45 protein-coding genes (2 of these 45 running past the window's edge) are annotated in these 57671 nt (G+C 41.7%); 16 read left to right on the forward strand and 29 right to left on the reverse strand.

All coding sequences use genetic code 11. From position 1 onward, the window contains the following. The 7 genes from AC07UV_RS14800 to AC07UV_RS14830 form a co-directional block, all read right to left on the reverse strand. Positions 1-236, reverse strand: partial view of a RagB/SusD family nutrient uptake outer membrane protein gene (locus AC07UV_RS14800; RefSeq protein ID WP_495184305.1) — the beginning only. It extends 1249 nt beyond the left edge of the window; 236 of the gene's 1485 nt are visible here — the first part of the coding sequence; it begins with the start codon at positions 234-236; the stop codon falls past the left edge of the window. A 41-nt stretch (positions 237-277) separates the two neighbouring features. Then, entirely contained in the window at positions 278-3388 is a 3111-nt protein-coding gene (locus AC07UV_RS14805) for a SusC/RagA family TonB-linked outer membrane protein (RefSeq protein ID WP_495184306.1), read from the reverse strand. A gap of 263 nt (positions 3389-3651) precedes the next feature. Further along, positions 3652-4377, reverse strand: coding sequence for a LytR/AlgR family response regulator transcription factor (locus tag AC07UV_RS14810; protein WP_495184307.1), 726 nt, complete (start codon positions 4375-4377; stop codon positions 3652-3654). A 76-nt stretch (positions 4378-4453) separates the two neighbouring features. Then, positions 4454-5773, reverse strand: coding sequence for a RagB/SusD family nutrient uptake outer membrane protein (locus tag AC07UV_RS14815; protein ID WP_495184308.1), 1320 nt, complete (start codon positions 5771-5773; stop codon positions 4454-4456). A gap of 20 nt (positions 5774-5793) precedes the next feature. Then, positions 5794-9132 (reverse strand): SusC/RagA family TonB-linked outer membrane protein, encoded by a 3339-nt coding sequence (locus AC07UV_RS14820; protein ID WP_495184309.1) that lies wholly within the window; start codon positions 9130-9132, stop codon positions 5794-5796. Between the two features lie 34 nt (positions 9133-9166). Continuing rightward, positions 9167-11770: a zinc-dependent metalloprotease gene (locus tag AC07UV_RS14825; RefSeq protein ID WP_495184310.1), complete on the reverse strand. Its 2604-nt coding sequence runs from the start codon at positions 11768-11770 to the stop codon at positions 9167-9169. 310 nt (positions 11771-12080) lie between these two features. Continuing rightward, positions 12081-13430, reverse strand: a complete 1350-nt coding sequence (locus tag AC07UV_RS14830; protein WP_495184311.1) for a sensor histidine kinase — start codon at positions 13428-13430, stop codon at positions 12081-12083. A gap of 178 nt (positions 13431-13608) precedes the next feature. On the opposite strand from AC07UV_RS14830, the gene AC07UV_RS14835 reads away from it, so the two are divergent. From AC07UV_RS14835 to AC07UV_RS14845, 3 genes are all read left to right on the forward strand, one after another. Next, the gene (locus AC07UV_RS14835) at positions 13609-16779 is read left to right on the forward strand and encodes a hypothetical protein (protein ID WP_495184312.1); all 3171 of its coding nucleotides are present in this window, start codon (positions 13609-13611) and stop codon (positions 16777-16779) included. 255 nt (positions 16780-17034) lie between these two features. Further along, complete coding sequence (locus tag AC07UV_RS14840; protein ID WP_495184313.1) at positions 17035-18279, forward strand: hypothetical protein; 1245 nt, start codon at positions 17035-17037, stop codon at positions 18277-18279. Between the two features lie 99 nt (positions 18280-18378). Continuing rightward, positions 18379-18828 (forward strand): hypothetical protein, encoded by a 450-nt coding sequence (locus AC07UV_RS14845; RefSeq protein WP_495184314.1) that lies wholly within the window; start codon positions 18379-18381, stop codon positions 18826-18828. 104 nt (positions 18829-18932) lie between these two features. Here the strand turns inward: AC07UV_RS14845 and AC07UV_RS14850 are convergent, their stop codons facing one another. Beyond that, the gene (locus AC07UV_RS14850) at positions 18933-19349 is read right to left on the reverse strand and encodes an NUDIX hydrolase (RefSeq protein ID WP_282252780.1); all 417 of its coding nucleotides are present in this window, start codon (positions 19347-19349) and stop codon (positions 18933-18935) included. A gap of 227 nt (positions 19350-19576) precedes the next feature. Further along, positions 19577-20743: an aspartate aminotransferase family protein gene (locus AC07UV_RS14855; RefSeq protein WP_495184315.1), complete on the reverse strand. Its 1167-nt coding sequence runs from the start codon at positions 20741-20743 to the stop codon at positions 19577-19579. Between the two features lie 221 nt (positions 20744-20964). On the opposite strand from AC07UV_RS14855, the gene pdxR reads away from it, so the two are divergent. Both pdxR and AC07UV_RS14865 read left to right on the forward strand, forming a co-directional pair. Then, a complete protein-coding gene (gene pdxR, locus AC07UV_RS14860) occupies positions 20965-22404 on the forward strand; it encodes a MocR-like pyridoxine biosynthesis transcription factor PdxR (protein WP_495184316.1) in 1440 nt (479 codons plus the stop codon). Between the two features lie 305 nt (positions 22405-22709). After that, complete coding sequence (locus tag AC07UV_RS14865; RefSeq protein ID WP_282252776.1) at positions 22710-23708, forward strand: beta-ketoacyl-ACP synthase III; 999 nt, start codon at positions 22710-22712, stop codon at positions 23706-23708. Positions 23709-24076: 368 nt separating this feature from the next. On the opposite strand, the gene AC07UV_RS14870 is transcribed toward AC07UV_RS14865, so the two are convergent. The 7 genes from AC07UV_RS14870 to AC07UV_RS14900 form a co-directional block, all read right to left on the reverse strand. Continuing rightward, a complete protein-coding gene (locus tag AC07UV_RS14870) occupies positions 24077-26353 on the reverse strand; it encodes a multicopper oxidase family protein (RefSeq protein WP_495184317.1) in 2277 nt (758 codons plus the stop codon). A 10-nt stretch (positions 26354-26363) separates the two neighbouring features. After that, positions 26364-26828, reverse strand: coding sequence for a DUF2231 domain-containing protein (locus AC07UV_RS14875; RefSeq protein ID WP_282252772.1), 465 nt, complete (start codon positions 26826-26828; stop codon positions 26364-26366). 4 nt (positions 26829-26832) lie between these two features. Then, a complete protein-coding gene (locus AC07UV_RS14880; RefSeq protein ID WP_495184318.1) occupies positions 26833-27489 on the reverse strand; it encodes a DUF3347 domain-containing protein in 657 nt (218 codons plus the stop codon). Between the two features lie 11 nt (positions 27490-27500). Next, entirely contained in the window at positions 27501-27932 is a 432-nt protein-coding gene (locus AC07UV_RS14885) for a hypothetical protein (RefSeq protein WP_495184319.1), read from the reverse strand. Positions 27933-27944: 12 nt separating this feature from the next. Next, on the reverse strand, positions 27945-28838 hold the full coding sequence (locus AC07UV_RS14890) for a DUF3347 domain-containing protein (protein WP_495184320.1): 894 nt from the start codon (positions 28836-28838) through the stop codon (positions 27945-27947). A 317-nt stretch (positions 28839-29155) separates the two neighbouring features. After that, positions 29156-29608: a hypothetical protein gene (locus AC07UV_RS14895; RefSeq protein WP_495184321.1), complete on the reverse strand. Its 453-nt coding sequence runs from the start codon at positions 29606-29608 to the stop codon at positions 29156-29158. Positions 29609-29811: 203 nt separating this feature from the next. Next, positions 29812-30618: an alpha/beta hydrolase gene (locus AC07UV_RS14900; RefSeq protein ID WP_495184322.1), complete on the reverse strand. Its 807-nt coding sequence runs from the start codon at positions 30616-30618 to the stop codon at positions 29812-29814. A 231-nt stretch (positions 30619-30849) separates the two neighbouring features. Between AC07UV_RS14900 and AC07UV_RS14905 the strand changes: the two genes are divergently transcribed. From AC07UV_RS14905 to AC07UV_RS14915, 3 genes are all read left to right on the forward strand, one after another. Next, positions 30850-31275, forward strand: a complete 426-nt coding sequence (locus AC07UV_RS14905; RefSeq protein WP_282252762.1) for an SRPBCC family protein — start codon at positions 30850-30852, stop codon at positions 31273-31275. A 185-nt stretch (positions 31276-31460) separates the two neighbouring features. Then, the gene (locus AC07UV_RS14910) at positions 31461-31919 is read left to right on the forward strand and encodes a MaoC family dehydratase (protein WP_282252761.1); all 459 of its coding nucleotides are present in this window, start codon (positions 31461-31463) and stop codon (positions 31917-31919) included. Between the two features lie 48 nt (positions 31920-31967). After that, positions 31968-32429: a GNAT family N-acetyltransferase gene (locus AC07UV_RS14915; RefSeq protein ID WP_495184323.1), complete on the forward strand. Its 462-nt coding sequence runs from the start codon at positions 31968-31970 to the stop codon at positions 32427-32429. 50 nt (positions 32430-32479) lie between these two features. Here AC07UV_RS14915 and AC07UV_RS14920 read toward each other — a convergent pair whose 3' ends face one another. Next, on the reverse strand, positions 32480-33454 hold the full coding sequence (locus AC07UV_RS14920; RefSeq protein ID WP_495184324.1) for a YeiH family protein: 975 nt from the start codon (positions 33452-33454) through the stop codon (positions 32480-32482). 320 nt (positions 33455-33774) lie between these two features. Between AC07UV_RS14920 and AC07UV_RS14925 the strand changes: the two genes are divergently transcribed. After that, entirely contained in the window at positions 33775-34134 is a 360-nt protein-coding gene (locus AC07UV_RS14925) for a bleomycin resistance protein (protein ID WP_495184325.1), read from the forward strand. Between the two features lie 199 nt (positions 34135-34333). Here the strand turns inward: AC07UV_RS14925 and cysM are convergent, their stop codons facing one another. The 4 genes from cysM to AC07UV_RS14945 form a co-directional block, all read right to left on the reverse strand. Then, positions 34334-35206, reverse strand: coding sequence for a cysteine synthase CysM (cysM, locus tag AC07UV_RS14930; RefSeq protein ID WP_495184326.1), 873 nt, complete (start codon positions 35204-35206; stop codon positions 34334-34336). Positions 35207-35214: 8 nt separating this feature from the next. After that, a complete protein-coding gene (locus AC07UV_RS14935; RefSeq protein WP_495184327.1) occupies positions 35215-36024 on the reverse strand; it encodes a serine O-acetyltransferase in 810 nt (269 codons plus the stop codon). A gap of 201 nt (positions 36025-36225) precedes the next feature. Then, a complete protein-coding gene (locus tag AC07UV_RS14940; RefSeq protein WP_120259515.1) occupies positions 36226-36609 on the reverse strand; it encodes a DUF3037 domain-containing protein in 384 nt (127 codons plus the stop codon). Further along, positions 36587-37384: a HipA family kinase gene (locus AC07UV_RS14945; protein WP_282252750.1), complete on the reverse strand. Its 798-nt coding sequence runs from the start codon at positions 37382-37384 to the stop codon at positions 36587-36589. The genes AC07UV_RS14940 and AC07UV_RS14945 overlap by 23 nt, the downstream gene beginning before the upstream one ends. A gap of 230 nt (positions 37385-37614) precedes the next feature. Here AC07UV_RS14945 and AC07UV_RS14950 point away from each other — a divergent pair, with 230 nt between their 5' ends. The 4 genes from AC07UV_RS14950 to AC07UV_RS14965 are packed head-to-tail and all read left to right on the forward strand — an operon-like array spanning position 37615 to position 40830. Beyond that, positions 37615-38157, forward strand: coding sequence for a DUF1599 domain-containing protein (locus AC07UV_RS14950; protein ID WP_259187495.1), 543 nt, complete (start codon positions 37615-37617; stop codon positions 38155-38157). Between the two features lie 7 nt (positions 38158-38164). Then, complete coding sequence (locus AC07UV_RS14955) at positions 38165-39349, forward strand: BT_3928 family protein (protein ID WP_495184328.1); 1185 nt, start codon at positions 38165-38167, stop codon at positions 39347-39349. A 6-nt stretch (positions 39350-39355) separates the two neighbouring features. Next, complete coding sequence (locus AC07UV_RS14960; RefSeq protein ID WP_495184329.1) at positions 39356-39871, forward strand: shikimate kinase; 516 nt, start codon at positions 39356-39358, stop codon at positions 39869-39871. A gap of 17 nt (positions 39872-39888) precedes the next feature. Continuing rightward, positions 39889-40830 carry a glycerophosphodiester phosphodiesterase family protein gene (locus AC07UV_RS14965; protein ID WP_495184330.1) on the forward strand — a complete coding sequence of 314 codons (942 nt, stop codon included), beginning with the start codon at positions 39889-39891 and terminating at the stop codon, positions 40828-40830. A gap of 125 nt (positions 40831-40955) precedes the next feature. On the opposite strand, the gene AC07UV_RS14970 is transcribed toward AC07UV_RS14965, so the two are convergent. The 7 genes from AC07UV_RS14970 to AC07UV_RS15000 all read right to left on the reverse strand — a co-directional run bounded on the left by AC07UV_RS14970 (position 40956) and on the right by AC07UV_RS15000 (position 51432). Next, complete coding sequence (locus AC07UV_RS14970; RefSeq protein ID WP_495184331.1) at positions 40956-42428, reverse strand: TlpA family protein disulfide reductase; 1473 nt, start codon at positions 42426-42428, stop codon at positions 40956-40958. 63 nt (positions 42429-42491) lie between these two features. Beyond that, entirely contained in the window at positions 42492-43961 is a 1470-nt protein-coding gene (locus AC07UV_RS14975) for a PKD-like family lipoprotein (protein ID WP_495184332.1), read from the reverse strand. A gap of 11 nt (positions 43962-43972) precedes the next feature. Next, positions 43973-44743, reverse strand: coding sequence for a DUF4843 domain-containing protein (locus AC07UV_RS14980; RefSeq protein ID WP_495184333.1), 771 nt, complete (start codon positions 44741-44743; stop codon positions 43973-43975). A 5-nt stretch (positions 44744-44748) separates the two neighbouring features. Next, positions 44749-46236, reverse strand: coding sequence for a RagB/SusD family nutrient uptake outer membrane protein (locus tag AC07UV_RS14985; protein ID WP_495184334.1), 1488 nt, complete (start codon positions 46234-46236; stop codon positions 44749-44751). Positions 46237-46239: 3 nt separating this feature from the next. Next, on the reverse strand, positions 46240-49647 hold the full coding sequence (locus tag AC07UV_RS14990; protein ID WP_495184335.1) for a SusC/RagA family TonB-linked outer membrane protein: 3408 nt from the start codon (positions 49645-49647) through the stop codon (positions 46240-46242). Between the two features lie 30 nt (positions 49648-49677). Then, positions 49678-50796 carry a FecR family protein gene (locus AC07UV_RS14995; protein ID WP_495184336.1) on the reverse strand — a complete coding sequence of 373 codons (1119 nt, stop codon included), beginning with the start codon at positions 50794-50796 and terminating at the stop codon, positions 49678-49680. 69 nt (positions 50797-50865) lie between these two features. Beyond that, complete coding sequence (locus AC07UV_RS15000) at positions 50866-51432, reverse strand: sigma-70 family RNA polymerase sigma factor (RefSeq protein WP_495184337.1); 567 nt, start codon at positions 51430-51432, stop codon at positions 50866-50868. A 503-nt stretch (positions 51433-51935) separates the two neighbouring features. On the opposite strand from AC07UV_RS15000, the gene AC07UV_RS15005 reads away from it, so the two are divergent. From AC07UV_RS15005 to AC07UV_RS15015, 3 genes are all read left to right on the forward strand, one after another. Continuing rightward, the gene (locus AC07UV_RS15005; protein WP_495184338.1) at positions 51936-54782 is read left to right on the forward strand and encodes a TonB-dependent receptor domain-containing protein; all 2847 of its coding nucleotides are present in this window, start codon (positions 51936-51938) and stop codon (positions 54780-54782) included. 11 nt (positions 54783-54793) lie between these two features. Next, the gene (locus AC07UV_RS15010) at positions 54794-56035 is read left to right on the forward strand and encodes a RagB/SusD family nutrient uptake outer membrane protein (protein WP_495184339.1); all 1242 of its coding nucleotides are present in this window, start codon (positions 54794-54796) and stop codon (positions 56033-56035) included. A gap of 194 nt (positions 56036-56229) precedes the next feature. Beyond that, positions 56230-56409 (forward strand): hypothetical protein, encoded by a 180-nt coding sequence (locus AC07UV_RS15015; protein ID WP_495184345.1) that lies wholly within the window; start codon positions 56230-56232, stop codon positions 56407-56409. Positions 56410-56504: 95 nt separating this feature from the next. Here AC07UV_RS15015 and AC07UV_RS15020 read toward each other — a convergent pair whose 3' ends face one another. Beyond that, positions 56505-57671 carry the 3' portion of an alkaline phosphatase D family protein gene (locus AC07UV_RS15020; RefSeq protein WP_495184340.1) on the reverse strand. 582 nt of this gene lie beyond the right edge of the window, so the window shows 1167 of its 1749 coding nt (coding positions 583-1749); its start codon lies beyond the right edge, outside the window; its stop codon occupies positions 56505-56507.

Raw genomic sequence — 57671 nt, forward strand, 5'->3', positions numbered from 1 at the left:
TCACTTCCCATGGCATCACTCGTTCGCATCACAGCAGTATATCCCGGATTGGCATAGGTGGAATATTGCTCATTCAGGTATCCCCAGGTTCCGTTGATCACCGTAGCAATGTTGTCTGTATTTTTATAAATCTCACCTGCCGGCACCGACGTTGTCGGAGACGTCTCCAAAGTATCTTTACAAGCAGTGTTCGCCAATGAAAGCGCCAATAATATATAAGCAATTTTTAGTTTCATGATTCTCATTTGATTTTCTTAACATTAACAATCCAATTGTTTTAAAAAGCGAGTTGGAGGCCACCTGAAACGGTACGCATTGCCGGATAGCGGAAATAAGTAGCTCCATTCACAGTTTGCTCCGGATCCATACCTTGATGACCATAAAAAGTCAATAAATTTTCGCCGGTGACAAAAACGCGTAATTTTTCGATACCAATTCTTTTGGTCAATACTGCTGGCAGACTATATCCCAAACTTACATTTTTAAGACGTGCATAGGTACCACTGTATAAAAAACGTGTAGATGCCGATGTCCAGCTCAAGTTGTCTGTTGTCAACTTCGGCACATCTGTCTGTGTATTTTCAGGTGTCCAACGCTCCAATATCTCCTTAGACCAAGCTCTGCCAGGATTGCTACCATTATGCATTACCTGGACATAATCGCTATCCAATACCTTCCCGCCTAAACTGAAACTAACAAATGCAGAAAGATCAAAATTTCTGTAGTTAAAACTGTTTTGAATACCTCCAGTCAAATCCGGTAGGGAACTTGAACCAATAACATTCCCGGCCTTTCCATATTCAGATGTTTTATTTTCGGTTCTCTGGCCATTGGCATCAGCCACATACCATTCCGGTAAGCCTGTTTTTTGATTCACCCCTGCCCATTCAGGAATATAGAAATCATACAAACTTCCACCGAAACGCATTAGCTTATTGCCTGTGCTGATCGATTTGTTATTATTAGGTAAAGACGTGATCTCGTTTTTGAAATGAGAAAAATTAACATCAAGATTCCACCTAAAATTATCATTACGTACAGGTATCGTATGGATGTCGACATCTATTCCTGTATTTTGCATTGCCCCTGCATTAGCACTGAATCCACTATAACCGGTAGAAGGCGCCATTGGCATGGTGAACAAAAGATCTTTACTCTTCCGAATATAATATTCGACATTTAGGGCAACTCTATTATTAAAAGCGGAAACATCAAGTCCGATATTCATATTCAGATTGGACTCCCATTGTAGACCCGGCGTCCCCAACCTACTGGTGTATGTCCCTCCCTTACCGTTGTTATTGGCAATAGCATAGAGTTCTTGATACTCATAATAAGTAGACAAATTATCGTTCCCCTGCCCACCGTAACTTGCTCTTAAAGTCAGTTGATCCAATATAGTCTTATCTTTCAAAAAGTCTTCCTGTGCTATTTTCCATGAACCACCAACAGACCAGAAGGTCCCCCAGCGGGTATTTTTAGAAAAACGAGCGGAACCGTCTGTCCGCAATGAAGCGGATAAATAATATTTACTATTGTAGTTATATTCCGCTCTTCCTAAAAAGCTCAATAACCTATATTCATCACTATACCCGGTAAAATCGTTTAACTGTGAGGCAGCAGCAGGCTCATAAAACCCGGGTAACACAAAGCGATTACGGCTTCCACTGATATTACTGCTATTAAAGGCATAGTATTCCTGCCCACCCAACACATTGATGTAATTCAGTCCGAACTGCTTCTCATAGGTCAATAGATTGTTCCAGGTCTGTGATACAGTACGAACATTTGAACGGGATACAGAACCACCTGTATTCACTCCATCGCCAAGCAATGGGTTTGTATAATCATGTGTATTCCCATTAATGTAATCAACACTATAAGTCGATTTCAATTTAAGATTACTGGTCAATAGAGCCTCTAGATAAGCCCTGGCTGAGAGGTTATCTCTGCGGATATCATTTTTATCCAATGGTAATGAAGCTGCTAGGTTATTTCGCGGAGTAGCACCACTTGGTCGATATTCGCCAAAATCATACACTTTATTACCATTGGCATCAAGCACAAAAGAGCCATCCGGGTTCCTTTCATAATACGGATAAAAGGATGGAACAAGTCGCGTAAAATTTATGATATTGGCAGTATTGCTATCTTCGGATTGCGGATATTTTTGTAACGTACTGCTACCACCGATATTTACCCCAACATTTAACCAGGATTTCACTTTGCTATCAAGATTTGCACGTAAATTGTAGCGTTTAAATCCCGATTCAATTGCAATCCCCTGATCATTAAGATACCCTCCAGAAATATAATAGGTACTTTTTGCTCCACCGCCGCTAAAGCCCAAGTCTGCCTGTGTTCGCACACCGGTACGCTGCAATACATCAGTCCAAGGATCATCCCAGAGGGTTTTTGCTCCCGCCACAAGCTTTCCATCCAACCCGACAGGTTGTGGAAATTGACTGCCGTAAGGATTGATATTTAAATCTTCCAATACGAATGCACTCGCATTTTTAGCAGCCTGCTCTGCGGTTCTTCCATTGGACAATTCCTTGTTGCGCACAGCTTCCCAATACAATTGAAAATATTCATCTGTTGTAACTTGATCATAATCTCGAACCGCTCGCGTTGAATATCCCTGTGTGAAATTAAGATTGATCTTGGTATCACTTGAGGCTGTACCAGATTTCGTTGTAATAATGATAACACCATTTGCTCCACGTGAACCATAAAGCGCGCTGGAAGCGGCGTCCTTTAATACCGATATCGATTGAATATCATTTGGATTCAATGAATTGATATCCCCCATATATGGGCTTCCATCCACGACAAACAAAGGTGCGCTAGAAGCATTAATAGATCCTATTCCTCTAATTCGTATACTAGCCCCTGTACCCGGTTGCCCCGAAGATGCCACCGATTGTAATCCCGGGACCTGTCCTTCTAATGCTTTTGTAATATTCGATACCTGTCTATTCTCAATTGCTTTGCTACTCACCGTACTCACCGACCCCGTGATGTTGGACCGTTTAGATGTACCATAAGCCACTACGACCACCTCTTCCAAATCGGTACTTGACGGCTTCAATGCCAAAGAGATTGTACTTCCCGTCGCTCTCAGTTGTTGCGATTCGTAGCCTATAAAAGAAAACTCCAGGAACGGGTCATCTTTACCTGTGATACTGATCGTAAACTCCCCGTTAGCGTTAGTCAGCGTCGATTTATTTTGATCAGATACCCGCACACTAACGCCAGGAAGTACCTGCCCGGTATTGGCATCGGTCACTTTCCCCTGAATGGAACGTTGCTGTGCATACAGTTTATTCATACTGGCACTAGACAGCGCTAATGCGACAATAGGAATGTATTTGAATGTTGAGTGCATATGAAGGATATTTAATAAATGAGTTAAGTATAATAAATATATAGAAAATAAATAAATTAAATGTAATTGTTTCACCAAAAAAGGTGGTAAAACCTAGTGTGTTTAAAAATCTACTAAATTGATAGATTTTATCAGATCGCAAATATAATACAATCTATACTAATTTACTATACATTTTTTGCAAAAAAAATAAATATCTTAAAATCAATACATTACAAAAAAAATGGTGGCAATAAGCTGATAGTAAGCAAGCTAACAGATTGTTATTGATCCAGCCAGCGCTGAAAATTTGGTGAACGCTCTTCGCTAACAATAACTTCAATTTCCTTTGGGGTTTGGGGAATTAGCTCCAATTTAATTCTATTCCGACTTATTTTTAACATAGACTGAATGGAATCAATACGAATAAGAAATTTCCGATTAATTTGAAAAAAAACGAATGGGTCTACCTGAGTCACCAAGTGGACAAGGCTATCTTCAATAATATAGGCTACACCTGACTCTTTTTCCACCGCATACAGTTCTTTATCTTCCGCCATAAAATAAGCAATATCAGCAATCGCCAAGGACTTTAAGAAGTTGCCATATTTTACCAGAAAGCGCTGCTTTAGACGCAACTCTGTTTTGGGCAAAAGCGGCTCGATACGTTTCATGGCTTGTGCCAACTCTTCGCTATCGAAAGGTTTTAACAGATAGGCATAACCTTGATTCTGGAAAGCTTCCAAGGCATATTGTTCGTAAGCCGTCGTAAAAATAAGTGGTACATCAATAGACACCTGCTTAAATATTTCGAAACTCAGTCCATCCATCAGATGGATATCCATAAAAATCAGGTCAAAATGATGTTTATTGATGGCCTTCACCGCTTCTTGAATCTCCTTTGCATTGGTAAAAGTCAATGTGCTATGCCCGTAGAGGTCTGTCAACATCTCCTTTAAGCCTACAAAAGCCCAATCTTCGTCTTCGACAATCAATATATTCCATCCCATGGGTTGAATGTAATAAAAAATCCATTTCCTAAGAAAGAAAATGGATTAATATATAAAGGATTAAAAAAAATTGACCTTATTTTAATAGATCTGGATTATTATTGATCGCTTCCTGTGGATAACGGATCACATACCGCGGATCGTTTTGCTGCAAAGTCATTGTTCTCCCAAAACTGCTGTGTGTTATGGCTGGTCTTGTCGTACGCTTTAAATCATACCAACGTAATCCCTCCAGCGCTAGTTCACGTTTGCGCTCAAGCAACACCGCATCCAGCAATTGTTCTTTGGACAAACTCGCGTCAGCTTTGGTTTCTTTGGCGTAAGCATCGACCGTAAACCTGTTTTTCTTTAGTGCGGTCAGATATTTTAAAGCTTCCGCTGTATTGCCCAGACGAGCATAACATTCAGCCACGGTCAGATAAAGATCTGCATTTCTGAAGCTCACGTTGAAACGGTTTTCTCCACCTTTAAGGGAAACATAGTCAGCACCCCTTTTTTGGAAGTAACGACCCTTTCTCAAATCACCTTCTGAATAAGACGATAATAAAGCGGGCGAAATAAATGAACTTGAACGTACTTCTGGAATGGATACTTTCTCCAGCGCCATAATCGTCTCTTCTGATTCAAAATCATTCGGCAACTTACTTCCTGTAGCGTTTAGGTCAACTAATTTATTATTTATCGCCAACGCTTTTTGAGCAGCTTCAGCTGCCGCTTGCCATTCACCACGATACAGATGAAGACGTGATTCCATCGCGTAAGCCCCACGTTTGCTAAAGCGGTAATTAGCTCCTTTGGCCTGATCGTCTACCGTAAGCAATGCCGTCCCCTTTTCCATATCTGATAACACCTGCGCATACGATTCACCTAGGGTTGCAGGAACAAACCGTTGTTCCAGATCAATTTTCGTGGACAACGGAACACCACGGAGCCCCACATTGCTTGCGGCATAGACCTCGCTATAGAGATTTAACAGTTCAAAATGTGCATAAGCGCGCATGAGATAGGCTTCCCCTTTAATCTGATCCACCGTTGCGTTGCTTGTCAATTTCTCATCGATGGTACTGATGATCTGATTGGTATAAAAAATACTCTTGTAAAAAGCCAGATAAGGATACGCGGTAGTTGTTGGATCGGGATTCTGGTCATTCCACAGGTAGATATCTTTGGTCCTCGCCGCATCGGTCGAACTTTCGTCCAGAAGTAATTCATCCGTACGTAAGGACAGATAAGATTTATGGGCAGGGAAACCAGTATAGCTGCTTGTCATTAAGCCTCTAAAATCACTTTCCGAATTCGGGATGACAGTACCTACAGGCTGTATATCTAAATATTTATTGCAGGATGTCAATGCACTAGCAGTCATGATCATTCCAAAATAAATTATTTTTCTCATGTTATAGTCAATTAAAAGAATTAAAAACTTGCTGAAAGACCAAAGGCAAAAGATTTGCTGATTGGTTGTGCATAATAGCTGCCGTAGGTCTCCGGGTCAAAGTATCCTTCGTAATTCGCGCCGAAAACAAATAGGTTGCGTCCTTCGACGTTGAAACGCAAATTACTTGCGCCAATTTTTTTACTCACCGCTGCCGGGAGCGTATAACCTAAACGAATGCTATTGATACGGACATAACTCATTTTCTTGGCCCAGATATCATACTGATTAAATGAATTGATTGGGTCATTGCTTTCCATCCAGCCATAGGCCATCCAACGCTCATTTAATTCCGAACTGATACTTCCCAATGCCGGCAACGCAGCTTTGCCCTGTAGAGCCGCCAACAGATCCTTCGTATAATTTTGCCCACGATCTACTTTAGCTGGATTATAAGTCGGTGTACGGCTTACCCAACGCTCTAAATTGAACACAGCTGAAATTGCCAGATCAAAATTCGCATACCGGAAACGGTTGGTCATACCACCAATAAACTTCGGATCCTTGCTGCCCAAATATTTAAATTTGGAACGATAGGTGGCAGCTGTCATGTCTGTTTGAGACATATATCCTGGCAAGAAATCTGCCCAAGGATCATATAAGCCGTAAAATTCTTCAAAGCTCGAAACTGATCCATCCTGATTTCTGAACTGCATCACACCGTCTTTATCCAATCCCGCCGTTTCCAGTACATATAGCCCATTGATCGGACGGCCTTCCTGTGTATCTGGCGCATAGGCTTTGGGATTATTCATGACCTTCAATAATTTATTATTATTGTGTGCAATATTAAAATCCGTAGACCAGGAGAATTTTTCGGTCTGAATCTGACGGCTCGAGATCGTCAACTCCACTCCCTGATTTCGCGCTGAAGCCCAGTTGACCTGAACGTCCTGGAAGCCATTTTCCATAGGTAATGCGCTATTTGCAATAAGGTCTGTGCTTGTTCTATTGTAGTAATCAACTGTAATATTCAGTCGATTTTTCCATAGACCTAAGTCAATCCCCGCATTATAAGATTTTGTGCGTTCCCAGCGTAATTTATCATTTGCAGGCATATCAACCACAACTGAGCCTTCAGGATAACCTGGAAGTATAGTCGAATTTTCGTACTTTCCAACAATAAACGGATAGGTATTGCGATCCACATTCCCCTGAATACCATACGAGGCACGCACACGGAGATCAGACAAGACTGTTTTTCCCTTGATGAATTCCTCCTCCAGCACATTCCATGATCCAGACAAAGACCAGATCGGCAAGAAACGATACTTCGGATCTACCCCGAACATATTGGACCCATCATAACGTATGCTACCGTATACATTGTACTTGCGGTCAAATGTATAGGTCGCATTCCCGTAGAAGGAGGCGTAGGAGTTTTCGATCAATCCTTTTTTATATTGCACAAATCTAGCGTCATCCTGATAGTTGCTGTTCGGAAAAACAATATTCTGTGTTGTCAACGTTGCCGGATTATATCCAAAACCTTTGGTCGCGGTCATTTTATTTGTACTGCGACGCAGTTCTGTTCCGCCCATCAGTTCCAGCTCATGCTTATCATTCCAGGTTTTAGCGTACTTGAGGTAAGTTTTCCAGTTGTATTGGAAGACACTGTTGTTTGTATTTTCGATCTTACCTCCTGTTGGCAAAAAGTATTTGTACGTTTTGGTTGTCGAATCATAATACCTTGTTGCAGCGCGCAATTTACGGGTATTATAGCTTTCCTGATCGGCAAATCTTTCCGTGCTATTTTCGTCAAACTGCAAGCCAAATTCGCTGCGTAGAGACAATTGCGGAATAATGGTATACTCCAGGTAACCAATGGCCTTTAAAGCTTTGTTTGTTAATGCATATCTGGTATTTTCCCGTTCTTCTACGGCGTTAAAAGGAATATAAGTATCTTTTTCATAGCCTTCGATATCCGGATCATAATTATATTTAACCGATTGGTCACGTACGGTCAAATAAGGATTGACCAAGCGCATATAGTTACTTGGATTGGTAAAGGCGTCATCATCCTGGATCGGATTCTGTCTATTTGAAACTGACCCCAATAGATTGATTCCCGCTTTAAACCGGTCATTGATATTGAAATCATTATTTAGCGTCAATGAATAACGACGTAGATCTGCTCCTTTAGTTGCTCCTTTTTCATCATAAAAGCCGCTGGACAGATAATAACGATGTCCATCATTACCGCCAGAGATCGAGGCCGAATACTGTTGGTTTAGGGCCTGCCGATAAAGTTCTTTTCCCCAGTCCGTTTGCTGTAAACGCAATTGATTGATGGATTGCTGTATCTCTAGCGATAAAGCAGCTAATCCACCGGAGCGATAAGCATCCAGTGCGTTTGCTTTGTCCAAGATACGCATCACCGCTCCTTTGTCCGTCCGGTAATTTAAATCGGTCCGGTCGGCCATCAGCAGCTCAAAATCCACCTTCTCGTTGGCATTCATCAAGTTGAGCTTAGCAAAGTCAGGGCGTTCGGTCACAAAGGTATTTGCGGAGATCTGCAATTTTGCCGGTCCGGATTTCCCTCTTTTAGTGGTAATTACAATAACTCCATTAGCGGCGCGTGCACCATAAATCGAAGTTGCTGCCGCATCTTTTAATACGGTGATGTCTGCAATATCATCGGGATTGATTCCTGCGATCGGAAGATTATTCAGACTATTCAGGTTATCCTTATCAATTCGATTCGGCAATTCTGTCCCTTCTATGGGTAATCCATCAATAACCCACAATGGATCCTGTGTACCATTGAGTGAAACCGTACCGCGGATACGGATCTGCGGAGCACTATTGGGGCCACCGTTAAAATTACTCAACTGTAGACCAGCCACCTGCCCCGCCAGCATTTCATCAATAGATGCAACACCTGTCTGCTTGATGTCAGCGACATTAATTTTATTATATGCTGTTGTATTTTTACGTTTTTTGATGTCGGTATACCCTGTTACGATTACTTCATCCAGTGATTCACCACTCGGTTGCAGCAAAATCGTCTTGTGATCCTGAAATACCGGCACTTGAATACGTTGGTACCCCACATAACTAATCGTGACGTATTTTAAGTTTCCCGGAACTTTTAGGCGAAATTCGCCCGATGCATCAGTTAATGAACCCAATGCAGACTGTTGCACCTGATTGGGTACACCGATGTCTTCGGCTACTGCCGAACTTTCGACTACAACCGTCGCCCCCACGACTGGCTTTAATGTGACCGCATCCAGTACCTTTCCTTTCAGCTCCTTGGATTCCTGTGCATGTGCCATTTGCACACACATGAAGGTCAGCGGTATTAAAAACTTATTCATTTTGGTAGATGTTGATATAATAGATGTTAATATATTAGTTCAATTCTAGGGTATTTGCAATACGCAATTGCAGATCCATATAATGTGCTTTTGTTGTGGCGTCTCCAGTCCGTTGTTTCTGTTTCAACAATTGGTATATCTCATACAATTCAGCACGTTTATACGTCAGCATATCCGATGTACGGATCATTCCCGTTACATGTACATTACGTAAACCCGTTTGAGCAGAAGCTGTATGATGCGGATGCAAGCACAAATTAGGTTGAGTTCCTTCGATCAATTGTTCGACACCTGCTAATTTCTTGGCATTTAATTTTTCCATGGACTTATTCGTAGAAACCATCAGTACATCCACGTAATTCTGTTGCAACATGCGTGTTTTAAGATCCAACGCCTGTCCACTGAGCGTTTTTGCAAAAATCTCTTTGCGTACCGATGCCAAAAATGCAGGTGCACTCCAGGCCTTCTTGTCGCCAAAGAGGTTCTCCATTTCGACCATACGCAATAGACGCTCATCGTTGACCAATTTGTAGAGCATGGCATATTGAAATTCGCGCTGTAGATTATAAGGTGCATATTCAAACGGTCCCATAGGTGAATCTCTTAAAGGGAAAGTTTTCGCCATCAGTTCCGGAACAAATAACCACTCCGGCATATAAAACACATTTTTCTTTAAATATTCCAGCGCAGCTACCTGTTTCTCTTTGGGTACTGGGCTATATGCATTTTTTTGGTCGCCCAAAACAGCATTTTCAAGATAAATACCACCAATATTATTGAGCACATGGTCAGCGTAAGCATACCATTGACCAACGACACCCATGTATAATTTACCGGCACGATAATAGTCATCCCCCGTATTTGTGGTCCAGTTGATGATATTCGGCATCATGCGACGCAAATTTTTCATCCCATATTCACCAGCTTTCATTGCATCATCACCCAGATCTTCGGATTGTGCCCTTGGATCCACAATATTTTTGGAATCTTGTTGTTCACCGTAATGATAAATCGGGTCATGTACATGGGCATCAATTTCTTTCCGCAACAAAGGTATTTCATCCCAAGGCTGCGGCTTGCCGTACCAGCGGTAAGCCCATCCAATAGCATATTTGTCATAGGTTCCGATCACGGGTGTAATCTGTTCAACACCATCTTCAGGTTGCGCCACGTAGTTGAAGCGCGCATAATCCATGATCGATGGTGCCGTACCGCCCATTTTTGCGGTAAAGCTTTTGCTACGGAGTGAATCTACCGGAAAACTTGCCGACGAACCCATATTGTGCATCAGACCCAAAGTATGTCCAATCTCATGCGAAGAAACAAAACGAATAGCATGGGCCATTTTTTCGTCCGAGAATACATTCGATCGCACTGAAGTATCCACGATACCTGTTTGTATCCGCATCCAGCTATTTAGGATCGTCATCACGTTATGCCACCAGATAACATCCGCCTCCAAAATTTCTCCGGAGCGAGGATCCACTACAGATGGTCCCATTGCATTGGCCTGCGCTGACGCAGCGTATACAATAGAAGATACATTTGCATCATCTGGATCAAATTTGATACTATTCGGTTGTTGTTTTGCCAAAATCGCGTTTTTAAAACCTGCTGCCTCAAATGCTTCCTGCCAGTCATGAACCCCATCGATGATGGCTTGTCGCCATTGTTTTGGCGTGGCCGGATCCAGATAAAAAACAATAGGTTTCTTCGGTTCTACCAATTCACCTTTCAGGTAACGAGCTTTGTCCTCATCTTTCGGTTCCAGTCGCCAACGGTTAACCAGATTTTTTTTATCCAGTTCCTGTTGTTTGTCGTTAAAGTACCAACGTGGCGATGTAAAAAAGCCAATACGGGGATCCGCAAAACGCGCCACCATAGGCGTTTCAGGCAGCTCATAAAGGTTACTTGTAACCTCTAATGAAACCGGCACCGATTCATTTCCTTCCGTTACTTTTGTTGACAACACCGACTTCACAACAATATTATTGGAATACGATTTAATTTCTTCGATCGTGGATATACTGGTTTTAGGAGAAGTACCTAAACCCAAAGAGGTGAAAACATCTGTAAAGCTCTTTTCCGATCCGTCAAACACTTTATTGACTTTGATCACCACAGCACTTGAGTCTTTTGAATAACTCTCGACTTTAAACGATTCGATGTAAGAAGGACGATAATTATCGTAGACTGATGCGGCAATCGCATCAGCTTTAGGCACTTCTACCTGAGGTTTAATCTCCGAAACCCATACTTCTTTCTTCTCTTTGCGCAGGGTAAATCGAATGACTTTATTTTCATAGTTCATTCCCTTATTTACACCAGCCTCATTCAGCGCCAAAGGAACGGAAGACAATTTTTGGATCAGGAGAATGTCCTGTCCCATTTTTTTCAATGGAATTTCAAAGTAATAATTATTTTCCTTTCGGATCACACCAAACATGCCGCTATCCACGCGCGCGTCTTTAAACAGTTTGTCATAGGCAATCGTCGTATCTTTCTTGGCGGTAGAATCTTTCGCAGAGGTAACAGTCTCTTTTTTTCGTAAACCTACAGTTTGCAATACAGAACAAGATTGCATGAGGCCTGCTGAAAACAAGAGGCTAAGGGCTAGCTTGGTATAAGTGTTGTTCATTTAGAATAATTATTTCTGAGTGCTGTTTTTCAATAGCATACATGCATTTGTTGCACCCGGTGTGTTTTTCAATGGCATCGAAGCGATCATCTACTCATGATAGGTCTCTTGTCAAGCGCTATTGAGCTGAAGATCATTTCATCCGAATAAGATTAGGTTAATCTTGCAATTAAATTCCTAGATCAGGAGCCAAATTTGTTAAAAATATTGTACAGAATCACCTCAAAAGGGACGAGCCCGCATTTCTAACGTATGAACACGTGCATCGAAACTATGAACACGTGCTTAACAGACTTGTCCCTATGCTATTTTAACGATCCAACAAGGGTAAGTTGACAAAAAAATGTCCTTCTTCTGTTCCAAAGTCAAAGCCATCCAACGTATAGTGGGCATACATAGATACCAAGTAATTAAGTCCATATCCTTCACCTTCCACCTCCGTCCCCTGTCGTGCCTGCCAATTGTTGCTTACTTTGATGATGTTGGCGTCCGATAAATAAACAATATGGATCTGAAGTGGATTTTCCGTCGAAATCCGTGTATGTTTGATCGCATTTTCCACCAGCATCTGCAGGGCCAGACGGGGTAGCTTAGCTCCCATCACATCTATTGGAATGGAGATCTCCATATCCTTCAACGCTATTCCAAAACGCACCTGCTGCAAAAAGAAATAAGCTTTTGCCAGTTCCAGTTCCTCTTGTAGCGAAGACCAGTCCGACTCGTCCGTACGCAGCATTTTACGATAGACCTTTGTCATCTTGCCAACGAATGACTTGGCCAGATCATTATCTTTACCGATGAGATATTGAAGTGAACCAAACGTGTTGAACAAAAAATGTGGATTGATCTGTTGCCGCAATTGAACTAGACGCATCTGCGTATATTCATTTTCCTGCTGTAAAGCCATTAATTTGAGCTGCTGAATTTTGCGCCGCTCCAACACATTAAAATAGATAAGTGCTATTGCTACAAGCATCAAACCAACACCAAGTAAAATACTATAGGTCATCACCTCCTGGACTTCCTCCTCAATAGTCAATAACAAGACGCTTACCCGAATTTCACCACCCACAAAAATAATGGAACAGGGGTAGGAAGTAACCATCACATCCAGCTTTAGGTAATCCGACTTGACGATCTTTCCTTGTGTAATAATATCACTATCCTTCGGGCGCCCCCATTTTCGATTTTCAGGTGAAACAATGCAGATCCCCTTATCACTATATATTTCAAAATAAGCCCTTCTTCCAAAATAGAGATTGGCGAAATAAGCATTTAATTTTTCAATATCGACATAGACATGGTATAAACGATGTTGTATTGTACGCGTTTTAAGCAGTATCCACATCCTATTATCGACACGGTCCAAGTGACTAGCCGGAATGAGGATAAGTAAGGAATCGCGACGGATATCCCCTGATGGTACGGCATCAACCAATCTTTTCTCAGACGTGTATAGCTCCTGTTGTAACAATTCCAGCTGCTTATTCACCAGCAACATGTTTTCATCGGCAAAATCTACCAATATTCTTTTATTCAGTCGATCTATTTTATGGTGGATAATACCGAGCAGCCCCCCACCTATCAACAGCAACAAAAGCAAACAGAAAATGAGGATGGTACTGTTTTTCTGTTCTGCATTTTTAAATCGAAAATTCACCCTGCAAAAATACAGGAAAATTTTCGAGCAATACAAAACTACCTGATAAGAAAGGACTTTGCCCACTCATTTGTCAATAAAAAATCACATATTTCTTTAGTAGTATCAAAATAAATCAGTCTATCAATGGACTTTAGCAATAATTTTCGGACTTTTGTAGCCACAAAAAAACAACACTGTGTCAAAAGCAACATTTCTAAAGCTTGCCAAACGAATCTCTATCGGGTTAGTAAGCTTCATAGCACTATTCATTCTTTGTATATTATCCATTCCCTACATCTTCGAAAAAGAAGTAAACGACAAAGTTAAGTCGTTGGCAAACGAGCATATCAATGGGGAACTCAACTATACAAAGGTCAGATTGACCTTCTTTGATCAATTCCCACTATTGACAGCGTCGATGGATGACGTGTTGTTAAAGGGCTCTGAGCCATTCAAAAAAGACACCTTGCTTGCCGCCAAACAAGTAAGCTTTGGAATTGACCTCATGAGCTTGCTCAAATCAAAAATCATCATTGACAAGTTTATCGTTAACCAGGGGAAGATCAATATTTTGGTTGATTCCTTAGGTAACGCCAACTACAACATATACAAGTCTACACCAACAGATTCCACGAAGGCAAAAGATAATTCCGAGAGCAGTGCACTGGCCTTTCAGCTGATTAAATTTGAAAAGACCAATCTGCATTACGAAGACCAATCTATTCCACTGTGGATTGATGCAAAAGATCTGGACTACGAGGGTAAAGGTGATCTGATGTCGAATATCTTTGATTTGAATACCAGAGCCAAGATTGCCGCTTTTTCTTTTTCTTTTGACAATGAACTCTATGTCGACAAAAAATCAATTGATGCCAACTTATTGACGCGTATCAACACCGATAACTTATCATTTATCTTCGAACGAAATGATATCAAGATTAACCAACTACCAGTAAGATTCCGGGGCTTATTATCCTTTATATCGCACGGTTACCACCTGGACTTCAAGTTAAAATCCCAGGAGAGTACCCTGAGTGAATTGTTGTCACTGGTTCCCAATAGTTATGCATCATGGATAAAAGATCTATCGGTTAAGGGCACTTCCGAAGTATTTGTGAATTTAGTTGGTGACTATATTGTTGACAATAATGAGATGCCCGATTTATCCCTGGGATTGACCATCAACAACGGATATCTTGCGTATAAACAGTCCGGGAATCCACTAACAGACTGGAATGCAAAATTAAGGATAGATCTCCCCGCATTGAATCTCGATTCCCTCAAGGTAGATCTTCATCAATTTGATTTTAAAGTCGCTTCCGGTTATTTCAATGCAAAAGGTCAGATCGCCGGACTACATCCAGTTACGGTGCACGCAGATATGCAAAGTGACCTGGACCTGGGCATCCTCCATTCCTCTTTGCAATTCCCGGGATTCTCCTTCGGAGGTCGCTGGAATCTCGACGCAAAGATCCATGGAACCTATGCCAAAGCCATACGCAAAGTCGGTCTTCAAAAGCGCGAACAGGAGTACATTGCTTCCATACCGACATTTGACATTAAAAATACCCTCACAGATGGACATTTCAAATTGGCCGATCTCCCTAAAGGACTTGAAAAAATCGCGTATCGCTTAGAAGCGAAAGATCCGGATGGAAAAATGAAAAGTGCGTCCATTTCTATTCACGACATCTCGATTCAAGCACTCAGCAACTATATTAAAGGTTATGTTTCGATAACAGATTTCAACAAAATTGCGGTACAGTCTGATCTCAAAGCCTTATTCAATTTGGCCGATATCAAAAGCTTCTACCCGATCAAAGATATCGAACTGGCAGGGCTGATCGATGTAAACCTCAATGCAAAAGGTTATGTTGATCTCAAACGGAATATTTTTCCAGAGACCAATACCTCCATTGTGATGAAAGATGGGTTTATCAAATCCAAGGAGTATCCTATTCCCATGGAAAATATACATGTTGAAGCATTCGTAAATAGCGAGAAAGGATCTTTACGTGATTTGAGCGTCAAGATACTCCCCGTTTCATTTACCTTCGCCGGGGAACCATTTTTCCTAAATGCAGATCTGCGCAATTTCAATAACATCAACTATAATATTCAGTCCAAAGGAAAACTCAACCTTGGTCCTATCTATAAGTTTTTTGCTTTGGACGGAACCAATGTTGATGGCTTTATCCACACAGATTTCAGTCTCAAAGGTCTCCAGAGCGATGCGACAAGTGGCCGTTATGCCAGACTCCACAATAGTGGACGCATCAACATCGGTAAGATCCAGGTACAGACAGATCTACTCCCTCAACCTATTGCGATCAAGAGTGGTGATTTTAGCTTCCATCAGGAGAAAATGAACTTTGACAGATTCCTGGTCAACTATGGTAGAAATTCGATCTCCGTAAAAGGTTACATGAATAATATCATCAACTACCTGACAAATAGCAACGCCGCTTTACAGGGACAGTTCACGCTCAACAGTAAAAAAATCACTGTTGATGACTTCATGGTTTTTGCAGATACTCCTTCAGCAGCATCCTCCTCTTCGGAGACAGGTGTGGTCCTTTTGCCTAAAAATCTTGATGTTCAGGTACTGGGTCTGGTTAACAATGTGTTCTACAACAACATGAACATCAAAGATTTCAAGGGGGACCTACAGATCAAAGAAGGCAAACTGGCGCTCAACAACACCTCTTTTGAACTCGCAGGACTAAAAGCAGCTATGAATGGAAATTATAGACCAATAAATCCCCGTAGAGCCACATTCGATTATGCTGTAAAAGCGGACAGCTTTGATATTCAACGTGCCTATAAAGAAATTCCAATGTTCAGAGAGATGGTCACTGCCGCCAAAAACGCATATGGCCTTGTATCACTGGATTATAAATTAGGCGGTTTATTAAATGGTAATATGCAGCCTGTCATGCCCTCCATAGTCGGTGAGGGTAGCCTGACATTGAACCAGATTAAATTCAGGGGATTCAAATTACTGAATGGCATCAGCGAATCCACCTCAAAAGAAAAACTGAAAGACGGCGAAGTGAAAAAAGTCGTCATCAAATCCCATATCAAGAACAATGTCATGACCATCGAGCGTACCAAAATGAAGATGATGGGATTCAGACCACGATTTGAAGGCCAGGTTACATTAGATGGACGGATGAATCTAGGGTTCAGACTTGGACTGCCTCCATTTGGAATCTTCGGAATACCGATGCGCATCACCGGTACTGCCGATAATTTTCAACTTAAAATGGGAAAATACAAAGAGGAGGACCTCGATATGGACATGGACGATGAGGATAGCAAAGTATACAAAGAATCCCAAAAAGAAAAAACAGAGGCTACAAAATAAGTTGCGCTTCGGATAAATATAGCCCCCTATCACTGATCTTGTTTAATGAGATAATATCAGTGATAGAGGGCTACTCATTTATAGAAAGTTGGAACACTAAGACACATAAAGTAAAGACTATAAACAAAAAGACAACAAACGTAATACAGATTTAATATTACGTTTATCCAAATAATGGTTGAATCATTTAGTTTCGCAATTAGCATACAAACTATTTGCTATTCGGATTGTATACGATTACATAAACCTACATCGATGGTTCAAAGACAAACACTTGGATTGATTTTTATGCTTGCAGTGACAAGCGGCTGTCAGAAAAATGAAATAGCTACAGCGCCCATACAAACTGAAACAACTTCGAAACTTAAAGCGAGCACAACTGCTGCAGCTGTCAGTGTCAACAATTATGTCAATACCAGTACCTATATCAATTCAGGATTCAGTTTTCTAAATCCTTCCCAGGTAAACAAAAACCGTCAGGCCATTGGTGGGAGTGCTTACACCGAGGTATATGGGTTCAATATTCCCGAAGAAAATCGTGTTCGGGGTATCCGGTGGAATAGTGATGATGAAACCACATCCATCTGGCGGCCACAAGGGATTGCCGGATTCACAAAAGATGGAGTCCGTTATCTTTTGGTCAGCTGGTATGCTCGGAATAATGCTGAGCACAAAGGTTCCCGCATTACCCTGATCGACATTAGCCCAAGTTCGAGTACCTATCTGACCTACCGCCATATCCTTCTGGTTCAACCCGATATTCCTAGCGGAACGACAAGCCATACACAATATGGCACTTATGCTCCACTTAAAGTACATGCTGGTGGAATCGCCTACTTCAAAGGAAAAATATACCTGAGTAGCACAAATCTGGGCGTCAGGGTGTTCGATCTTGATAAAATTATTGAAGTCAGCACGGGTGATAATACCAGTGAAAAATGCGGAAAAGATGCCAATGGCAATTTATATGCATTCAACTATCGGTATATACTACCACAAATAGGATATCAAAAGATCAATAATGCCAGTCCCTTTTCAACTATTCAAGTCAATGATGAAGGAACCCAATTTTGGACTGGGCAATACTATGCCGGCAGCGCTGATGCCGCAATCGTACCCCAAGTTTTTGGCTTTCCCATTGATGCAGATGGTAAGCTCCAAAATTCAGGGATTGTTACAGTCACACCAAAAAACAGCCTATTTACTGATAATCATGCACATGGAATCCAAGGGGTATTCCGAAAAGGAAACCGGACATGGCTATCCTGCACAGGATCTCCGAGCGATTCCTACGGATCCAATGCAAGATTGGCACGCTACAGCGATGGCGCAGATGACACCGTCCGTTACAGATGGCCCTATGGTGCCGAATCCCTATATTATGAAGCAACTTATGGTTATCTCTGGAGTCTGACCGAATTTGAACCCAATGCCGGGGCACAGAATGGCAGTCAAGTCAATCGCTGTATATTTGCCGTAGATTTTTCCAAGTATGAATAGTTCCATCTTAACAGGTTGATGAGCAAAATATAAATATCGTAATTTAAGAATGTAACGAGATTTATTATCTTTAATACTGTAATTAAATCAATCGAAGCTATGCGTTATTTAACAAGTATACTATTTGCATTATTGGCCATCTACAGTTGGTCAAGTTTTAACACCGTTCAAAATCAGCAAAATCCATTATATGGAAAAATATTTCGGGAGATTAATGAAATTCCGGGATTGGCCAGCTATGCCCATGCATCAGGTGCAGTAATAGACGCAAACAAAAGTGCAAGTGGTGACTATCGCTTTGCTGCGGGATATTATACCAGCGATAAAAACGGGATCTGTATTTTAAATGAACTACTTGATGACAAGGAGAATGGAAAGGGCCAAGTGAAATATAAGATCTTGGATACAATCAATATTCGTAAGCTCAAAGCCAACGAACAACTTAGCCTTTGCAACTGTAGGATAGGCAACAAATTTGACAGCGAAATCGTTGCTATTAGCGTTGTCGAGGAGGACAAAGAATATTTCAACAAGATCCTCAAAGCTTAGCGATTGAATACCAAGACTGGAAAGATAGATCCAATACAAAATACCAAAACAATCAATTGTGCCAATGAGGGCTATGGTATTTAAGCATAGTTATGGCCTTTAACTTAAATCAGGCCATCTGTTTTCAACCTATCAAAAACATGCAACACACCGATAACCTGAATAGGTTCGCGTAAATAATCTTCATGGGAGAAGTACTTCACTTCTCCTATTTCGTTACTTGGTTGTATCGTTTCCGTAAGTGGATATAGAAAACAATCCTGCTCCATGATCACCTCAGGGATCATACCATAGGCTGGAGCAGTAATATGGCAATAGTACGAAATCTTTTGGGGGTCAAGATCTATGTTCAATTCCTCTGAAATCTCACGACGGAGTGATTGTAAAGAATCCTCCCCCGCATCTATTTTACCACCTGGCAGGTACCAAGCTTTTTTATTATTACTATAGGCCAGTAATATTTTGTTGTCCGCTATACTAATCAATCCGGCTGTTGGTAAACCCTTTGTAATTGTCGACATCTGTTTCCGTGTATCTATCTAATTTAAAGTATCTGTTGTGAAATTACTTTTTTGACGTCATTAATACAAGAAAAAAGCTAAACTCACTCATTCAAAAAATATCCCCTCAGACACGATTCATTAATAGAATACCGACCTGGAATGCGACATGCAGTTCTTCACGAATTACAACTGATAGGCAATTTCCTTTATTCGCATAAAAGGCTACAGTATACAGTTCTTCATTACTATCCCATGTGATAAGAACGGTTTTGGAAATAACGGCTATTTTTTTCAAGCAATTTCTTTAAGCTCCTTAAAAAAATCTGTGCATGTTCCATTGTAAAGCTTAACGGTGGCAGCAGCCTTAATGTATAAGCACCGGCATACCCAGTAAAGATCTTCTCGTCAAATAGCAGCTCCTGTCGCAGTTGTTGTATATCGGCATCAAACTCTACACCGATCATCAACCCTTTACCCCTAACCTCAGCCACAGCAGCGATATCCTTCAATTCACGCATTAAAAAACCACCTACCTGCGCCGCATTATCAATCAGCTTTTCATCGCGGATAACCTCCAATACCGCTATTGCAGTAGCGCAGGCCAGATGATTACCACCAAAAGTCGTCCCCAATTGTCCCATGTGTGGATTGACAACAGGAGAAATAATAGTCGCAGCCATGGGGAAACCGTTGGCTATTCCCTTCGCCACTGTAATCAGATCTCCCTTTATTCCGGCATGCTGGTGCGCAAAAAACTTTCCGGTGCGGCCATATCCCGATTGGATTTCATCGAGAATAAGCAATGTACCTGTGCTTGTACAGATCGCTCTGACTTCCTGTAGAAATTCATCTGTTGCTACCTGAATTCCGCCTACTCCTTGGATCGGTTCCATAATCACTGCACAATATGCCTCGGTTTCCAGCTGTTTTCTCAAACTGGACAACTCATTGAAGGGGCTGAAAAAGTAATGACTATTGTCATTTACAGCAGCTCGGAGCTTTGTGTTATCAGTCGCTGATACGGCACCAGAGGTTCTGCCATGAAAGGCATTAGATAACGATAGCACCCGTTTTCTACCAGTGAAAAACGAGGCTAGCTTCAGGGCATTTTCATTTGCTTCGGCACCAGAATTCGAAAAAAACACCGCATAGTCGGTGTATCCGCTCATCAGGCCCAATTGATGCGCCAGTTGATGCTGCAAATCATTAAATATCGTATTCGAATAGAAGCCAATGTTGTTCAGTTGCTGCAAGGTGCTATTGACAACATGCGGATGTGTATGTCCCACAGCGACAACAGCATGTCCGCCATACATATCCAAATAGGCCTCTTGCTGATGGTCATATACGAAACAGCCAGCCGCACGTTCAATCTGGATATCTAATTTTTCAAATACAGGAAATGGTTTCATCAAATGGTCGAGATTTATTTAAACCCAAAAATCGGATTAAATCCTGCCTTACAGGTAGTCCAGAATCAATTTAAAGCAAATAGTCCAGCTACCATCCGTAGAAGTAAACATCTCATCTCAAACCCAATACCCGGAGAGCAAATCTAATCGAATCATCGTAAAGGGTTTCAATCCAAAAGAACAATTGTATCTTTGGGTGGATTACCCAATAAAATTAACCCATGCTCAGACCCTGGAATTTGACAATGGAGATAGACCGATCTTCCACAAAAGCGATTTATTTACAACTAGCCGATAGTATTGCCGCTGATATACAGTCGGGCAGACTAGCTCGTGGTACTGCCTTACCGAGCAGTAGAGTGCTTGCCACACAGTTGAAGCTAAACCGTAATACGGTTGTTGAAGCTATCCAACAGCTCCTGAGCGAAGGATGGGTCGTGAGCCAACAGCGTCGTGGGATTTTTGTGGCCCAGCAGCTTCCGCCGTTGCTTTCCAAAGCTGAAAGTTCCACCCAAAGTATAGCCGTATCGACTCTTCAGGCACCATTGCGCATTATCTTTGATGATGGTAATCCAGACAGCAAGATTGCTCCGATCGACCAGCTCGGACGCGCCTATCGACAGATTTTCAAACGGAGTGCCCGTTGGAAGATGATGGGCTACGCCGACCCAAGAGGACATATTGATTTTAGGCAAGCCATCGCCGACATGCTCAACCTGGAACGCAATATGAATATCACCTTGGACAACTTATGTATCAGTAGAGGAAGCCAAATGGCTATGTATCTTATTGCTCAATGTCTACTGGAAAAGGATGACTATATTTTCGTTGAGTCTCCCGGCTACCACTCTGCCTGGAAGATATTCGAGCATACCGGAGCAAAACTTATACAAATCCCTGTTGATATGGAGGGTATCATTGTCGAAGAAATGATATCCCATCTAAAGGATAAAAAAAATATCAAAGCTCTTTACATTACACCGCATCGACAATATCCGACAACGGCTACGTTAAGCCCCGCCCGCAGGTCAGAGCTGATCCAATTATCCAATGAATATGGATTCACGATTATTGAGGATGACTATGACTACGAATTTCATTTCGACCACACACCATACCATCCACTGGCTTCGGCTGCCGAATTACAACATTCGATCTACATCGGAACATTGAGCAAAGTCGTAGCTCCTGCACTTCGTATAGGCTATCTTGTCAGCAAAAATGAACATTTATTGCAAACTATTGCCCAACTACGTTATCTCATCGATATACAAGGCGATAATATTATGGAGCAGGCTGTTTTGGAACTTATTCAGGACGGCACAGTAAGAAGACATATACGCAAAGCAACCAACTATTATCGAAGCAAGCGTGACTTTATGATCAAGCAACTAGATCTCCATTTAGCAGAGCATGTAAGTTACCATTGTCCCCAAGGTGGATTAGCGGTATGGCTTGCTTTCAAACATCAAGTAGACTGGACATTGCTCTTCAAAAAACTGAAAGAAAAATCAATCCATATTCCACATCCCGATAACTATCATAAAGACAATAGTTACGACGGCTTGCGCCTAGGTTATGGGTCCATTTCCGAAGAGCTGATTGAAGAGGGAATCAGGACCCTGGCAGAGCTGCTCAAACTTGCACGGATTTCCGGATAAGTGCTCTAATACGCCAAAAATTGCTAGACCGTTTTGACCTTTTGAAAAGACAGAAAAGATTAAAATTTCGACAAAGATACTGCCAACAGCATATAATTTCGCCTGATCAAGACCAATTAAAAGAATAGTATAGGATAAAAGTTAAAAACGGTTAATTTTATTCAAAAACGTAATTATTTTGTCAAAAACCTATCTTTTCAGCGTTTAGTTGTACAAATTAACCGTAGTTTTACGGCGCAAAATCACAACTTGACTAATTTGTAAGATTTGGCTGTAGAAAAAGAGAGAAAAGAGTACATTATTTTATGACTGAAAGAATACCGAGCAGGCCGTATGCAGCAATAACTGGGGTTGGTGGATATATCCCACCAAACAGAAGATCCAACACCGATTTAGAGCAGTTTTGCGAGACCTCCGATGAATGGATTATCAAACGTACGGGAATTAAAGAGCGAAGGATATTGGATGAAAATCTTGCCACATCGGACATGGCCGTCAAAGCTATTCAGGATTTAGCAAAACAATATAATAAAGATTTGCGGGAAGTAGATGCGCTTATCGTAGCAACATCTACACCAGATATGCCCATGCCAGCAACGGCTAATATTATTCTCGAAAAATTAGGACTGACCAATGTATGGGCATTTGATGTCAATGCCGCTTGTTCAGGTTTCCTCTATGCTTTGGATATGGCTTCGTCGCTTGTGGAGACACAACGTTACAAAAATGTGCTTGTTGTCGGTGCAGATAACATCAGTACCTATGTCGATCTAAAAGATCGTTCCACTAATATTCTATTCGGAGATGGCGCTGGCGTAATTTGGCTTGAACCTTCAATTGAAGGTGGCGTTATGGATGCCTACTTGCGTAGCAATGGTGCTGGACGTGAATTTTTGAAGATCGAAGCCGGAGGTTCCCTCTACCCGATCGACAGCAGCCTTCCAATAAATGACAACCGTTTTCTCAAACAAGATGGTAAAACAGTCTTCAAACACGCTGTTCAATCGATGAGTGATGCCTGCAATACCGTTTTACAGCGCAATAACTTACAGATTGAAGATATCAACTGGTTAATTCCACATCAAGCCAATCAACGTATCATCGACGCAGTTGGTCGTAGCCTCAATATTCCTGAAGATAGGGCACTTAGTAATATCGAATATCTAGGTAATACCATTGCAGCGACCATCCCTTTGTGTATCTGGCAGAACATTAAAAAACTAAATACCGGTGACTTAGTGATGCTGACTGCTTTTGGGGCAGGATTCTCTTGGGGAGCGAGTCTATTTAAATGGATGATTTAAACGATCAAAACCTGGTCTGTTAAAAGAACCGGAAAACATAAAAAAGCGCCAGAAATTTAACGATTTCTGGCGCTTTCTTTTGTGCTGTCCACGATAGAGAAAATCTGCTTAAAAACATGGGATTTCCAGAAAACAAAGGGCCTACAAATTCATATCAACAAGTATATTAATAGCGAACTAATAGGGACATTACCCGGATCTCATTCGGATAAAAGCGTATAAAGTCCGGGTAAAATCCGAATAATTTAACAATCAGATCTATATTATTTAAGGAAATAGTCCCAACCTGCCCCTTATTAACCAGTAACAGAGAAAAATAAAATCCATGGGTGAGATTATGTCCACACCGCATTAAGAAATTCCTTTCGTTAATAATTCAACGATAGTCCCACACCAAATCCCATATCACTATCGTAATGTGTTCTGAAGGCCATATTCTTCGTGATGATATAATTCAGTCCGGCCATATACTCAAGATCCGAGTTGACCATAAAATCGCCACGTATTCTTCGTGAAATCGGGATATCCTCCCGCATCATTTGCAATCGGACAATACCGTCATGATACACTTCGGCCTGAAAATTCACCAGCATCGGTAGCGTATACATAAAACCCAGACTCACCGCTTTGCGGCTATCTTTTTTATTTGCCTGACCGAAGATATTCTTTTCATGTTCATCGTCGCCCATTCGGCGGTAACGGTAATCAAAACCTACAAAAGGCATAAACCACTGCATCTTTCCGAAAAATCGTCCCAAGTGTGTCTCCACCTCGTAACCATGCATGTCGTTGTACCCCAATCGCCATTCCGATCCCAGTTGCCAGCGTGCATTCTGGAACATCGCCTGGCCATCATTTCCGTTGGTCGCAAAATCATTCTGCGCCATAAAATGTGTCATATTGCTTTCATGTTGCAGCTCCTTATATGCTTTGGCTTTATCGGGTAGATATGGATTTTTATAGTCATCCACAGCAAACACCCGGTTCATTCCGGCCATCATATGGTATAAAATATGGCAATGAAAAAACCAATCACCTTCTTCATTTGCCAAAAACTCAATGGTATCTGTTTCCATTGGCATGATATCGACCACATTTTTCAATGGAGCCTTTGCTCCTTTGCCATTCAGCAGTCTAAAGTCAAAGCCATGTAAATGAATCGGGTGGCGCATCATTGAGTTGTTGTAGATAGTAATCCGTAGCACTTCCCCTTTCTTCACCGGAATCTTATCGGTCTCCGAAAGAATTTTATTATCCATGCTCCACACATAGCGGCTCATATTTCCTGTAAGGGTAAATTTAAGATCCCGCACAGGAGCGTTCTTCGGCAATTCAGTCCCATGGGGAGATTCCAGCATCGCATAATTCAATGTGACGATATCACCCAGTGCATTCGCATTGTAACGGTTTGGATCCTCATCGGCCTTCATCTTCCCGTTATCCATACCACTATGCTTGCTGCGATCTTCCTTTTTCTTTCCATCTCCGGTGATTTCAGAATACATGACGACATTCATATCCATCTGATTCAGGCTCATATTCATGCCCATATCATTCAGATTACCGTCCATCTTCATCATGTCATTCATCATCTTCATTCCCTCAAAATATTTGAGACGAGGGAGTGGAGAAATCAATTGCTTGATGCCATTACCAACAAAATAACTTGCCGATTGCGTCCGATCCTCCGTTGTCGCCATAAACTCGTAGGCTGTTCCTTCATTCGGAATCGTCACGACCACATCGTAGGTCTCCGATACAGCGATCATCAGCCTATCCACTTCCACAGGTAGCACATCATTACCGTCATTAGCAACCACGGTAATTTTCCCACCCGCATAGCGTAGCCAAAAATAAGATGAAGCACCACCATTGGAAATCCGTAAACGTACCTTATCTCCCGCTTTCAATTTTTTCCCATCCACCTCTTTTAAATCCGTAGAATGAGCACCGTTCAACAGTATCTTGTCGTAATACACATCACTGACATCCATGGCGAGCTGACGCTTCCATTCATTGGTGATTTTCGTTCCAAACTTGCCCTCTTTGATCGCCTCCGCATAAGATTGGGTAGCCCCTTTTTTAATGGCGGCCCAGTCATTTCCCGTATGTAACATCCGCTGGATATTATCCGGATTATAATTTGTCCATTCACTTATGATTAACGGAATGGTAGGTAAATCATCTATTCCTTTGCGAAAAGTCTTATCATCCGCACGTTTGTTCAAAATAAGGCTGCCGTACATACCGATCTGTTCCTGCAAGCCTGAGTGCGAATGATACCAGTGAGTTCCATGTTGAATAATTGGGAAACGATAGGTATAAGTCGAGTTCGGCTTAATCGGCTCCTGCGTCAGATGCGGTACACCATCCTCTTTGTTCGGAAGAAAGATACCATGCCAGTGCAGTGATGTACTTTCTTTCAGTTCATTGTGAACCACAATTTCCGCTGTATCTCCTTCGGTAAATGTCAACGTCGGCATAGGAATCTGCCCATTTACGGAAATGGCCCGTTTTGCTTTGCCTGCATAATTCACAATGGTATCCCGAACATACAGTTCGTGACGCACCACCTTCTGTGCAAATACAGCGGCCTGGGTCATCAATAGTAAAACAATTATTAATATATTTCTCTTATTACTCATTTTCATGCGATTACTTCATTAAAACTCCATTATTTTTAGGTCCCACACCATACTGATAGACCAGCCGTGCGCCATGGTGTCCTGTGATAAATAGTGTCACAGACAAACTTATCAACAAAACCACGATCAAATAGTTTGTCCAGATGACTTTACTCCATCGCAGTGCTACCAAACGTACAACGGTGGTTATCCCCGCCAGCCAGAAGCTGATCCAGGCATAACGTTGGTGGATATCAAAAACGGCAAAGACTTCTTCATCGGCATCCCCCGAAATATGGGATGCTGTCTGAATTGCTGCAAAAGCCCCTATTGTTCCCAAAAACAACAGAATAAAAGTCAAGATATTTAGCTCCAGCCGATATCGACTATAGCATACAGCCACCACCTGACTGAGCAAGGCTAAAAGCAGCAGCACTATAGGGAAATGAACCACCAAAGGATGCAAGTTGGGAAATCCTTCAAACAACTTTTCCATCACTCTATTGAATAGTCTCTACAGTAGATCCACAGGTAGGCATTGATTTACCCAGATAAGGATTGTCGATTGCCTTTTGTTTGCTCAACCAATGCGCACCTTTACCCTCATTATACATCGGGCAATGCTGGTAATAGATCGGAGCATCCGGCCGCACTACTTTTAGCAATGCGTACATATTTTTGGATAGCGTCACGAAGTGCTCACGTTGATGTCCATTTTCATCAATCCCCGCGATATGTTCTGTATCAAAGGCCAATTTCCGTTGATACTGTTTCCAGGCAGCAGCAGTAGCGGTCTCCAGCTTGGCGGCATCGATCTTCGCAACCACAGCCTCCATCTTTTTTGCAGCCTGCTGCGCCGTCTGTCCATTATCTCTCGCCAGCGCATCTTTTAATTCAAAGTAAGCACTGTAGACCTCATCAAGAGACCTGTCTTTTGCGACTGGAGCATCGGCCTTTGTCTTAGCAGCAGTTTCAGTAACCTCGGCTTTTGCTGTTGTATCTGCTATCCCAGCTGTATCCTCTTTCGCTTTATCTATAGCAGCCCCCGTCTCCTCTGCTTCCTTCGCCGTATCTGCGGCATGTGTATGATTCGATTTTGAGTTGTTGCAAGCAGCAAGTGTCATTGCTGCAACTACAATCAGTATCATTCTTTTCATTTTAAGTCTATTTATTGGTTTATATTTTCGACGTATTTCCGATAATTTTCTTCGTTTTCAAAATAAGAAACCTCACCCTGATCACCCGTTATGGCAATAGCTGCATTGGCCTTATCAACCTCTTTCTTGGACCAGGGATCAATAGCAACACGAACAGCGGCTTCTTTAGGGATTCGTTCCTTACACATTTCACAGCAGCCATAATAAGCCTTGCCCTCATGTTTGACCAGCAGTTGTTTCTTGGCCATAAAAGCATCGTTGACCATACATACCTCTTCAGTAGGTACGAGATCTCCTTTTTTGTACTGCTTTGCAGCAGCCGCCACACACCTCGTTGTATCCCTTTCTGAACTCGTAAGCGCTGCTTTTGAATTGCTTTGTGGATTGGTGCATGCCGTCAATATGAGGACAAACACCGCTATAATAGCAACTAAATATTTCATTGGGCTTGCTATTTAATTAAGCGTTTCAACTGTACTTCCACAAGTAATCATTTGCGATCCGTAGAATGGATTTTTAACGGCCTTTTCCTTGCTCAACCAATTTGCACCTTTCCCCTCGTTAAACATCGGACAATGTTGATAGTAGACAGGACTTCCGAAAGACCCCACTTTGACCAGTTCATAAAGCTTCGTCGAAAGCGAGGCAAATGCCACACGTTGTTTGGTCACATCCTTACTCTTCGCAATGGTTGCAGCATCAGCAATCAAATTGTTCATCACCTTCATCCAGACAGTATGTTCAGCGGATACAAGCTTATTCATATCCACGGCCTTGATCGCTTCCTGCAATGCAGCGGCCTTGGTCGCTGCTGCCTGGGCATCTGTCTTGACCAGCGCATCTTTTAAAGCAAAGTATTGATCGACCACATTTGTCAATTGTGTAACTTTTCCGGTTACCGCAACAGCAGCTGTAGTATTTTGATGAGCTGAATGGTTTGTTTGCCCTGACTGAAGTTGTCCCCCATGTTCTATAGTTGTTGCAGTCTGCGATTTTGAAACAGGTTTTAATGTTCTTGTGTATTGATCTGCTTTGGGCAATTTGGCATAAGCATCGTCAGGTGCCAGAAACTTCTCACTGTCAAATCCTGCTAAGGCAATACGTTTTAAAACCTCATCTTCGCTTGTTTTTGAAGCATCATAAGTGATCGTCGCGATTTTAGTTTCCTGATTCCAGTCTACTTGGGCGGTCTTTCCGGCCCTGCCTTCCTGCTCGATGACAGTTTTTGCCGCAGGGGTATTTCCGAAAACTTTTACAGTTGCTGTTTTCGCATTTTTGATCTGTGCCTGTATAGTGCTATTGGTCAGTAATACTAGGGTTACTAAGCCAATTATTGAAATGGATTTCATCTATAAATATTTATTGATAGTGTTTGTTTTCATTGCTCTCAATGAACCCGTTACACTCGGTTTATATTTTAATAACTATAGGATATCCCCCTAAAATTTGATTCGTATTTATACTTTTCAAATAAGCTTATTTTATAACGAATAAATTTTAAATAAATGATAATAAAAACTTCGTCAGCAGCCAGCTATTCATCACTAAAAACTGTAGACCATCACTAGATCATGTTATCCAATGGGTGTTTTCATTTCACGCATTAAAAGGGTTTTTGAACGCCGATGGCGATCCAAAAAGACGTAGCATGGGCTACCATCGATGATTAGGCTATTTTGGGAGGCTGCCAGATCGAAAAATAAGCATCCGAGCAAAAAGTTTGCTTGTACAACGTATACAATTTGAGATGATCTGTATCTGATGGCAAAATAAGATCTACTTCAGAAAAAGAGATCATCGGATTACATTGCATAGAAGTACGACATGATTTTTCGGCACAGTGTTTACCACAGTCATCGCCGTGATCACTTGAAGTTCCTGAATCCTGCTTTTTATCTTTACAGCAATCTTTCGTATCGGTATCCCTCACATCTTGCGCTTTGTCAGTATGCTTTGGATCTTGATCGCTATCCTTTACATCTGCACCTTTTTCCGTACAACAGGATTTCTCCTCCTGCTTCGGTTTTTCGGGTGCTAAATGGCAGGCAAAACCCAGACTTGGTGCTAAAAATAGCCCCAAAATACAGATGACCAACAAGATGTTGACTTTTGCCCACATACGGATTGCAATTTATATTGTTTACGCTATGATACCTTAATTTACAGGAAACACTCCTGTATGTATATATAACGGGATAAAGATCGTTACTATTTCCCAAACCGTTGTTGTAATATTTTCACTTTATTTTATAAAATTTTTGACTGGGAATTCAGTCAGTTCATGCCTTAACGCTATTGCTCTATTTTTGTAAAGGTCTAGTTTCATTTTTCCAATTCCTTGATCCAGTTAAGCAGCAGCAAGCAGCCTGGTGCATAGACGGCCCCGTGATCAAAGCCCTGTAATTGGTATAAAGAGGTTTTTGCATGACCAACCTGCTTTAATATTGCTGCAAGATGCGCATTCTCTTCATATCGCGCGGGCAGCTCCAATCGCGCATCACCTGTGATCAATACAATAGGTGGCGCATCCTTCCGAGCAAAGGTTATTGGCGCATAGCGATCGATTTGTGGGATGACCATGGACTGTCCCCGTTCCTTTTTAATGGTGTAATGTGTATTGGTCTGACCACTGATGGGCGCCAGGCCTTTTATCCGATTCGCATCGACACCGTATTTGTGTAGATAGCTGCTATCCAGTCCCACCATTAAAGCGAGATACCCCCCAGCGGAGTGCCCTGACACATAGATTTTTGTCGGATCGCCACCATAGGAAGCAATATGGGAGAATGCCCAGGCAACAGCTTCTGCGGCATCGTCAATATAACCCGGTGCTTCCTCCTTAGGGCTCAACCGATAATTAACCGCGACCACAGCCACTCCTTTCTCTTTAAGCTCCAATGGAATAAATTTATTTCCCCCTTCCAATCCACCACCATGAAACCAAACAATCGTGGAAAAATCTTTTCGGTCGGTCGGAATATAAAGATCCAGCTTGCATCGTTCCTTTTTATACGCATCGGTATCGGTATTTTTACAATAACTGATATCTGCTATATTGCGGTATTTTTGTGCAAGGATCCTGTTCGAAGAAATCAATAAAAAGAATATAATGAGGAGTTTCGGAGACATAATAAATTGGTTTAAGTATTCACATTCATAAAGTTAACAAAAAGCCCACGAATTCCTAGCCTCTTAACGCAAAATTGTCTTTCCCCAAGAACAACCCACCAAGCTGACATCCCTTAATAATCTATTTAGGAGAATATGAATAATTATCTTACAAGGGACATAACAAAAGATAAATTTTCCTGTTATTATTAAGGAAACTGTAATTACTTTAGAAAAAATTATTAACGTAATATGGAGCAGATAAAAATACAAGCGCATATTGATGTGCGTGTGGAGATCATCTGGAATGCATATACCTCAGCAGAAGATATTATGCAATGGAATCAAGCTTCTGATGACTGGCATTGTACAGGTGCAATCAATGATTTACGTATTGGGGGAAAATTCAAAAATCGGATGGAGGCGAAAGACGGCTCCATGGGTTTTGACTTTATAGGAACCTATACAGCACTTGAACCTTTCAAAAAAATAGCCTATACTATGCCTGATGGCCGTCAGGTCACCATAAATTTCAACTCGAAAAAATCCACGACTGAGATTACCGTTATTTTTGATGCTGAATTCGAAAACCCTGTAGAGATGCAACGTCAGGGATGGCAAGCCATTCTAGACAATTTCAAAGCTTATGTAGAAAAGACATATGGTACCTCATCATAGAGACACATCCTTTAAATGCGGTAATTGCAGCATATTTAGCTGAAAACAATCCGTTAAAATAGTACACATATTATAACAGACATACTTGGATTGCTAACGACAATGGTTATCTTTAGCCAAAATTTGATATTCCTGTATGTAACCTACGGAGCAAATTCCAACAAAAAGCGATAAAGACATAACATATGACAATAATTAACAATTATGAAGAGTACAAAGCCTTTGAAGGAAAGTCATTAGGCGAATCTCAATGGCATACAATCGACCAAAAACAGATTAACCTGTTTGCCGATGCAACCTTAGATCATCAGTGGATCCATCTCGATAGCGAGAAAGCAAAAACAGAGAGTCCATTTAAATCGACCATTGCACATGGCTATCTGACCTTATCCCTTATTCCTTATCTGTGGAAGCAGATTGCGGAAGTAAGGAATGTCAAAATGGAAATCAATTATGGCATCGAAAATCTACGTTTTGCACAACCGGTCCTGGTCGATAATGAAGTACAATTACATACACATGTTAAATCGGTTGCCAATCTCAGGGGAGTGATCAAAGTAACCATTGAAGCGACTTTAAAAATTAAGGATAGTGTCAAACCTGCTTATGTTGGGGATGTTATCTTTTTATACCACTTCAATTAAACCAATCTGAATAGGATTCATTTTAACAACTTCAAAAAGGCTATTTACATGTTAGCTGAATTCGAAATAAAACAGATCACAAATCATAAGTACTATCCTTATGATTTGTTGCTTCTAGCCGACGAGACTGTCGCCGCAATCAATAAGTACCTTTTTGATTCCAATGTCTTTGTTGTCCACGAACAGCAACAGCCCATTGCGGTATTTTGCTTATATCCCATCGACGGCGAGACGCTGGAGATCAAAAATATTGCCGTCGCTACTTCACATCAGAACAAAGGACTTGGGAGCGAAATATTACAATATATCCAGGAGACTTATCGTGTACAATATCCCAATCTGATTGTTGGCACTGCGGATTGTGGCTTAGATCAGATCCGATTTTATGAACGTAATGGATTTGTTCAATATGGTGTCCGTGCGAATTTTTTTATAGACAATTACGAACAGCCTATCTATGAAAACGGTCAATTGTTAAGAGATATGGTTTTACTGAAATATCACCCCTAACTCCCCTAGCAACAGTAGGCCACTATTGCTATTTGATACAGCACGTTTTTTTATAGACAGAAATAAATATAGAGTAACACAGGGATTGCAAGGCACAACCACAATAACAGCCCTTGTAGAATCGCTTTATAACCTACCGACAGTAACACATCTCTTGAAAGACTAGCTCCGATTAAAAAGAGCGTCAATGTAAGGCCAACTTTGGAGATATGAACTACATAAGTTCCTATCCCTTGGAAAAATGGAACATAACTATTCAAGATGATAGCCAGTATAAATAATCCGATAAAATAAGGAATTTTAATCCGTGTTCCCTTGGTATTAAAAGCAAGCGCACTCAGCAAAGAAATAGGAATAATCCATAGCGCCCGCGTTAATTTAACAGTCGTTGCTACCTGGAGGGCCTCTGTGCCGTATTTACTTGCCGCACCTACCACAGAACTCGTATCCTGTATCGCAACTGCACACCATAGTCCAAATTGTGTCTGTGAGAGATCCAGGAAACGACCGATAACCGGGAATACAAACAAGGCTATCGCATTCAAGACAAAAATGGTACCCAGAGCGACACTGATCTGCTTTTCATTGGCTTTGACTGTGGGCGAAACCGCCGCAATTGCACTCCCGCCGCAGATGGCCGTTCCTACGGTGATGAGATAAGCTGTCAATTTTTCTAGTTTTAATAATTTTCCCAATATATACCCCAGGGACAATGTCCCAATAATAGAAATAACGGTCAGTAAAAAACCGTCTTTGCCTGTCTGAATAGCGGAGTCAATATGCATACCGAATCCCAAACCAACAACAGAAAGCTGTAAAAGAATTTGTGTAGCTTTGTGATTAACAGCCAAAAAGGGGTGCCCGATCCATTGGGCAACAATAATCCCTAGCAGCAGCGCCAAAGGAGCTGATACGACTGGTGTCAGACATAAAATAAGCAAGAGGATAAAGATGATTTCCCGAATAGTAATCTTTTTGTTGAGTATATGCTTGTATCGCATGATGGGAGTCACTTTTTTGTACATGATTTTGTGTTTTGATCTGGTACAAAATTGAATAACTTTTATTTATCAATAAAACTACAAAAACTAATAAGTCATAACCATACATTATACATAATAAACTATTGCAGAAGAGTTCAACCTGTAATTGTAAATTGCATAGATATCCGGATCAAATGCTTCAGCGGTATTTGCTTGAAGAATATGTGGATCAAATATGAAGAATAAAGATCAATCCTCATTTAAGTATGGGTATCGTACTGGAAAAACAACAGGAATATGCGTTATAAAGAACAAGGATAAATCACTATATTTCAATAAGATTCAAATAAAATAAATAAACGATGAGACTAACTGCAATACATCCCAAATTACCCATGCGTGATAAAGTCATCACAAGCGACTTTTACATCGGTCATCTTGGTTTTATTCTATGTGGAACCGAAGATTACGAAGGTTACCTGATGGTCAAAAAAGATCAGATTGAAATCCATTTTTTTGAATTTAAAGATTTACCTCCTGAAGAAAACTATGGTATGGTCTATATCCGTACCGATGCTATTGAACAACTTTATCAATCATTTTTAGAAAACAATATTGCGATCCATCCCAATGGTAAACTGGAGACCAAACCCTGGGGACAACGTGAGTTTTCGATTCTGGATCCCGACAATAACCTGTTGACGTTTGGAGAGGGGGTATAGCACCGAAAGTTTGTATGTAAAAGCAGATCTTGTCGCTAAAGTGAGTGTTGATAGACGTAGGTCAGTCAGATTCGATAAGAAAATTGCAATAAAGAAGGTAGTCTTTATTACAAAAAGCCTGTCTTTGTTACACTAAAACCAAGTATAACAAAGACAGGCTCTATAGTTTATATTACGAGTCTATTTGACTTGGCTTAGACTAACCAAAAAGGTCTGAGCTTAAGTAACGGTCGCCCCTATCGCATGCGATAAAGACAATGATACCTTCCTCAATTTCGCTGGCAATTTTCAGCGCGCCAGCAAATGCTCCGCCTGTACTCATACCTGCAAATACCCCTTCGCGTTTCACCAGTTCGCGCGCCAATTCGGTGGCTTCCTGTTGTGAAATATCAATCACACGATCCACACGGCTCGGATCAAATATCTTTGGCAGATAGGCTTCTGGCCAGCGTCTGATTCCGGGTATAGATGACTCGGGTGTAGGTTGACAACCGACGATCTGTATCTCTGGATTTTTCTCCTTAAGGTAAATGGAATTCCCCATAATCGTTCCCGTCGTCCCCATTGCACTCACAAAATGGGTAATTTTCCCATGCGTATCGCGCCATATTTCTGGCCCGGTTGTTTTGATATGGGCTTTATAGTTATCCGGATTGGCAAATTGGTTTAAGATATAATAGCCTTCTTTCAACGCTTTCTCCTCTGCATAGTCACGACATATTTCCATAGATTCTAAGAGCGTAACCTTCGCGCCATAAGCCTCCATGGTCAACGTTCGCTCGCGGGTAGACGATGCGGGCATAACCAGTTCCAAACTTAAACCATATATTCCGGCAATCATTGCCAGGGCTATGCCTGTATTGCCACTTGTCGCTTCAATAAGCTTGCTTTCCTTCGAAATTTCACCACGCTCCATCGCCGAGCGTATCATATTTAACGCCGCGCGATCTTTGACTGAGCCGGCAGGATTATTCCCCTCCATCTTTGCAAAGATCCGTACCCTGGGATTCGCATGAAATTGGGTGATCTCCACCAGGGGTGTATTGCCTATGGTATCTATAATATTTCCCATAAATGTATCTATATGATTGGTTTTGAATCTATAAATTTTGCAGTCGCCTGGTGGTATACTGTAGTATAAGGTTCGACCGAACTCGTCAGCCAAACATTACCACCAATAACCGAATGATGACCTATACGCGTCTCACCACCCAAAATAGTCGCTCCGGAATAGATGATGACATGGTCCTCGATCGTTGGATGGCGTTTGACATTCGAAAAGACCTTATCCACACTCAAGGCGCCCAACGTAACACCTTGATAGAGTTTAACGTAATTACCGATCGTACAAGTCTCTCCGATGACTAATCCTGTACCATGATCTATGTGAAGATGATGACCAATGGTCGCCCCCGGATGAATATCAATACCTGTCTTGGAATGGGCATGTTCAGTCAATATCCTTGGAATCAGAGGCACACCTAGCCGGTGAAGCTCATTTGCCATCCTGAAAATACAGATCGCAAAAAAACCGGGATAGGTGCGTACAACCTCACGCTTATTCTGCGCAGCCGGATCTCCATCCATCAACGCATCAGCATCCCAACACATCAACTCGTAGAGCGCCGGAATACGTTCAAAAAACTGATGGGCCACTTGTGCATGATTGCAATGACCACAGGCTTTTGACTTGCTCAGAAGCTGTTCCAACTCCAGTTCAAATTGTTCAAAAGCAAGTTTTACATCTTCTACCGATTTCATTTCGCCAGAATTTCGCTCCGGAAAAAGCACATCCAAAATTTTGGTTGCCCAGCCGCAGATCTTCTTATTGGAAGGCATTTCTAAAACAGCTAATTGCTGCTCATAGATATGTTGATAAAAATCATGCATCTTCAAAAGTAAATATTAAAACAAATATACTATACAATATTGATAGATTAAGCCTTATTACCAATAAGGCTACGATTAAATCATTTTTTTCTTTCTATTTGAGTTCCAGCCCCGCCCCAAACTTATTACCTAAGACATCGTTGCAACAAGCATTTTTCATCTTTTTGGCACAAGTTCCGTTTGGCGGCCTGACAATGTCTACTAAAGCACCAGGCGCTCAAACAGATTTTGCAATGTTGCTTCGGGATCTTCACAGAGTCCGGGATGTGAAGCCGAACACTGGATGACCGTGCTCCGTTTAGCTGTAAGCCAACGAAAACGCTCCGTGATATCCAGTGCTGCTAGTTTTCCGGCATCTTTATCGCCATTACAGATCCGTTGAAAGGAAGACAAGTGGTTTTCGATTAGTTCCAATTCAATTTTAGGACAGAGCGCACGCACTTTTTGCTCGTCAATGGCATAGACCATCTTGGCAAAGCGATATTTACGACAGTAGAGCGCAATACCAACATTGATAAATTCCTCACGCTCTACACGCGGCACCAGTCGTACCACAGCATATTCATATAAGGTTCTTTCTGGCATCTTCTATCTGTTTTACAAAAATTGACGAACTCGCCACACGTTGTTTCAAGAATGAAACGTACACTTCTCTCGCATCCGCCGCTGACAATTCACGTTCGGAATCAACCAACCATTCGTCTGGCACAACGGCCAATATCTTACGAAAAACTTCCTCCGTAAAAATAGGGCTAAATTCAGCATCTATTTTTTCGACAATGGTCGCATTTTTTAACAATACATGATCTTTAATCTGCACAAAAGGTTTGACCGATTGTTCTTCCCAATTGTCCCAGCTGTGGTGAAAATACAAGGACGCGCCATGGTCGATCAACCACAGTTCTTTGTGCCAGATCAACATATTGGTATTCCGGACTGTGCGGTCAACATTCATCAACAAGGCATCCAGCCACACAATCTTCGAAGCCTCTTCCGCACCGATCACATCAACATTGGCATCAAAAGTAATAGCCCCACTCAGAAAATGGAGCCCAAGGTTTTTTCCCACACTAAATTTGAGTAGATCTTGTATTTCTTCATCTGGTTCTGAGCGCCCAAAAGATTCATCCAGATGTGCAAAGACGATTTCAGGCACTCTTAATTTTAACAGTCTGGCTAGCTCACCACCGATCAGTTCAGCAATCAGTGCCTTCCGCCCTTGTCCTGCTCCTCTAAATTTGATGACATAACTAAAGCCATCATCAGCATCGACTAGCGCCGGCAAAGATCCACCTTCCCGAAATGGCTGAACATATCGGGTAATCTCTACTTCGCGAATAATAGGTTGTTGAAAATTCATGAATTTCTATTTTCTTGCTGTTCAAAGTTGGCAATCAACTCTGCGCATAATATCAAATTAAAATAAAGTTAGTTTTAAAACCTTTAATGGCCGAAAATTCTCAAATATTTATTTAAATTTCAGCAAAATAACGCAAATTGTACATTCATTTGACCATCAGAAGTACTATTTTCTAATTATATTTGTCCTATAATCTCGACTTGTTTAATCAAGTTCTTTTCAAAAGCGATATGGATACTATTCAGGAATATAACAGTGTGATCAAGCACTGTCAAGATTTATTTATTAAAAAAACAAAAGATTATGGCACAGCATGGCGGATCATGCGTCTGTCTTCCATTACCGATCAGATTTATATCAAGGCACAACGCATACGTACGCTCGAGGTCAAAAAAGTATCCAAGGTTGGAGAGGGTGTCGTGGACGAATACATCGGTATTATTAATTATTGTATTATGGCTATGATCCAGATTGATCTGGGTGAAGATGGGGAGGAAAACCTTGATCCCACCTTTGTCAATCAAAAATATACCGAAAAAGTAACGGAAACCAGAGACCTCATGCTGGCCAAAAATCATGATTACGGTGAGGCTTGGCGTGATATGCGTGTTTCTTCAATGACAGATTTGATCCTAATGAAAATTCATCGGGTTAAACAGATCGAGGACAATGATGGCCAAACCATTGTTTCCGAAGGCATTCACGCCAATTACCAGGATATGCTCAACTACGCAGTTTTTGCGTTAATTAAATTAGGACTAGCACAACAATAATCGGATAATGACAGCAGCACAACAGACAACAAAGACAAATTACCTTTTAGGTTTTTGCCGCATTTTCACTGGACTTCTTTTTATTTTCTCTGGATTTATCAAAGCCAATGACCCTACTGGTTTCGGCTATAAACTGCAGGAATATTTTGAGGTATTCCACTTGACTGCGTTCAATGAATACGCGACCGCTATTGCTGTAGTGATCTGTGGTTTTGAAATCCTTTTAGGTGCCCTATTGTTGTTTGGTGTCTATGCCAATTTAGTGGCTTGGGGATTACTGTTATTGATCCTATTTTTCACCTTTTTGACATTTTATTCCGCGTTTTTCGAAGTTGTCACCTCCTGTGGATGTTTCGGCGACGCCATTCCACTGACCCCTTGGCAATCTTTTTCCAAAGATCTGGTGTTATTGGTCTTGATTCTGATCATCTTTTTTTATCGCAAACAGATCCGGCCTATTATCAAAGGTTCCGGCAATCAATTTGTCGTCACATTGATTACAGCTGTTGTTTCCTTGGGTATCGGAGTATATACGGTCAACTATCTTCCTTTTATAGATTTCTTACCCTATAAAATTGGTAATAACCTCCCTTCGCTGATGGTTCTTCCAGAGGGAAAAGAAGCTGATGTCTTTGAGCAGCTCTATACCATGAAAAACAAAAAGACAGGTGAGACCAAGAAAGTCAATGACAAAATCTATATGGCGGATAAGCTATGGGAGGACGAATCATGGGAAATCATTGGCGAGCCGGAAAGTAGACTTGTCAAAAAAGGATATGATATTCCTATTCCCGACTTATTGATCACGGACGCCGACGGTGCTGATCATACACAGGAGATCATCGCCAACCCCTATTATAATGTTATCATCGTCGCGAAGGATCTTTCGTCTACAAATATAGATGCTCTCCAGAGAATCAATCAGACAGTGACACAGATGACCAAAGATTACAATGGTCTTCGTGTTGTCCTACTGACTGCCTCTGCATCCAAAGATGCACAATACTTGAGTGACAAGATGCAATTGATTGCTGAAATATACTATGCGGATTTAATTCCATTAAAAAGCATGGTTAGAGCTAATCCGGGGGTGATCTTATTAAAAGGTGGAAATGTAATGGGCAAATGGCATTACAATAATTTCCCGGATGCAAAAACGATTGAAGACAATTTTTTAAGTAAGGACAAATAGAATAATATGCCTAAACCTATATTTTTGATTGGCTATATGGGCAGTGGAAAGACCACACTGGGAAAAAAGTTGGCCAACAAATTAGATTTACCTTTTATCGACACTGACGAAGAAATCGTGAAGCAGATCGGCATGAGCATTACCGAATATTTCGGCGAACATGGTGAAGCAGCCTTTCGAGAACTTGAGCGTGAGCAGATCCGTAAATTTGCAGACAACTATGCCGTGATATCCACGGGTGGTGGCGCTCCATGTTTTTTTGACAACATGGATTGGATCAAAGCTAATGGCTATGCGGTATATCTGCAAATGAGCCCCAAAGCCTTATTTGATCGTCTGTCGCAATCAAAATTACACAAAAGACCTATTCTAATCGGCAAATCACCGGAAGAACTACGGGCCTTTATCGAAGAGAAATTAACAGAACGCGAGCCCTACTACAACCAAGCCCATTTGACAATAGATCAGCTCAACACAACAGTAGAGACTTTAGTTGCCCTGATCAATCAGCATAATACCTAATCGTACAATAGTTAATAATGAGCATACGCCCACACTTCTTTTTTTCACTCTTGAGCTGTATACTACTTGTCAGCAGCTGTTTTCGACACAGCGGTGATACCGAAGGCTTACCTGTGGGCAAGCGCATTCAGCTGACGACCGTAGAAGATCTCTATCAATTTCTGACTTATGATGATAATCGTTATCCATTAGTCAGCCTGCATCGTGGTGGCCCCACTTCCGGTTATCCAGAAAATGCATTAGAGACCTTTGCTTACAATGCTGGCCTACAACCCGTTATCGTGGAGTGTGATGTTCGATTGAGCAAAGATTCTGCACTGGTACTCATGCATGACAATACGCTCAACCGCACCACCACAGGCCGTGGATCTGTCAGTGAACGCACATTAGCCGAGCTCAAAAAACTGCGTTTGGTAGACAACAACAAGAAAATAACACCTTACAAGATCCCCACACTCGACGAAGCACTCGCTTGGGGAAAAGGAAAGGTCATTTTTACGCTAGACATAAAAAATGATGTTCCCTACGAATCGGTGATCAATGTCATCCGTCAGCAACGTGCCGAATCCAGTGTTGTTATCATCACTTATAGTGCTGGTCAGGCTGGCAAAGTGCATAACCTAGCCGGGGATCTAATGATATCCGCTTCTGTGAAGAACCTCGATGACCTCGCCCGCCTCAACGAAAAAGATATCCCTGACAATAAGCTGTTAGCCTTCGTGGGCACACGTGAAGCCGATCCACAGCTGACCAAAGTATTGCATGATCATGGGATTATGTGTATCCTAGGCACCCAAGGTAATCTTGACAAACAAGCCGCTAAGAAAGGATTTCAACTGTATGCCAGTTTTATTGAACGTGGTGCAGATATCCTGAGTACCGACCAGCCAAAGGAGGCTGGACGGGCATTAAATTTCTATATCAAAAAAAGAGGAATAACTTCCAAATTTGTGCAATAAATCAGGTTACTCTCAAATAAGACACCTTTCTAAAAAAAATCCGCAGCCATCTATTGAAGAAGAAAGCTACAGATTTCATTAGATTTACGCTGTTATCGTAGATTTATGCTATTGTCTTGGAGCAATTACCTCTTTCTTGCGAGTTCGATCTTCGTTGAGATTTCATGAACAATTTTTTCCACGTCAGCCCCTCCACCCGAAGATTGAAAACGGATGAAACCGTCTTTATCGATAATAACCTTAGTAGGGATACCTTTGACGCCATACGCGGTAACAACAGACTTATCCCGCTCTTTCATTTCATCAAATAAAACATGGAAACTATATTTATTTTCGCTGATAAAATTATTGACCAACTCTTTATAGTTCTCCTCTTTCTGCCATGTGTTGATAAATAAAAAGGCTACATCAGGATCATTTGCATATTTGTTTACCGCAGCTTGCATTCCAGGAAAGGACATTTTGCAAGGACCACACCAGGTTGCCCAGAAATCAAGTACTACAACCTTACCTTTCATACTTGCCAAGGAAACTTCTTTACCAGAACGATCTACAAGTGAGAATTGTGCGGCCTCTTTTTTGACCATCTCAGATTTCAATTTTGAAACCAGCATTTCATCAATGCGCCCGTTTAAGTCTCTAAGATAAGTAGTCGTATCCGATAGGCTATTGTTCAATTTGCTATACAAGGGCAGCAATTCGGCCATTAATTCAGGTTCTTTTCCATTCTTAATAACTTCGGTCTCCAGAAGCTGAAAAGCATCTAAAGTCCTTCCTTTCGCGGCCAAAGCTTTGGCATAAGCTATGGTCGCCGTTTCTGATGGTAATTCTCGCTGCACTTTCGCCAATATCTCCAGCGCTTTGTCCACTTGTTGATTGCCTAACAAGGCCTCCGCATATTGTAGACTAATACCACCCAGATATTGCCGTCCTGTATTTCCTTTTTGACCTTCAGTTTTTTGTTGGCTGAGATTAAGATAAAATGGTTCCAGTGTTTTTTGCACGAAGGCATATTCCTTTTGCTGGTTTAACTCTCGGCCAATGGCGAAAACAGCATTTGTATAATTGGATGTGGATTTCAGCTGATCTAAGTAACTGTTCACCTTATCAAGGTTTTTCTCCTTTGCATACTGTTGAGCGACGATCCCCATGGCAAATCCGTATACTCCCCTGTTTTTCTCATCGTAACTGCTTTCGGGAAATTGCTTGCTTAAACGAATATACTCCGCCTCTGCTTGCGCAGCTGTCAGTTCATTTTTTTCAAACAGCTTGCCAAAGGCTTCGTTTCGAGCCGTTATTCCTTTGGGAAATTTTTTGTTGATGCCTTTTTTTATGGCTTCTGCCTTATCATTTTTTTCCAGGCCAGTATAGATTCGTCCAGCGAGCAGCTGGTCTTCTTCCTGTTTCGATTTCGCTAAAAAATCGGCCTCTTTCAAAACCTCTGCTTTCGACTCCTCTGTATTCTTTTGGAATAATTCATTCAGATGTTTGTACAGCTCGTCCTGCGTAATCCCCTTTTTTGCTGCCAGTTGTCCGAAAGTAGCTTGACTTCCCAAAAGCAACAGGGGAATCGCCATTGTTATTAACTTTATGTTCATATTTTTTTGATTTATTTGTTTTTTATCCATTATATAGGGACTTATATTTTGCCCTTTAACTCATTATTCTACCAGTATGCCTAAATGCAGATCGACGATTTCATCAATAACATGCTTGTGAGTCTGTTCCAATACCATGGTATTGGCATTGTAGATGTAGATCGAGCCAGGTTTATCAGCAGCTGGATCGTTTGTAGCAATCATTAATTTCCCATCCAGGATCTTAAACTTGACGATATTCCCACTTGCATCCGATGGCAGTTGCACATATTTTTGGAATTCTACACCCAGGTAAGAGGCCATATAAATCGTCTTGCCCGCCGCCATATACCATCGGCTTGTACGCCCGTCAAAATAAACATAACCGATTTGACTGGTTGTGGGCACTGCGGCAGTTCCCAACTGACTGAAAGCTTTTGGTTTATAATCCGCACCATAATCCAAACGATAGGAATACAATTGATTATCCTGTCTGAAGAGATAAATATGGTTGATCGACGGGATGTTGGCATAGCTACAGGCCAAGAATGTTTTCCCGTTCATCAATTCCTGACCCGCGATTTCCTTATAGTCATTTACATAAGCATATTCATTCCCGGTCACCCCATTATCCCATACACGCACTCTTTTATTATTTTCGTCGTATATACTCATAAAATAACTGCCGTTCCCAAGCGGTGTCGCAACCCCATTTGGAGCTATTTTATAATCCGTGGGATCATTGATAAATGCCGGAAGCGCGATTGTACCTTTCCTTAACACATGGAATTTACCTTTATTGACCGCGTAGACCACCTCATTATATAGATCCGTCTGTACCTGAGTGGGGCGGAACACAAAATCCCCACCCCCCACATAACTTGACGAATTGTACAATAAAGTGGGAACAAACTCGCGGGAATCAATGACCACCACGGGATTGACTGCATCCTGAATACCAATAGTCAATACATTATAGAAATCCGAAGACGAGGCACCGTATTTTTTCGTTCCGCTGATGGACAAAGGATTTTTTCCCAACTTATCCAATTTGGACAATAGGACCTGATCAAACGAGGATTTTTTAGTAATACTGGATAGGCAATAGAGCGAAGCATCTTTCGCTTTATTCTGGGTCAAAACATAGTAGCCCCATTTATAGGGGTTCACAATATTCAAAAAGCAATTGTAGCTTGTTGTAGTACCCGTTGATTTATCTGTGACATGAAACTCGGCTGAAATCTTCCCATAGCGTTTGTTCGCTACATAGAAAAGATTTTTCGTCTTGCTCACCGTTACGGAATCTACCTTCCATTCAAAAATCAGTGCACTGGTATCATTGCCTGATAATGAGCCCGAGATCGTAGGATTCAATCGAACGGTATCGTTAAAAGGAACTTCATAGATCCGTCCCGTAGGATGACTATTATCCAATAAACCGGCGATCGCAATGGTGTTCACATCTTTGTAATCATAATTGCCCAAATCCTTGGAGCAGCCTTCAAATAGAAGAATCGCCAGGAATAGAATATAGGTTAGATTTTTTAAGTTCATCTGCTTGAGCGTTAAGGTAATTGAATTCGTTCTTTCGTAATATCGCCATCCGGATAAACCTGATGGTCGATAAAATATTGCTTGAGCACCTGGATATAGTTAAATGTCACTGGATACCAACTGGCATAAGCCGAGGTAGGCATATTGTTCCAATAATATATTGGTCCCGGTGCTGCCGTAGTAAGGTCTGGTGATGGATCCGCTCCGAGATAGTAGATCTGCATCCATTGCTGAAATATTTCTTTTTGATAGGGTCCGAAATAATTCTTCCAGGTATTCCACCATTTAGGCTCATTCAGAATGTCATCAACGACAACTTTTATTTTCTGATTGTACAGGTTACCCGGAACAAATTCATTATTTCCCGCCAACCGCAAATAGAGTACTGTAGGTTTGGTCTTCATCTTAATGGAGCGCTGGAATGTGATAAACAGTGTATCCACAAAGTTATTTGCATTAATCACTGGGGAAGAGAATTTCACCGTATTGGGTTCATAGCTGGAAGAGTCTTCCACGATGTAAGCATAGGTACGGTTATTGGAGCTTGACTCCCCGCCCACAGCAATAGGCACCGCAATTGTTTTTTCCTTACGCTGCAGATCGGCATCCAGCGCAAAACCATAATAAATACTGTCAATGTATTTTTCTGCTGCCCGGGTATTGGCATTTGGATAGGCAAAATAAATGTAACTCTGCGCAGCATCAAACTGAAGCATGTTGTCATTTTTGTTACATGCACTCAATATCACAGTAGCACAAAAAAGCAAAATATATCTTTTCATTTTGATTAATTTTGAGGATTATACAACAATTCATCTGCTGGGATCGGTAGTCTGAAAATTTCATTTTTAGGCTGTACCACTGTGGCCCGGTCTATCGGCCGAAAGAGACGTTTATACTCTGTGAATAAATATCCCTCGCCAATATTTTCCTTACGCATTTCGTCAAACAATAGATCCCTAATCTTTTGTGTGGTCATATCCGCGCTCAGTGCAAGATCCGTGGTAATATTTCTTGTGTTACGAACAAGGTTTAGATATTCCATTGCTTTGGCTGGGCTAGTTGAAGCATAGTTTTCAGCGGCGATCATATAGATTGTATGTAAGCCGATTACTTTGCTTTCATACAAAGGTCTGTAATTCGCATCTGAAGGCAGCTTAGTCTGATCAAATAGGTACTTGGACAACTTCCAGGGATAGGATGTATTGGGTTGAACAAACCAGCCTGCGAGACGTGCATCGTTCAATGAGCCATGGACTGTGCTATTGTAGAGATTTGTTCGCAACCAAGTATAGTTGGGAAATAAAAGCGGTGAAGTTGAGCTTGTTGTTGTCGCGTCCGCCTGAGCAAAAACAGTGCTCACCTTCGCACCTAACCTACTGGAGAACAAGGCAAAAATATTTTCCATGGGCATACGTGTATTTCCTACAGATCCAATTTCACCAGAGAGTGCCATTCGAATACTTTGTGTTGTCTTCAGTTCAGTAATAATCTCTTCCGCATATTTTCCGGCGCTGACCAGATCACCTTTCCACTGTGCCACCATGGACTGTAACGCAACAATAGCGTAATAATTCATTCGGATCCCCCTGTAATCAATCAGACTATTGTATTGCTCATAGGCAAATTGGTTTAAATTGGCATCACGCGCATTTGACCGAATAGGATCTTTATCCAGTAAAGCACGGGCCTCGGACAGATCTTTTTCCAATAAAGCGATCACCTCTGCTGCGGAAGAAAATTTAGTAGCCGAATAGACGACCGCAGTCCGATAAGGAATCGCTTTCGCCTCAACCCCTTCACTCGGAATGGATGGTCCAAACAATTTTAACAGCTGAAAATGACAGAAGGCCCGCAGTCCAATAGCCTCACCACGCACGAGGTTGTAGTAGGTGTCATTTTTTATACGGTCTACATTTCCCAGAATAATATTCGTCTGATTGATACACTGATAAAATCTCGCCCAGATGTTATCGATCATTTTCTTGGGCTCATCGTAATTATACTCATAACGAAAGGGTCGATAATATTTATGGGCCGAATTGGTCACATTATATGATCCCACCAGACTTTCCATAAAACCATATTTCATCTCCCGACCATACAACGTATCCGTATTTAATGTTTCGTATACACCCGCCAGCGCCGCATTGAAACCTGAACGATCAGTGAGCAGATCTTCTTCATAGGCCTTATCCGTCGGGTTTACATTTAAGAACTTTTCGCAGCTTGACAATATGCCGAGCATCACGATGGCAATTAGTAACTTTTTCATACTTTAAAATTGAACCATTACACCAAAATTAAATTCACGGGCATAGGGATAGCTTATACCCCGTTCCATGCGTACCGTGCTCCAGCGAAACATATCGTTCATGGAGAAGTTCAGCCTTAGCCTCTCCAACTTATACCGTTTCAGGATTTCATTACTGAATGAATAATTGATATTGATCGTCGAAAACCGGAGGTAAGACTCCGTCTGTATAAAACGGCTGGAAGGCTGTGTAAAAGACTGATCACCAATAGCCTTGTATTTCGTCAGATCACCAGGCTGTTTCCATCGTTCTTCCAATACACGGCGGTCCGCATTTTGATAAGCGATATTATTTTCGATCTTACCCATAAGTGTCTGATTGTAAATATCCCCGCCTAAGGAATAGTTACCAATAATTTGCACTGATAGTCCTTTGAAGTTGACCGAAGTACCAACATTACCGTATAAGGTTGCCTCGGTATTACCAACGACCTGTTGATTATTGGCATCCCAAACATAGGTAACATTACCATTCCGATCCCGGTACAATTCACGTCCATTGGCCGGATCTATCCCTAGGGAAGGTACCGCACGGATAACGCCGAGGGACTGTCCTTGCTGATAATATTGCGACGGCTGTATGACGTTTCCTTTGCCGTCTTTCTTGACCAACGACTCATTTAGTGTGCGCAGTTCGTTGGATATTTCTTTCAATTTACTCCTATTCTGTACAGCGCCGAGCGAAAGGTACCAGCTAAAATCTTTTACAGGATTACTGAGTAGCCGCATGTTGGCCATGACCTCAAAACCTTTGTTCTGTACCTTTCCGAGGTTCTGAAAAAATTTATTCTGATAGAACCCGAAAGAAGGGGCCACGTTGACCGTGGAAATCATCCGGTTGGTAACCCGGTCATAAAATGAAACATCAATTTTCAGAAAATCACCTTTGATGCCAAATTCCGCCCCTACGCTCCTTTGCTGCTGTTCAGGCCAACGAACTGCCGGATTTCCCTGACCGCTATAGATTGCGGCATATTGATTGTAATAATTACGACCCGACAAAAAGTTGTACGATGTGCTCACCATGCCTACATTAAAATCACTGACTGTACTCGAGGTACCCGCATTCAGATACCAGCGTAATCTTGTCAAAAAATCATTTTTAAACCATTCCTCGTTATGCATATTATAGGAAAATCCTGCGCTCCAAAAAGTTCCAAAACGATTTTGACTGCCATAGATCGAGGCACCATCTGAACGCAGTGTACCACTGACATTATATTTATTGTCGTATGTATAGAACAAGGAACCCAAAAATCCGACAGACCGCACAGGCAACGACGTTGATTCAGGCAGTGACCCGGTCGCATATTGCAAAGCCATTTGCGGCGTCATAAAACGATCATCCACATAGCCTGTCACTGTATTCAGATTTCCGACGGTATTCTGCTTTCGAATCTCAGCGACGGCATTGGCCACCAATTGATGTTTGCCGAATTTATTGGAATATTGCAGATCTACTTTTCCTTCGTATTTGGTGAAATTCTGGTTTCCAAAAGTATAGGCACCTTTCAGATTAGCATCTGTAATATTGGTGTAATCCGTATGAAATGGTGATTTATACTTGTCTATATCGGCGCTTATCCTGACAATAGTCCCAGAAGCCCTCACAATCAATTTGGGCAACGCAAACCATTCAATAGACATATTGTTCTGCAAGGTTTGGCTTACTTGATCACTGCGGAAACCAAGCCCCGCGTTATAGAGCGGGTTAAACATTGTTTCCCCCCAACTATACCACCGCCCCAGTTCCCCAAAGCGGATGTTGTACTTTCCCTGCTCATCATAAATTTTCTCATAGGGATTGAGTTTGGTGTAGGTATCGAAATTCCCGTACGGACTATCGCATGCTTTCGTATAAAGATAAGTAGCCACATTGCGGAACGTAATGACATTTGGTATCCGATAAATCAGCGTAAAACCCGCATTTCCGCGTGTTCTCCCCGACTCTTTCATAACGCCTTTGTTATCAAAATAACCACCTTCAAGGCTATAACGCACGCCATTTCCCCCGCCTTCCATCCGCAGGCTATGATTGATGGAGAGTGTATTTCGCACCGGCTGCTTCAACCAATAGGTATTCACTCCGCCCAACACGTCCTGTTCACGTTTGGTCAGTAGATTATTATAATGCTCCTGCTGAATCAGGTCCCATGCTGCATCGCCGCTTTTTGATGTATATAAATCCGCTAGCTTTTCATACTGCAGTTTCTCCGCGGCATTCATGAGGTTATAATCCGAAAGGTCGACCATGGACACTGATGGTTTCATATCATAAGTCACGGTAAATTTACCGTCTTTGGGCAGCCTGGTTTCAATAACAACCACCCCATTCCCGCCACGGGAGCCATACAAACTCGTAGAACTCGCATCCTTTAAAATGGAAATTGTTTCAATGCGGTTAACATCAATGTCGTACAAAGTAGTAATCGGCACTTCAAAACCATCCATGATAATCAATGGTGCATTGACGGCATATTCCCCTACACTGGAGACCCCCCGAATATTAATCTGTGGCATCACGTTGGGATTGGAACCCGCATTTACCCGTTCGTCTACCTTAAAAGAAGGATCCAAAGCCTGCAGTACCGTAAAGATGTTTGTGGAATTGAACTTTTCCAGTTCCTGTCGGGTCACCATCGTCGCCGCTCCTGTAAAATTATCGCGGCGCACCCGCGTGTACCCCGTCACTACCGTTTCATCAATTTTATTCTCGACCTGACGCATAATCACTTGTAGCGGCGCACCCGATGCTACTTTGACCTGCTGAGTTTCATAGCCTATCATCGAAAATATCAGTTCCAGCGGTTCATTGACAACAACATAAAACTGGCCATTTTCTCCAGATAAAACACCATTACGCGTACCTCCCAAAATTTTAATGGAGACCCCGGCCAAAGGCTTCCCCCCCGCATCCCGTACACGCCCTTCTACCCGTATCTGACGCTGTTCTGTTGCTTGATGTCTGTGTTTGCCGTACTGGTCATTGTTTGTTTTATTTGGCAATGATTCTTTCCTACGTACCAAAATGGTATTGTTGCGAAAAATTAAATCGACATCCTGCCCTGCAGCAATTTCCCGTAACACCTGCTCGATATCTTTGTCTTTCACCTGAATACTGATCGGCTTACTGCCTTTAAGTAAGGCCAAATCACCGATCAGATCGACATTCGCCTGTTTCCGGATCTTCTCTAGGACCGAATACATGGAGCTTTTGCTTTCTTTGAGTGTAATACGCTGCGCCACGGCCGTCCCCACAAAGCCCGATAAAAGTAATCCGCTCAGCATCAATCTCGACAAACATTTACCGACATCTTTGGGCAAACCGGTAGCCGCCATTCTTTTTTCAAAATGGTAAACTTTCATTTTCATAAGGTTAGTTTTTGTTAGTTCGTCGTTCCTCTATTTGATGTATATGTAATTATTTTTCATAGTATAGTTCATAGGACGTACCTGTCCCATCAGGTCCAACACCTCTTTAAGACTTTTGTCACGTCGCACACGTCCGAAAAGCTGTACTTGTGCCAAACTATTGTCTACCTTGATCTCCACCCCATACCAGGCGCTTAATTTTCGGGACAGCTGCTCCACATTCAGGTCGTTCAGATCAAAATACCCCTCTTTCCAGTCGATATAACGGGTAATATCACTGGCCTCGATAATCTTCTTTCCATCGTATACCTGATTAGGCCTGATTCGTACGGAAAACTGGTCCTTTCTGCGCTGTTCCAAACTTGATCCCTGATTGGAGAAAGCCACTGCACCTTCAAGCAATGCCGTTTCATTGTTAGTTGTAAAATCCGCATTGAATTTCGTTCCCAATACTTGGATTGTCTGCTTATTCCCACGTACAAAAAATGGAACTCTTCTACCCATTCGCTCTTGTTTGGCAACTTCAAAATAACCCTCACCCCGTAACGCTACCTCTCGAATATCACCTGTAAAACAAATCGGATATCGCAGTTCACTATTGGTATTTAGCCAGACTTTAGTGCCGTCGGCGAGTTGTACATGGGCCGTCCCGCCTGTTTTCGTACGAATTGTATTGTACACGATTTTTGATTTCTGGGCAGGATCAGTTAGATAGATAATCTGATCGTCATTCGTCCGCACGATGCGGTAGCCGCCGGCATTTAAGGTGTCATTACGTTTTAACTTATCCAAGTCGTATTCCGTATTATTTTCCAGTACGACAATGGCATTGGATTTTATAGGTGCCTTGACATCTTCAATGTTTGCATACTGGAAATGATCAGCCCGTTTTCTCCAATATATAGAGACCGTTGTTGACAACAAAATAAGGATACTTGCAGCAGCCAGCCACTTCCATCTAGATTGTTTTTTGCGTTTTTTGATAAAAGGCATTTTGTTGTCCAGATTTTCCAAAAGCATTAACATCTTTCGATCCTGTGGTTCAGGAAAACGATCCAACTGATCCAACCAACGCTCAACCAAAGCTATTTCCTCCGTAGAACATTCCCCAGCTTGATACTTTGCGAAAAGTGAATCGTCGATCTTCATAGTAATAATTGTTAGTTCAGCTCTAATGCAGCTATACTAAGGTAAACGGCGCTCCCAGACGATTGTCCCTCAAAAAAATAAAAAAAGTAAAAAAGACGAAAAATTAGAGCGTATGATTTTTAAAGTAGATGAATATTGATTGCGTACAGTCTTTTCAGAAAGCCCTAGCATAACTGCTATTTCGGGATTGGAATAACCTTGCAAGCGCAATTTTAGAACCGCTTGATATTGCGGACCATAGCTATGAAGTACAGCGAAGATGGAATCACGAAAAGACTGCGCGCGAATATGCGCATCAGCCTCGTCAAATGCGAATTCACTGGCATAAGATTTTAAATCTTCTAAATAACCCTGTGCGTTATTTTCCTTTGCAAAATAATCTATAATACGACGTCGGAGTGCCGTAAAAAGATAAGCCTTAAAATCATTTTGGTAGTCGATGGAGTACCTGTTGTTCCAGGTGCGAATAAACACATCCTGTACCAGATCTTCACCAGCTTCTTCGCCGACCCGTTTGATCGCGTAAACGAGCAGAGCTGCTTTATATCTTTCATACAGCATATGAAATGCCCCGTCTTGGTTCTTGGAAACCAAAAGGAGTAGTTCCTCATCACTCAAACTTTCCAACTTAGGCATGATGTATTGATTTGGACAAATATAGTTTTTAGAATTTTTGTATCCAAAAAGATCGCACGACGTGAAAACCGCAATTCCTCGAAAAGCATCCCTGACTATTTTAATTCTTTATAAATATCTTATGTAACTTTTTATTATTGTAAACGCCTCACACGCATTACTTCCTCTAACATGTGATAACAGTTCAGCAAAAATAGTAAAATCACAACAAAGACTACTAATTAAGTAGATTTTTTATTTAAGCGGTAGAGTAATACGAAGGGTGGGTTCAGCTTGTCTTTAAACATTAAGCCTATTAAGACTTGATTTAAGTATACTTGTTAATCAAAAACTACTTATTATTACTTGAATAATTCATTCCCAATGAAGGAATTAACTTGGTCTCTTTTGTTAAAAAAAGTTAAAAACCAATTTGTCAATTCTTAGGATATGATTACCTTTGCGCAAAATTTTACCTTATTTAGATCAAAACTAAATAAAGAAAAACAGTCTATAAAAATCATATGTATCAATTTTTTACTTTTTTGAGCATCACTTTGCTTTCCTGTTTTGCCCTTCAAGCACAAAATATCCAGGGTATCGTGCATGACAAGAGCACGGGTACGATCGTACCGGGAGCGAGTATAATCATCAAGGAGCGACCACAAAGCGGAACCGTCGCCGACGCTAACGGAAAATTTAATCTTGTTCTTCACAATGGGGAGACCTTGCGGGTTAAAATGGTTGGTTATAAAAGCTTCGAACGTTATTTTTCAAAAGTACAGGACGGACAGCAAATTGAGATTAACCTTGAATCGGGAGTTGCACTGGACGAAGTATTAGTCACAGCAAGTTTGGCCAATTCACGGAGCAAACGGGCAATTGGTACCAATGTCGATCATATTGATGCTGCAGATATTGTCGCTAAAAGTAATCCCTCTTCTCTAGCGGAACTGGTAAACGGAAGAATTAGCGGTGCTCAGGTATACAATACCAATGGAAAAGTGGGTATGCCCATCCGTTTTGATATTCGTTCAGCAGCAACCTTCAGTATGGAACGTGATCCCCTGATCTTTATCGATGGGGTACGTTATGGCAGCAGTAATACTGCTGATGTAAACTCCTCACAGGAAGCAATGAGTGCATTGAATGACTTACCGATGAACGATATTGCTTCTATCGATGTGATCAAAGGACCAGCAGCAGCAGCTTCGTATGGTGCAGAGGCAGCTAACGGTGTCGTTATTATTCAGACCAAACGTGGTCTAAGTGGCAAAAAAGGTGTAGCTGTGAACGTAAAATATACAGGTGGTTTCAGTGAACTGGCCAATAAATACACAAAATATGTCAACAACGATGCATTGAACAACTTTTTTGATCGCGGTCACCAAAATCAATACTATGCCAATTTATCGGCACAGTTTGACCAGTCAAACAGCCTATTCTTTTCGGCCAACTCCAATACCACTTCAGGTATTGTTCCGGGCAACAAAGACAACAGACAGACCTTTCGTGCCGGATACGATTTGACCAAAAACAATTTCAAACTGGGTTTCACCGTTGGCTATGTCAAAGGGAAACTGAGCATCCCACAGTCTGCCTCAGGACGTGATGATGCCATCTGGAATCTGATGCGCGATCAGACGCCCTGGCCTTTTATTTCCGAAGAAACCTGGCGTGCTATTGAGAAAAGTTATTCCAATGACCGCTTTACAGGAAGTGTCAAATTAAACTATACGCTTCCTTTTAATATTAAGCTGGAAAGTCTTGTGGGGCTTGACCTCAATCGGATCGATGGGTTGAACTATCTTCCCTATGGTTACCTACAGGGCACAAACAGTACCGGTGCCAAACAGGTCAGTGACCGTAAAAACCAGAATATCAACTGGGATGTCAAGTTGTCGCGCAACTTCGTCCTAGCGGATAAATGGCAGCTGAATCTGGCACTATTATCACAGTTGACGAAATCTACCGAAACTGTCAGCGGTATCAGCGTACGTAATTTTGCTGTACCAGGGATTAGTAACATCTCCTCGGCAGCTGAAATTTTAGGTACAACCGATACTTATTTCGAAAAACGTACCCATGGTATCTATGGTGAGGCATTTTTAAGCTACAACAATCAGTTGTTTATCAATACCGGGGTCAGAAGAGACGTATCTAATATGATCGGTCGGAATGTAGCCAGTATCTGGTATCCGACAGTGAGTGTTGCCTACAATGTGAAACCGTTTGAATTTATGCAAGGTAAGATAGACGAATGGAAAATAAGGGCCGCTTATGGTGAGTCTGGTCGTTTACCATATCCAAATGATGCGCAGACAGCCTATCTTATTGAAAACTCTTCGTTTGGCACCTTGGTCAGACCATTGCGTAAAGGCAATCCTGATATCAAACCAGAGCGCACCGGTGAGTTTGAGATCGGTACAGATATCAGCTTTTTCAAACAACGTTTGGGCTTTACCTACTATATGCAAAACACACGCGATGCGATTGTATATACCACATTATTGCCTTCTTTGGGCTGGCCCTCCAGTTTGAGTGGAGACTATCCCGAAAATGTGGGTAAAATTCGCGGTAAGGGGATTGAAGTGAATTATAATAGCCGTGTTTTTACCAGCAGTAATCAGAAAAACAGTCTGGATCTCCTCGTGATTTTCAATCATCAGTCCAATAAAGTAATCAGCTCAGGTGGAAATGATATTATCAATACGGTCAATTTGATCCGTCCCGGGCTCCCAGCATTCTCTTTCTATACAGGTGTATCCGAAGGCGCTAATTTCAATAGTAACGGCATATATACAGGTGCTAAAGAAAGTGCACCGCAGGTATTAGGAAAACCTTTCCCTACCTATAATGGATCATTTGGCTTCAATCTTCAGTTGGTCAATAATCTCCGTATCCAATCTTTGTTTAACTATTCAAAAGGCGCTAAAGTCTATAATATCTCCAATAGAAATGTTGCCAGCCAAGGGAATAACTTCAAGGCAAGCGAGGATCTCAAAGCATTACTCGCGACACAGACAGCAGGTACACCGGAGTATATTGCGACAGCAAATGAACTTGCCCAGTATGCAGGCCCCCGGGGTAATTTTATTGAGAAAGCCGATTTCATCCGTTTGAGCAATGTCACCATTTCCTATGATTTAGGTACCTGGGCCAAAAAACAGACCAATGGCCTATTCAAAAGCTGCGTGCTATCATTAACCGGAAACAACCTGTGGCTAACGACCAACTATGGTGGTGTCGAACCACAAATAGATTCTCAGGGTGGTAGTAAACGTACGCGTGGTATCAGCTATCTATCATCCGACTGGACTGCGGTACCGGCTCCACGTAGCTATGCCATGAGTGTAAATATTGGTTTTTAAAAATGATAATTATGTCTATCAAAATAAAAGATATTTGGAAAGCAGGATTCGTCTGTATGGCAGTACTTTCCTTTTCCTCCTGTGACAAGTGGGTAAATGACACCAAGTTGCCGGACAACACCATTGATGAATCTCAGCTAAACAACATAGCTATGCTTGGTCGTATCGAAAAAGGCACTTATGTCTATGGTCCTGTCATCGCTGGTGTATGGCGCGCTGGTGCGACATCTGCTTCGGATCTACTGGTTGCTTCCGGTGCTATTGTGGATGAAATTGTTCCTACCGCAGTTCCAAACTCTCCTTTTTACAAGGAATTGGATGAGGATAAATTAACACCGGACAACACTTCACTATTCAGTGTGTGGTCCAATGTGCAAAATTATCGTGCTCGTGCCGAAGATGCAATTGCCAATGCCGAATCTATAAATCCAACAGATGAAGATGGTATCAAGATCAAACAAGCGGCTTTGGTCAATGCAAGGCTACATGCCGGTTATGCCTGGTTATTGATGGCAGATTATTTCAGTGTCAGCAATACCAGCCACTCTGTCTATGCTGACCACAAAGAGGTCAGCCATCAGGAAGCCTATACCAAAGCACAGACATACTGGCAACAAGCACTTCCTTCCGCTAGTGATGCTGAGAAACGATTGTTTCACGCCCTACTGACAAAACTGGGAATCCATACAGGCAATTACCCCTTGGCTGTGCAGCATATCAACCAGTCGTTTACTGCAACGGAAAACTTCAGCTTTCTTAATACGGTAGGAAATGTAAGCAACGGTTTCTTTAATGCGTTAAATATCAACTCAAGAGATGCGGCCGTTGATCCAAGTTTGGTTGCCGCATCAAAAACAACAGCTGACAAAGCCCGTATTCCGGTTGTAAAAGCCGTCAAAGGACATTGGTCACTGACCTTGTTTAAGGAAAGAGATCCCTTGCTTGTTAGCGATTTTGATGAAATGCAATTGATCCGTGCCGAATTGATTGTTCGCGGACTGATTCCGGGTAATGCCGTGGAACTTGTTAATTCGGTTATTTCAAAATATGATACCTCCGGAGCATCCAATTATACGCCATCCACAACCCTAACGCTGAATGACATCGTTGTTGTCCGCCGGATATTTTTATCCTGGCGTGGTACACGTATCATCGATCTGAGAAGGTTTAAAATTGATGGTGATGTCAGTCCAGGTTTCACCCAGCGCAAATGGCAATGGATTGGTATACCCGAAATTGAAACACAGTTTTAAGATCATCCTTCCCAGGTAGATCATATCCGAATTGCACTTAAATCTGTGCCATCGTTGGTACATCGGCTTTAGCAAAACCAAAAAACGAAAAGGCCGTGAGAATGAGATATTCTACATGGCCTTTAACATTTATGGGAAAGGATGGTATCGTTGATCTTTGGAAAAAGTAATTACAGGGAAGGAGAAATACCGTTATCGCTATGCTGAACAGATCGGATAAAGCTGTGGATTATCATCTGGACAGTAAAAAGTTTCAAATTTCGCCAAATATCAAGGTACGTGATCTTTGGATAAAGAAGAATTTGGGGAGACTGGGCGACATCAAAACATTACGTATTCTGCTACATGGTATTGTGGTGCTAAAAGCGAAATAAACGTTACGTATACAGACGGTCTCAAAACACAATAGCCCATTTCGTTGAGAGGTTGGACTACCGTGTCTGGAGACTGCTTATTATTGAGGCTCTTACTAGGAAATAGTATACGTCTTTTCTGTCGTAACTGTATAGTTATCTGAAATGACATTATCCACAAATCTCCATTCTGCATGCGACGCGGCAGCCGTAAATTTCACATGTAGATATCCTCTCTTGTAAAGATTGGCATATTCTAGGTCATCAATTAATACAGAAAAAGCCTGAGCAAGTTCCATTGCTTTTTTAGTATCTGTGGTAATTCCCAAGTAACTCTCTAATCCCGGTGACGAGACCGAACTACAGGCCAATTCTGTTCCAATAAATCTACCCTGAGCATCTGTCAATTTTCCCAGCCATCCATTGTGTGTATCGCCAGCCAATACTACGATTTTCTTACCTGCTAAAATCGAATACAAACGTTCTCTTTCCATAAAATAGCCATCCCATGCATCTAGATTATAGGGCAGAACCGTTGTAATTCTTGCAATGTCCTGCTGTGTCAGTGTAGGATCTTTTTGCAGGTATCTCGTTTTTAGGATAACCAACTGTCCAATTGCAGCTGAAAGTGCAGCCATTGTAGATGGCTGAGCATTCCCAAAATGCGCTATTTCAGTCATCACTCGGTTCAGCAACATTAAGAGTTCCGCAGGAATCAGCATCTTGGTCATCAGGATCTGTTGCCCCAATACTTTCCATGTTGTCGTATCAGCGTTAATCTGAGTCCCTAACCAAGTCATTTGTTCATTGCCAATCAACTTTCTATTGTTACTGAGCAGATCAGTCTGAAATTGTGTTTGTTTAAAGTTTCCGCTTTCATCTATATAGTTTGTGTAATCCAATTGTTTATCCCGTCCGATTATCCGGGTATCCAGCATATAGAGTGAGAGAAGATTACCAAAGGTAAAACTCCTATAAATACGTTGGTCCTTGCCTGTCTTTAGGGGAATATATTCACTATAGGCTTGAAAAGCGGCCATTTTACGGGTATCAAAGCTTCCCTCGTCTGGCTGATGATTTTCAGCACCAGATCGATATGCATTATCGGCAAGTTCATGATCATCCCACACACAGATAAATGGTTTTTTCTGATGAAGAAGCTGCAAATTTTTGTCACTTCTATATTGTCTGTATCTTTCTCTGTAATCTGCGAGGTTTACGATCTCTTTAGAAGGCTTGTGCGCTCTACCGAGTTCATTGGTATAAGGATTGGTGCCATATTG

Source organism: Sphingobacterium sp. GW821-FHT03E03 (genome assembly GCF_059420745.1).

What these genes read in the sequence shown, in the direction of transcription:
- AC07UV_RS14845 (WP_495184314.1), top strand. Translation starts at nt 18,379, where the DNA reads ATGCGTTATTTAACAAGTATACTATTTGCATTATTGGCCATCTACAGT.
- AC07UV_RS14810 (WP_495184307.1), bottom strand. Translation starts at nt 4,377, where the DNA reads ATGGGATGGAATATATTGATTGTCGAAGACGAAGATTGGGCTTTTGTA.
- AC07UV_RS14900 (WP_495184322.1), bottom strand. Translation starts at nt 30,618, where the DNA reads ATGTCTCCGAAACTCCTCATTATATTCTTTTTATTGATTTCTTCGAAC.
- AC07UV_RS15010 (WP_495184339.1), top strand. Translation starts at nt 54,794, where the DNA reads ATGTCTATCAAAATAAAAGATATTTGGAAAGCAGGATTCGTCTGTATG.
- AC07UV_RS14970 (WP_495184331.1), bottom strand. Translation starts at nt 42,428, where the DNA reads ATGAACATAAAGTTAATAACAATGGCGATTCCCCTGTTGCTTTTGGGA.
- AC07UV_RS14935 (WP_495184327.1), bottom strand. Translation starts at nt 36,024, where the DNA reads ATGCATGATTTTTATCAACATATCTATGAGCAGCAATTAGCTGTTTTA.
- AC07UV_RS14910 (WP_282252761.1), top strand. Translation starts at nt 31,461, where the DNA reads ATGACAATAATTAACAATTATGAAGAGTACAAAGCCTTTGAAGGAAAG.
- AC07UV_RS14820 (WP_495184309.1), bottom strand. Translation starts at nt 9,132, where the DNA reads ATGAATAAGTTTTTAATACCGCTGACCTTCATGTGTGTGCAAATGGCA.
- AC07UV_RS14990 (WP_495184335.1), bottom strand. Translation starts at nt 49,647, where the DNA reads ATGAAAATGAAAGTTTACCATTTTGAAAAAAGAATGGCGGCTACCGGT.
- AC07UV_RS14895 (WP_495184321.1), bottom strand. Translation starts at nt 29,608, where the DNA reads ATGTGGGCAAAAGTCAACATCTTGTTGGTCATCTGTATTTTGGGGCTA.
- AC07UV_RS14995 (WP_495184336.1), bottom strand. Translation starts at nt 50,796, where the DNA reads ATGAAGATCGACGATTCACTTTTCGCAAAGTATCAAGCTGGGGAATGT.
- AC07UV_RS14920 (WP_495184324.1), bottom strand. Translation starts at nt 33,454, where the DNA reads ATGTACAAAAAAGTGACTCCCATCATGCGATACAAGCATATACTCAAC.
- AC07UV_RS14985 (WP_495184334.1), bottom strand. Translation starts at nt 46,236, where the DNA reads ATGAAAAAGTTACTAATTGCCATCGTGATGCTCGGCATATTGTCAAGC.
- AC07UV_RS14815 (WP_495184308.1), bottom strand. Translation starts at nt 5,773, where the DNA reads ATGAGAAAAATAATTTATTTTGGAATGATCATGACTGCTAGTGCATTG.
- AC07UV_RS14885 (WP_495184319.1), bottom strand. Translation starts at nt 27,932, where the DNA reads ATGAAATATTTAGTTGCTATTATAGCGGTGTTTGTCCTCATATTGACG.
- AC07UV_RS14955 (WP_495184328.1), top strand. Translation starts at nt 38,165, where the DNA reads ATGACAGCAGCACAACAGACAACAAAGACAAATTACCTTTTAGGTTTT.
- AC07UV_RS14875 (WP_282252772.1), bottom strand. Translation starts at nt 26,828, where the DNA reads ATGGAAAAGTTGTTTGAAGGATTTCCCAACTTGCATCCTTTGGTGGTT.
- AC07UV_RS14805 (WP_495184306.1), bottom strand. Translation starts at nt 3,388, where the DNA reads ATGCACTCAACATTCAAATACATTCCTATTGTCGCATTAGCGCTGTCT.
- AC07UV_RS14865 (WP_282252776.1), top strand. Translation starts at nt 22,710, where the DNA reads ATGACTGAAAGAATACCGAGCAGGCCGTATGCAGCAATAACTGGGGTT.
- AC07UV_RS14915 (WP_495184323.1), top strand. Translation starts at nt 31,968, where the DNA reads ATGTTAGCTGAATTCGAAATAAAACAGATCACAAATCATAAGTACTAT.
- AC07UV_RS14825 (WP_495184310.1), bottom strand. Translation starts at nt 11,770, where the DNA reads ATGAACAACACTTATACCAAGCTAGCCCTTAGCCTCTTGTTTTCAGCA.
- AC07UV_RS14950 (WP_259187495.1), top strand. Translation starts at nt 37,615, where the DNA reads ATGGATACTATTCAGGAATATAACAGTGTGATCAAGCACTGTCAAGAT.
- AC07UV_RS14840 (WP_495184313.1), top strand. Translation starts at nt 17,035, where the DNA reads ATGGTTCAAAGACAAACACTTGGATTGATTTTTATGCTTGCAGTGACA.
- AC07UV_RS15005 (WP_495184338.1), top strand. Translation starts at nt 51,936, where the DNA reads ATGTATCAATTTTTTACTTTTTTGAGCATCACTTTGCTTTCCTGTTTT.
- AC07UV_RS14960 (WP_495184329.1), top strand. Translation starts at nt 39,356, where the DNA reads ATGCCTAAACCTATATTTTTGATTGGCTATATGGGCAGTGGAAAGACC.
- AC07UV_RS14905 (WP_282252762.1), top strand. Translation starts at nt 30,850, where the DNA reads ATGGAGCAGATAAAAATACAAGCGCATATTGATGTGCGTGTGGAGATC.
- AC07UV_RS15000 (WP_495184337.1), bottom strand. Translation starts at nt 51,432, where the DNA reads ATGCCTAAGTTGGAAAGTTTGAGTGATGAGGAACTACTCCTTTTGGTT.
- AC07UV_RS14890 (WP_495184320.1), bottom strand. Translation starts at nt 28,838, where the DNA reads ATGAAATCCATTTCAATAATTGGCTTAGTAACCCTAGTATTACTGACC.
- cysM (WP_495184326.1), bottom strand. Translation starts at nt 35,206, where the DNA reads ATGGGAAATATTATAGATACCATAGGCAATACACCCCTGGTGGAGATC.
- AC07UV_RS14850 (WP_282252780.1), bottom strand. Translation starts at nt 19,349, where the DNA reads ATGTCGACAATTACAAAGGGTTTACCAACAGCCGGATTGATTAGTATA.
- AC07UV_RS14980 (WP_495184333.1), bottom strand. Translation starts at nt 44,743, where the DNA reads ATGAAAAGATATATTTTGCTTTTTTGTGCTACTGTGATATTGAGTGCA.
- pdxR (WP_495184316.1), top strand. Translation starts at nt 20,965, where the DNA reads ATGCTCAGACCCTGGAATTTGACAATGGAGATAGACCGATCTTCCACA.
- AC07UV_RS14945 (WP_282252750.1), bottom strand. Translation starts at nt 37,384, where the DNA reads ATGAATTTTCAACAACCTATTATTCGCGAAGTAGAGATTACCCGATAT.
- AC07UV_RS14870 (WP_495184317.1), bottom strand. Translation starts at nt 26,353, where the DNA reads ATGAGTAATAAGAGAAATATATTAATAATTGTTTTACTATTGATGACC.
- AC07UV_RS14880 (WP_495184318.1), bottom strand. Translation starts at nt 27,489, where the DNA reads ATGAAAAGAATGATACTGATTGTAGTTGCAGCAATGACACTTGCTGCT.
- AC07UV_RS14940 (WP_120259515.1), bottom strand. Translation starts at nt 36,609, where the DNA reads ATGCCAGAAAGAACCTTATATGAATATGCTGTGGTACGACTGGTGCCG.
- AC07UV_RS14925 (WP_495184325.1), top strand. Translation starts at nt 33,775, where the DNA reads ATGAGACTAACTGCAATACATCCCAAATTACCCATGCGTGATAAAGTC.
- AC07UV_RS14965 (WP_495184330.1), top strand. Translation starts at nt 39,889, where the DNA reads ATGAGCATACGCCCACACTTCTTTTTTTCACTCTTGAGCTGTATACTA.
- AC07UV_RS14975 (WP_495184332.1), bottom strand. Translation starts at nt 43,961, where the DNA reads ATGAACTTAAAAAATCTAACCTATATTCTATTCCTGGCGATTCTTCTA.
- AC07UV_RS14855 (WP_495184315.1), bottom strand. Translation starts at nt 20,743, where the DNA reads ATGAAACCATTTCCTGTATTTGAAAAATTAGATATCCAGATTGAACGT.